The 55619-nt window shown below is 32.5% G+C and carries 21 protein-coding genes (1 of these 21 only partly in view); 14 read left to right on the top strand and 7 right to left on the bottom strand.

Annotation, left to right across the window (positions count from 1 at the left end):
- The first annotated feature begins 9 nt into the window (after positions 1 to 9).
- Together ACKI5C_RS00305 and ACKI5C_RS00300 are read left to right on the top strand one after the other, a co-directional pair.
- A complete protein-coding gene (locus tag ACKI5C_RS00305; RefSeq protein WP_407430878.1) occupies positions 10 to 17685 on the top strand; it encodes an amino acid adenylation domain-containing protein in 17676 nt (5891 codons plus the stop codon).
- An 11-nt stretch (positions 17686 to 17696) separates the two neighbouring features.
- Complete coding sequence (locus ACKI5C_RS00300; protein WP_407430876.1) at positions 17697 to 19376, top strand: MATE family efflux transporter; 1680 nt, start codon at positions 17697 to 17699, stop codon at positions 19374 to 19376.
- A gap of 32 nt (positions 19377 to 19408) precedes the next feature.
- On the opposite strand, the gene ACKI5C_RS00295 is transcribed toward ACKI5C_RS00300, so the two are convergent.
- Positions 19409 to 20251, bottom strand: coding sequence for an aldo/keto reductase (locus tag ACKI5C_RS00295; RefSeq protein ID WP_407430874.1), 843 nt, complete (start codon positions 20249 to 20251; stop codon positions 19409 to 19411).
- A gap of 284 nt (positions 20252 to 20535) precedes the next feature.
- Between ACKI5C_RS00295 and ACKI5C_RS00290 the strand changes: the two genes are divergently transcribed.
- The 3 genes from ACKI5C_RS00290 (at position 20536) to ACKI5C_RS00280 (ending at position 24649) form a co-directional block, all read left to right on the top strand.
- Positions 20536 to 21378, top strand: a complete 843-nt coding sequence (locus ACKI5C_RS00290; RefSeq protein ID WP_407430871.1) for a CPBP family intramembrane glutamic endopeptidase — start codon at positions 20536 to 20538, stop codon at positions 21376 to 21378.
- Between the two features lie 113 nt (positions 21379 to 21491).
- Complete coding sequence (locus ACKI5C_RS00285) at positions 21492 to 22370, top strand: alpha/beta hydrolase (protein WP_407430870.1); 879 nt, start codon at positions 21492 to 21494, stop codon at positions 22368 to 22370.
- Between the two features lie 272 nt (positions 22371 to 22642).
- Positions 22643 to 24649, top strand: a complete 2007-nt coding sequence (locus tag ACKI5C_RS00280; protein WP_407430867.1) for an ATP-binding protein — start codon at positions 22643 to 22645, stop codon at positions 24647 to 24649.
- A gap of 465 nt (positions 24650 to 25114) precedes the next feature.
- Here ACKI5C_RS00280 and ACKI5C_RS00275 read toward each other — a convergent pair whose 3' ends face one another.
- Positions 25115 to 25261, bottom strand: coding sequence for a hypothetical protein (locus ACKI5C_RS00275; protein WP_407430865.1), 147 nt, complete (start codon positions 25259 to 25261; stop codon positions 25115 to 25117).
- Positions 25262 to 25573: 312 nt separating this feature from the next.
- Here ACKI5C_RS00275 and ACKI5C_RS00270 point away from each other — a divergent pair, with 312 nt between their 5' ends.
- The 4 genes from ACKI5C_RS00270 to ACKI5C_RS00255 are packed head-to-tail and all read left to right on the top strand — an operon-like array spanning position 25574 to position 28230.
- Entirely contained in the window at positions 25574 to 25981 is a 408-nt protein-coding gene (locus ACKI5C_RS00270; RefSeq protein WP_296795893.1) for a translation initiation factor IF-2 subunit beta, read from the top strand.
- 34 nt (positions 25982 to 26015) lie between these two features.
- The gene (locus tag ACKI5C_RS00265; protein WP_407430863.1) at positions 26016 to 27059 is read left to right on the top strand and encodes a 60S ribosomal export protein NMD3; all 1044 of its coding nucleotides are present in this window, start codon (positions 26016 to 26018) and stop codon (positions 27057 to 27059) included.
- Positions 27060 to 27063: 4 nt separating this feature from the next.
- Positions 27064 to 28026 carry a tyrosine--tRNA ligase gene (locus tag ACKI5C_RS00260; protein WP_407430861.1) on the top strand — a complete coding sequence of 321 codons (963 nt, stop codon included), beginning with the start codon at positions 27064 to 27066 and terminating at the stop codon, positions 28024 to 28026.
- Positions 28027 to 28230, top strand: coding sequence for a hypothetical protein (locus ACKI5C_RS00255; protein WP_296795883.1), 204 nt, complete (start codon positions 28027 to 28029; stop codon positions 28228 to 28230). It abuts the gene before it with no gap.
- Between the two features lie 30 nt (positions 28231 to 28260).
- On the opposite strand, the gene tmk is transcribed toward ACKI5C_RS00255, so the two are convergent.
- Positions 28261 to 28839, bottom strand: coding sequence for a dTMP kinase (tmk, locus tag ACKI5C_RS00250; protein ID WP_407430858.1), 579 nt, complete (start codon positions 28837 to 28839; stop codon positions 28261 to 28263).
- A gap of 111 nt (positions 28840 to 28950) precedes the next feature.
- Here tmk and ACKI5C_RS00245 point away from each other — a divergent pair, with 111 nt between their 5' ends.
- The 4 genes from ACKI5C_RS00245 to ACKI5C_RS00230 are packed head-to-tail and all read left to right on the top strand — an operon-like array spanning position 28951 to position 37459.
- The gene (locus ACKI5C_RS00245) at positions 28951 to 31443 is read left to right on the top strand and encodes a DUF3656 domain-containing protein (protein ID WP_407430856.1); all 2493 of its coding nucleotides are present in this window, start codon (positions 28951 to 28953) and stop codon (positions 31441 to 31443) included.
- Positions 31430 to 33805, top strand: a complete 2376-nt coding sequence (locus tag ACKI5C_RS00240) for a DUF3656 domain-containing protein (RefSeq protein ID WP_407430854.1) — start codon at positions 31430 to 31432, stop codon at positions 33803 to 33805. Before ACKI5C_RS00245 ends, ACKI5C_RS00240 begins: the two co-directional genes overlap by 14 nt.
- A gap of 45 nt (positions 33806 to 33850) precedes the next feature.
- The gene (locus ACKI5C_RS00235; protein WP_407430852.1) at positions 33851 to 35776 is read left to right on the top strand and encodes a MutS-related protein; all 1926 of its coding nucleotides are present in this window, start codon (positions 33851 to 33853) and stop codon (positions 35774 to 35776) included.
- A 27-nt stretch (positions 35777 to 35803) separates the two neighbouring features.
- On the top strand, positions 35804 to 37459 hold the full coding sequence (locus tag ACKI5C_RS00230; protein ID WP_407430850.1) for an ABC1 kinase family protein: 1656 nt from the start codon (positions 35804 to 35806) through the stop codon (positions 37457 to 37459).
- Between the two features lie 56 nt (positions 37460 to 37515).
- Here the strand turns inward: ACKI5C_RS00230 and ACKI5C_RS00225 are convergent, their stop codons facing one another.
- From ACKI5C_RS00225 to ACKI5C_RS00215, 3 genes are all read right to left on the bottom strand, one after another.
- On the bottom strand, positions 37516 to 39384 hold the full coding sequence (locus tag ACKI5C_RS00225; protein ID WP_407430848.1) for a histidine kinase dimerization/phosphoacceptor domain -containing protein: 1869 nt from the start codon (positions 39382 to 39384) through the stop codon (positions 37516 to 37518).
- A 96-nt stretch (positions 39385 to 39480) separates the two neighbouring features.
- Positions 39481 to 39795: an AzlD domain-containing protein gene (locus tag ACKI5C_RS00220; RefSeq protein WP_407430846.1), complete on the bottom strand. Its 315-nt coding sequence runs from the start codon at positions 39793 to 39795 to the stop codon at positions 39481 to 39483.
- Entirely contained in the window at positions 39795 to 40433 is a 639-nt protein-coding gene (locus tag ACKI5C_RS00215; protein ID WP_407430844.1) for an AzlC family ABC transporter permease, read from the bottom strand. Before ACKI5C_RS00215 ends, ACKI5C_RS00220 begins: the two co-directional genes overlap by 1 nt.
- Before the next feature lie 436 nt (positions 40434 to 40869).
- Here ACKI5C_RS00215 and ACKI5C_RS00210 point away from each other — a divergent pair, with 436 nt between their 5' ends.
- Positions 40870 to 41484, top strand: a complete 615-nt coding sequence (locus ACKI5C_RS00210; RefSeq protein WP_407430842.1) for a hypothetical protein — start codon at positions 40870 to 40872, stop codon at positions 41482 to 41484.
- 67 nt (positions 41485 to 41551) lie between these two features.
- On the opposite strand, the gene ACKI5C_RS00205 is transcribed toward ACKI5C_RS00210, so the two are convergent.
- Positions 41552 to 55619, bottom strand: the 3' end of a protein-coding gene (locus ACKI5C_RS00205; RefSeq protein ID WP_407430840.1) for a non-ribosomal peptide synthase/polyketide synthase. It continues 43445 nt past the right edge of the window; only the last 14068 of its 57513 coding nucleotides appear in the window; its start codon lies beyond the right edge, outside the window — the gene reads right to left on this strand; its stop codon occupies positions 41552 to 41554.

The following is a 55619-nucleotide window of genomic DNA, read 5'->3' as shown; positions in this document are numbered from 1 at the left end:
CAGGAAAGAATCAACTACATTTATGAAAACAGTCAGGCTGATTATATCATTTCTGATGAGGATAATGACAATTCACTCAACGTTAAGGAACTGTTAAAAGAAACAGATGCTTCAACTCCTGATGTTGAAATCACTCCTGATAATTTGGCCTATATGATTTATACCTCAGGTTCTACAGGAAATCCTAAAGGAGTAATGATTTCTCATGAAAACATTTGTAATGAGGTATGTGGTCCTAAATCAGAATATGAAAGCTTGTTATGTATTACTACAATTTCTTTTGACGTAGCTATGGATGATATATTTACTGCACTTGCAAATGGAATAAAATTAATATTTGCTAATGACAGTCAAATCAAAAACATTTCTGAACTTGTTGATTTAATTGAGGAAAACAAACCTGAAGTTGCAGACTTCACTCCATCCAGATTAGCTTCACACCTCGAAGTTAAAGAGTTTTGTGAAGCAATAAAATGTCTGAAATGTTTATACCTTGGTGGTGAGCAGTTCTCAACCAAAGTATATGAAAACTTCAGAAAATACTCTGATGCAATCGTATACAACAGTTACGGACCAACTGAAACCACAATTACTTCAAACAACAAGGAAGTTACTGATGTCAATGATATAACTGTCGGTTATCCATTATACAATTATGTTACTGATGTACGTGATATTGATGGAAAACTATTGCCTTATGGAGTAATGGGAGAATTGTACATTGGTGGTGTCGGTGTAGGTAAAGGATACTACAACATGCCTGACAAGACCGAAGAGGTATTCCTTGAAATCCATGACATCCCATACTACAGAAGTGGAGATTATGCTATTTCAAGACCTGACGGTGAAATAGAAATTTTAGGAAGGATAGACAATCAAATCAAGCTTAGAGGATTAAGAATAGAAATTGGTGAAATCGAATCAAACATTAACAGATTCCCATCAGTAAAACAGGCTGTTGTTGTAATTAAGGAAATAAACAACAACGACCATTTATGTGCATATTATACTGCAGATGAAGAGATTGAACCAAGAAACTTAAAAGAGTTCCTGAAAGATAAGCTGACAAAATATATGATTCCTACTGCATACATGCAGCTTGATGAGATGCCGCAAACACCGAACGGTAAAACTGACATAAAGGCTTTGCCTGAACCAAAACTTGACCTGGAATATGTGGCAGCAGAAAATGAAACGGAAGAAAAACTCTTTGAAATTGCTGCAGAGCTTGTAAATACTGATCAGTTCGGTGTAACCGATGATTTATACGCAATCGGATTTACATCCTTGATACTGATGAAACTCAACTCATTGATATATGCGGAAATGGGTGTAAACCTTGATATCTCAGTTTTATTCAATGATCCTACAATCAGAAAGCTTGCATCTGAAATAGAAGGTAGTGGCGATAAATCTGATTTAGAAGAATTTATTAAACTTGCAGATGAACTTGAGTACTTCCCATTAACTGATAACCAGTTAGGTGTATACTATGAGTGCATGCAAAGTCCTGGTGAAATAAAATACACAATGCCAACAGTCATAAGATTCGGCAGTGATGTTGATGCAAATAAATTGAAAGAATCTGTAATCAAGACAGTAGATGCACATCCATATCTCAAAACCCGAATCATTGTCACCGATGACGGTTCACTAAAACAATACAAAAACGACAATGCAGAAATGGATGAAATCGAAATAGTTAAAGTTGATTCAATAAGTGATGAAGAAATCCTCAAAAACGATGTTAAAGCATTTGGTTTCGGTGATGAACAGTTAATCAGATTCAAGATATATGAAACATCTGACGAAACAGTACTGTTTACTGATTCCCACCACATCATTACTGATGGTGTATCACAAATCAACTTATTTACTGACATAGCAAATGCATATGAAAACAGGGAACTGTCACAGGAAGTCGTAGACGGTTATGTCTACAGCCTCATTGAAGAAGATGCCAAAAACAGTGAAAAATACGAAAAATCCAAAGAATTCTTCGATGAAAAACTCTCCGATGAAATCGAATCAACAATCCTCACACCTAATCTCAACGGAAATCCTGATGAAGGAAAAATAAAATCCGTATCTGATGTGATTGATTCAGATGAAATCAAGGAATTGTGCAATCAGTATTCATTAAGTCAAAATGCACTGATTCTGTCTGCCCTTACATTAGTATTGAACAAGTACACATTCTCAGACAAGACATTAATTACAACAATATTCAATGGAAGATCCAATCCATATTACTATGATACCCAAGGATTTTTAGTAAAAACACTTCCATTAATATTCAACAATGAAAACAGGCAGGAAACAGTTAAGGAATTTATCAACGGTATTGACAACGTATGGAAAGATACAATAAGTAATACTGAATATCCATATACAAATATTGCTGAAAATTATCAGTTAAAACCGGAATTTTTCTTCAGTTATCAGGAATTCCTTGATTCTGAAGGTATTATAATCAATGGCAAATCCTATGAGGAATATGAGCTTGCAGGTGATGACTTATTGGCAACAGCATACAAAGTCAATTTAGATTTATATGCATTTGGGGATAAACTTGAATTCAAACTTGATTATAATGATCAGTTATACAGTGAAGATTACATTAAAACATTCATAAATTCAATTAAATTAGTTTTAAAACAATTCGCTTCATCAAATATCGAAAAACAAAGAATTTGTGATATTGAATTGGAAAGTCAAAAAGAATTGCCAGTATTTACTCCTGTGGAAACTCCAATTATTCACAAACGCTTTGAAATGCAGGCTGAAGCTAATCCTGAAAACATCGCACTTGTTGCGGAAGATGCGACATTGACTGCTGATGAGCTTAACAGAAAAGCCAACAGGATTGCTAATGCCTTAATCAAAAAAGGAGTAAAACCGAAAAACAATGTATTGATAATGCTTCACAGAAACAGTGACCTTATAGCATCCATTTTAGGAATTTTAAAAGCAGGATGCGCATACATCCCAATAGATCTTGAATATCCGCAGGACAGAATCGATTACATTTATGAAAACAGTCAGGCGGACTATATCATTTCAGAGGAAGATGACTACAATTCATTGAACGTTAAAGAGTTGCTTGAAGAAGCTAATGAATCAAATCCAGATGTTGAAATCACTTCTGATGATTTGGCATACATGATTTACACCTCAGGTTCAACAGGAAATCCTAAAGGAGTAATGATTTCACACGAAAACATTTGTAACCAAGTGCAAAACCCTAAATCAGGATATGAAAGCTTGTTGTGTCTTGCAACAATTTCCTTTGACGTATCTGTTGATGACATATTGACATCTCTTTCAAACGGATTGAAACTGATATTGGCTAGTGATACACAAATCAAAAACATCCCTGAATTAATAGAGTTAATTGGCAGAGAAAAGCCTGAAGTGTCAGAAATCACCCCTTCAAGATTGGCATCATACCTTGAAGTGCCTGAATTCTGTGATGTAATCGAATGCCTGAAATGTGTCTTCCTTGGTGGTGAACAGTTCTCAACCAAAGTATATGAAAACTTCAGAAAATACTCTGATGCAATCGCATACAACACTTACGGACCAACTGAAACCACAATCACATCAAACAACAAGGAAGTGACCAGCAGTGACGACATAACCGTAGGTCTTCCATTGCATAACTATGTGACTGATGTGCGTGATATTGATGGAAAATTACTGCCGCAAGGTGTAATGGGTGAACTCTACATCGGAGGTACAGGTGTAGGTAAAGGATACTACAACATGCCTGACAAGACTGAAGAGGTATTCCTAAGCATTAATGATATTCCTTATTACAGAAGTGGGGATTATGCAATAGAAAAACCGAATGGTGAAATTGACATACAGGGAAGAATTGATAACCAAATCAAGTTAAGAGGATTGAGGATAGAGATTGGTGAGATTGAATCAAGCATTAATAAATATCCTGCAGTAAAACAGACTGTTGTGGTAATCAAGGAAATCAACAACAACGACCACCTGTGTGCATATTATACTGCAGAAGAGGAAATTGATGTAGGTGATTTAAAAGAGTTCCTGAAAGATAAGTTAACAAAATATATGGTTCCTACTGCATATATGCAGCTTGATGAAATGCCTCATACACCAAACGGTAAAACAGACTTAAAAGCTTTGCCTGAACCAAAATTGAATCTGGAAAACATAAAAGCAGAAAACGAAACGGAAGAAAAACTCTTTGAAATCGCTGCAGAACTCATCAATACAGATCAATTTGGTGTTACTGACGATTTATATGCAATAGGATTTACATCTTTGATATTAATGAAGTTCAACTCATTAATATATGCAGAAATGGGTGTAAACCTTGATATTTCAATATTATTCAATGATCCTACAATCAGAAAGCTTGCATCAGAAATTGAATCCAGCGATAAAGACTCTGATTTGGCAGAAATTGTCAAGTTGGCAAACAGCATGGAATACCTGCCGTTAACTGACAACCAAATTGGTGTATACTATGAGTGTATACAAAGTCCTGGTGAAATCAAATATACAATGCCGACTACAATGAGGCTTGGCAGTGATGTAGATGCAGAAAAATTAAGGGAAGCCGTAATTAAAACGGTGGAAGCTCATCCGTATCTCAAAACGAGATTTGTCATGGATGATGAAGGAGAGCTTAAACAGAAAAGATGTGATGATGTAGCATTGGATGAAATTGAAATTGTTGAAGTGGGTTCAATCACTGATGAAGATATGCTTGAAAATGATGTCAAAGCATTTTCCTTTGACGGCGAACAGCTATTCAGAGTTAAAATATATAAAACTCCTGATGAAACAGTCCTGTTCACAGATTTCCACCACTTAATTACAGACGGTGTATCTCAAATCAATTTCTTTGATGACATTGCAAATATCTATGAAAGAAAAGAAATCAACGAAGAAATCGTTGACGGTTATGTTTACAGTCTTCTTGAAGACAATCTTAAAAATAGTGACGCTTATGCACAAGCCAAGGAATTCTTTGATGAAAAACTCTCACAGGAAATCGAATCAACCGTATTGACACCTAATCTCAATGGGAATCCTGATGAAGGTAAATTGAAAACAGCAATTAAAACAATTGATTCACAAACAATTAAAGAATTCTGTAATCGTCACTCATTTAGCCTAAATTCACTGTTCTTATCAGGTCTTGCATTAACATTGAACAAGTACACCTTCAGTGACAAAACATTGATTACGACTATCTTTAATGGAAGGTCCAATCCAATATACTACGATACACAAGGATTTTTAGTAAAAACACTTCCATTGATATTCACCAATGAAAACAGGCAGATAACAATTAAGGAATTTATCAATGAGATTGATGATGTATGGAAAGATACGATGGGTCACAGCATTTATCCATACACAAGCATTGCGCAGGAATATCAATTAAAACCTGAATTCTTCTTCACATATCAGGAATTCATGGATTCAGAACCTCGCGTAATAAATGGAACTGTTTATGAGGAAAATGAATTGGTTGCAGATGACTTGAATGCGACTGAATATAAGATTAACTTTGATATTGATGTTTCAGAGGATACAATAGACTTTGTAATCCAGTACAATGATGAATTATACACTCAGGATTACATTGAAACGTTCATTGATTCAATTAACCTTGTCTTAAATCAATTCATGGAAAATGACGTTAATGAATTGATGATTTGTGATGTGGAACTTGAAACTACAAAAGAAATACCTACTTTCAGCCCTGTTGAAACTCCATTTATCCACAAGCGTTTCGAAAAACAGGCTGAAGAAAACCCAGAAAGTATTGCACTTGTTGCAACAGATGCCACATTAACCAATGAGGAGTTAAATGCCAAGGCAAATCGTATAGCTAATGGTCTTATTGGAAAAGGTGTAAAACCAAAAAGCAATGTATTGGCAATGCTTCCAAGGGACAGCAACCTGATAGCTACTATAATCGGTATCATGAAGGCAGGATGTACTTTCATTCCTATTGATTTGGAATATCCTAAGGAGCGTATTGAATACATCTATGAAAACAGTCAGGCAGACTTCATCATAACTGCAGACGGAAAAGCAGACAATGCATTGGACATCTATGAACTGCTTGAAGAGAAAAATACGCTAAATCCTGATGTTGACATTACTCCGGATGACTTGGCCTACATGATTTATACATCAGGTTCAACAGGAAATCCTAAGGGAGTAATGATTGGACACAAGAATGCATGTAACCAGGCAGAATCAAACCCTAAATGCGAATACAGTAATTTATTGAGTATTGCTACCATTGCATTCGATACATCCCTGGAAGATATCCTGACAGGTATTACCAACGGAATTAAGATAATCTTTGCGAATGATTCTGAGATTAAAAACATCGTTGATTTAATCGCCCTTATTAAGGAACATGAACCTGAAGTAATGGAGTTCACTCCTTCAAGATTGATATCATATCTCGAAGTCGAAGAGTTCTGTGATGCCATTGAATGTGCAAAATGTATTGTAATGGGTGGTGAGCAGTTCTCAGCCAAGGCGTTCAACGGAGTTAAAAAATACTGTGACGCTGCAGTCTACAACAGTTACGGACCTACCGAAGCCACTATCGCTTCAAACTATAAGGAAATAACTGACCCTGAAAACATTACAATCGGTAAGGCACTTAAAAACTATGTAACAGAAGTAAGGGATATTGACGGTAAACTGCTGCCTAAGGGAGTTATGGGAGAGCTCTACATCGGTGGTGTCGGTGTAGGTAAAGGATACTACAACATGCCTGACAAGACCGAAGAGGTCTACCTTACAATCAACAACATCCCATACTACAGAAGTGGGGACTATGCAATAGAGCTTCCTGACGGCGACATTGACATTAAGGGAAGAATCGATAACCAGATCAAGTTAAGAGGATTGAGGATTGAAATCGGTGAGATTGAATCAAGCATTAACAAATTCAATGATATTAAGAATGCAGTTGTTGTAATCAAGGAAATAAACAACAACGATCACCTTTGTGCTTACTTCACAGCTGAAAAAGAAATCGATAAGGATTCATTAAAAGAGTTCCTGAAGGAAAGGTTAACATACTATATGGTTCCAACGGTATTCATGCAATTGGATGAAATTCCTCAATTGCCGAACGGTAAGACAGATATCAAGGAATTGCCTGAACCTAAACTTGAACTTGAAAATGTCAAACCTGAAAATGAGACTGAACAAAAGCTATTCGATATCATTTCAGAGCTGATTGAAACCGATGAATTCGGTACTACCGATGACCTGTATGCTATAGGATACACTTCCCTGACCTTGATGAAATTGAATACACTGATTTACAAGGAAATGGATGTAAACCTTGACATTTCAATCTTATTTAACAGCCCAACAATTAAAAAGCTTGCCGATGAAATTCTAGGTAGTGATGAGCAGTCATCCAAATTGGACGAACTTATTGAAATGGCAGATAACATGGAATACTTCCCATTGACGGAAAATCAATTGGGTATTTACTACGAATGTGTACAAAGTCCAGGTGAAATCAAATACACAATGCCGGCTGTTGCAAGATTCGGCAAAGAAATCGATGCTGAAAAATTAAAAGAAGCAGTCATTAAAGTCATTGAAGCTCATCCGTACCTCAAGGCCAGAATGGTGCTTGCCGATGACGGAACTATAAAGCAGTTTAAAGACAATGATGCTGAAATTGATGAAATCGAAATAGTCAAAGTAGATTCAATCACTGATGAGGATATCATCAAAAACGACATTAAAGCATTTTCACTTGATGATGAGCAGCTATTCAGATTCAAGATATATGATGCCGCTGATGAAACCGTACTGTTCTCTGATTTCCACCATATTATCACTGACGGTGAATCACAGGGTCTCTTATTTGAAGATATAGCTAACGCATATCAAAATAAAGAGATTGAAAAGGAAATCGTTGACGGTTATGTCTTCAGCCTTATTGAAAACGATTTGAGAAACAGCGAAAGGTATGAAGAAGCTAAAAAATACTTTGATGACAAGCTCTCCCAGGAAATTGAATCAACTGTATTGACTCCAAATCTCAATGGAAATCCTGATGTGGGAGTCATCAAATATGTTTCAGCCACCATTGATTCAGCTAAAATCAATGATTTCTGTCTTGAAAATTCAATAGGTCACAATTCATTAGTAATATCCGCACTCATACTGAACCTTAACAAGTTCACATACAGCGATGATACGCTGATAACTACGATATTTAATGGAAGAACCAATCCTAACTATTTCAATACTCAGGGATTCCTTGTAAAAACCCTTCCGTTAATTATGAAAAATGAAAACAGACAGCAGACTATTGAAGAATTCATCAAATCCGTAGACAAAACATGGATTGATTCAATAAACAACAGTATTTATCCATATACTGAGATTGCCGGAAAATATCAGTTAAAACCTGAATTATTCTATTCATATAATGAAGGTGAGGGTGCTGAAAGTCTTGTCATTGACGGCAAGGATTATGAAAACTATGAATTGGCATATGCAACTGCAGATACTGAATATAAAATAGATGTTGCAGTATTAAAACAGGATACTACAGTTGATATTGAAATATCATATAATGATCAGTTGTACTCTGAAGATTATGTCCAGACTTTCCTTGATTCAATTGAAGCTGTTTTAAACCAATTCATAAGCAATGATATCAAGACATTCAGAATCTGTGACATTGAACTGGAAAGCCAAAAAGAGTTGCCTGAATTCACTCCTGTGGAAACTCCATTTATCCACAAACGTTTCGAAAAACAGGCTGAAGAAAATCCAGAAGACATTGCTCTTGTTGCAACAGATGCTACATTAACCAATGAGGAGCTCAATATTAAAGCAAATCGTATAGCTAATGCTCTTATTGGAAAAGGTGTTAAAGCAAAAAGTAATGTCTTGGCAATGCTTCCAAGGGACAGCAACCTGATAGCTACTATAATCGGTATCTTGAAGGCAGGCTGCACATTCGTTCCTATTGATTTGGAATATCCTAAGGAACGTATTGAATACATTTATGAAAACAGTCAGGCAGACTATATCATAACTGCAGATGGAGAAATCGACAATGCATTGGATATCCATGAATTGCTTGAAGAGAAAAATACGGAAAATCCTGATGTTGACATTACTCCTGATGACTTGGCTTATATGATTTACACATCCGGTTCAACTGGAAATCCTAAGGGAGTAATGATTGGACACAAGAATGCATGTAACCAGGCTGAATCAAACCCTAAATGCGAATATGACAACCTGTTAAGTATTGCAACAATTGCATTCGATACCCCTCTTGAAGAGATCCTTACAGGTATTACTAACGGCATTAAGATAATCTTTGCAAACGATTCAGAAATCAAAAACATCGTTGATTTAATAAGATTAATCAAGGAATATGAACCTGAAGTAATGGAGTTCACTCCTTCAAGATTGATATCCTATCTGGAAGTTGATGAGTTCTGTGATGCTATCGCTTGTGCTAAATGTATTGTAATGGGTGGAGAGCAATTCTCAGCCAAAGCATTCAACGGTGTTAAAAAATACTGTGACGCTGCAGTCTATAACAGTTACGGACCTACTGAAGCTACAATCGCTTCAAACTATAAGGAAATAACTGACCCTGAAAACATTACAATCGGTAAGGCACTTAAAAACTATGTAACAGAAGTAAGGGATATTGACGGCAAGCTCCTGCCTAAGGGAGTTATGGGAGAGCTCTACATCGGTGGTGTCGGTGTAGGTAAAGGATACTACAACATGCCTGACAAGACTGAAGAAGTATATTTAACTATAAATGATATTCCATACTACAGAAGTGGGGACTATGCGATTGAACTTCCTGACGGAGACATTGACATTAAGGGAAGAATTGATAACCAAATCAAGCTCAGAGGATTGAGGATTGAAATCGGTGAGATTGAATCAAGCATTAACAAATTTGAAAATATTAAGAATGCTGTTGTTGTAATCAAGGAAATAAACAACAACGACCACCTTTGTGCTTACTTCACGGCTGAAAAAGAAATTGATAAGGCTTCTCTTAAAGAATTCCTGAAGGAAAGGTTAACATACTATATGGTTCCAACTGTATTCATGCAATTGGATGAAATTCCTCAATTGCCGAATGGTAAAACAGATATCAGGGAATTGCCTGAACCTAAACTTGAACTTGAAAACGTTAAACCTGAAAATGAAACAGAACAAAAGCTTTTCGATATCATTTCAGAGCTGATTGAAACTGATGAATTCGGTACTACTGATGACTTATATGCAATAGGATACACTTCCCTTACATTAATGAAATTGAACACATTGATTTACAAGGAAATGGATGTAAACCTTGATATTTCAATTTTATTTAATAGTCCAACGATTAAAAAGCTTGTAAGCGAAATTTTAGGCAGTGATGTACAGTCATCCAAATTGGACGAGTTTATTGAAATGGCAGATAACATGGAGTACTTCCCACTGACTGAAAATCAGTTAGGTATTTACTATGAATGTGCACAAAGTCCGGATGAAATCAAATACACAATGCCGGCTGTTGCAAGATTCGGCAAAGAAATTGATGCTGAAAAATTAAAAGAAGCAGTCATTAAAGTCATTGAAGCTCATCCATACCTTAAGGCCAGAATGGTGCTTGCCGATGACGGAACTATAAAGCAATATAAAAACAATGATGCTGAAATTGACGAAATAGAAATAGTTAAAGTTGATTCAATCACTGACGAGGAAATAATCAAAAACGATGTAAAAACATTCCCAATAAATGATGAACAGCTCTTCAGATTCAAGATATATGATGCGGATGATGAAATCGTACTGTTCTCTGATTTCCACCATATTATTACTGACGGTGAATCACAGGCCATCTTATTTGAAGATATTGCCAATGCATATCAAAATAAAGAGATTGAAAAGGAAATCGTTGACGGTTATGTCTTCAGCCTTATTGAAAACGACCTGCAAAACAGCGAAAGGTATGAGGAAGCTGAAAAATTCTTTAACGACAAGATGTCTCAGGAAATCGATTCAACAGTTCTTACACCTGATCTTAACGGTAATCCTGAAGATGGAACCACCAAATATGTTTCAATAGCTATTGATTCAGATGAAATCAATGAGTTCTGTCTGGAAAATTCAATAGGTCACAATTCATTAGTAATATCTGCACTCATATTGAACCTGAACAAATTCACATACAGTGACGATACACTGATAACTACAATATTTAATGGAAGAACCAATCCTAATTATTTCAATACTCAGGGATTCCTTGTAAAAACCCTTCCATTAATCATGGAAAATGAAAACAGACAACAGACTGTTGAAGAATTCATTAAATCTGTAGACAAAACATGGATTGATTCAATAAACAACAGTATCTATCCATATACCAAGATTGCTGACAAATATCAGTTAAAACCTGAATTATTCTATTCATATAATGAAGCAGGTGCTGCTGAAAATGTGGATATTGGTGATAATGATTATGGAAGCTATGAATTGGCTGATGCGGCTGCAGATACTGAATATAAAATCGATATTGGTGTATCAAAAGATGATAATGTAATTGAGATTGAATTGGCATATAATGACCAGTTATATTCTGAAAATTATGTTAAAACCTTCCTTGATTCAATTGAAACGGTTATTAATCAATTCGTAAACGGTGATATCAGAACCTTGAGAATCTGTGACATTGAACTTGAAACCACTAAGGAATTGCCTACATTCATCCCTCTTGAAAATCCATTTGTCCACAAGCGTTTCGAAGCACAGGTGGAAAGCAAGCCGGACGAAATTGCGCTGGTTTCAAATGATGTGGAATACAGCTACAGGGAATTGAATGAATTAAGTAACAGAATCGCAAATGGATTAATCAAACGTGGAGTCAAACCGAGACATAATATTTTAATCATGCTGCCAAGGACCAAAGATTTAATTGCATCAATAATTGGTGTTTTAAAGGCAGGATGCGGATTTATCCCGATTGATATGGAATATCCTAAAGAACGTATTGAATACATCTATGAAAACAGTCAGGCTGATTATATCATAGCTAATGAAACTCAGGACAATTCATTGGATATTAAAGAATTGATTGAAGAGGACAATATCGAAAATCCTGATGTTGAAATATCACCTGACGATACTGCATACATGATTTACACTTCAGGATCTACTGGAAAACCTAAAGGCGTAATGATAGGTCATGAAAATGCATGTAATGAAACCGAAGGAAATCCTAAATGTGAATATGACAATCTGTTAAGTATTGCAACTATTGCATTCGATACCTCTCTTGAAGATATTTTAACAGGCCTTACTAATGGAATGAAAATCATCTTTGCAAACGATTCAGAAATCAAGAATGTCGTTGATTTAATCGACCTAATTAAAAAGGAAAAACCTCAAGTTATGGAATTCACTCCATCAAGGTTACTGTCCTATCTTGAAGTTGACGAGTTCTGTGAAGTTATTGAATGTGCTGAATGTATCGTAATGGGTGGAGAGCAATTCTCAGCCAAGGCATTCAATGGAGTTAAAGAATACACCGATGCAAAAGTATACAACAGTTACGGTCCGACCGAAGCAACAATTGCTTCAAACTATAAGGAAATTACTGATCCTAATGTCATAACTATCGGTAAGGCTTTACAAAACTATGTGACTGAAGTAAGAGATATTGATGGAAAATTACTTCCTAAGGGAGTAATGGGAGAGCTTTACATTGGTGGTACAGGTGTAGGTAAAGGATACTACAACATGCCTGACAAGACTGAAGAAGTCTATTTAACTATTAATGACATTCCATACTACAGAAGTGGGGACTATGCAATAGAGCTTCCTGACGGTGATATAGACATTAAAGGAAGAATCGATAACCAAATCAAATTAAGAGGATTGAGAATTGAAATCGGTGAAATAGAATCCAACATTACAAGATTCCCTAACATTAAAAATACCGTTGTTGCAATTAAGAAAATAAATAACGGCGATCATTTGTGTGCTTATTTCACTGCCGAGACTGATATTGATATTAATCTCTTGAAACGTTACTTGCAAAGTAAGCTGACCAAATATATGGTTCCAACAGTCTTTATGCAAATTGATGAGATTCCTCAAACTCCTAACGGAAAAACTGATATGAAGGCATTACCTGATCCTTCATTAGCACTTGATTTCGTTGAACCTGAAACAAAAACAGAGAAAAAGATATTCAGAATGGTTTCATCACTTTCAAGCGCTGAGGAATTCGGTATTACTGATGATTTATACTCCTTAGGATTCACTTCACTGACTCTGATGAAATTGAATTCAATGATTTACAATGAAACTGACGTTAACATTGAAATAACGGACCTGTTTAACAATCCGACAATCCAAAGCCTTGCTGACAAGGTAGATAACAACATAGATGCACAAATTGATATTCCTGAAATCATTAAGACTGCAGAAACAATGGATCTGTTCCCATTGACCTCCAATCAGTTAGGTATCTACTATGAATGTGCACAGACTGATGAAATCAAGTACACAATGCCTTCTGCAATACGCTTTGCCAGTTCTGTTGACCCAGTTAAACTTAAACAGGCTATTATTGATGGTATTGAAGCACACCCATATCTTAAAACAAGAATTATTACAACTCCTGAAGGGGAATTGAGACAGAAAAGATGTGATGATGCAGAAATTGATGATATTGAAATTGTAGAAATTGATTCAATCACCAATAAGGAAATGATGGATAAGGACATCAAATACATTCCATTGGATGACAATCAGCTATTCAGATTCAAAATCTATAAGACACCTGAAGAAACAGTACTGTTCTCTGATATCCACCACGTAATTACAGATGGTGTTTCAATGGATCTTCTTTTCGAAGACATACTCAGCATATACAATGGTGGAGAGGTCAGTGAAGAAATAGTTGACGGATACGCTTACAGCTTAATTGAACAGGAACTAAGCGAAAACGAAATTTCCAAAGAATACTATAAAAACAGGTTTAGCCAAGGATTCGAATCTACAGTCCTTACTCCAAACCTCAATGGAAATCCTGATGAAGCAGATATTAAACTTATTGAGGAAACGGTTGATTCCTCTTTCGTAAGGCTGTTCTGTAAAGACCATTCCATAAGTCCAAATGTACTGTTTATGAGTGCTACAGTCCTTGCCCTGAACAAATTCACATTCTCAGATAAAGCATTAATAACAACAATCTTCAACGGAAGGTCAAACTCCAATTACTTCAATACACAAGGTATGCTTGTAAAAACACTCCCTATAATGATTGGAAGCGAAAACAGGAACATGATGGTTGAAGATTTCATTAAAATAGTGGATAAATCATGGAAAGATGCGCTGGTCCACAGTAATTATCCATACACAACACTTTCTGAAGAATATCAATTGAAACCTGAATTCTTCTATGCATACCATGGAGCGTTTGAAACAGATAATCTGGAAATGGATGGAAACACATATGTCATGGAAGAGCTTGACGGTACTGTGGCAACAGATTATAAGATTAACATGGACGTTTACGATGACGGTGATGAAATTTCACTGTTCATTGAATATAATGACCAAATTTATACTAAAGAGTATGTGACTGATTTCCTCAAGGCAATCAAATACACTTTGGTTCAGTTCTTCGTAAATGATATGGACAAATTAAGGCTCAATGAAATTGAGCTTGCTCCAAACTTCCTATTGCCTGAATTTGAAGAATTGGACAATCCATTCCTCCATAAACGTTTCGAAGCACAGGTGGCCGAAAAGCCTGATGAAATTGCACTTGTTGCTAGTGATGAGACATTGACATATTATGAACTTGATGAAAAGGCAAACCGGATTGCCAATGCATTGATTGGAAAAGGTGTCAAACCAAGAAGCAATATTTTGATTATGTTGCCTCGTAACAGTGACCTGATTGCTTCAATTATCGGTGTATTAAAAGCAGGTTGTGCATTCATACCACTCGATTTAAAGTTCCCTAAAGAAAGAATTGACTACATCTATGAAAACAGTCAGGCAGATTACATAATTAATATGGATGGCCTTGCACTTAATTCATTATCTATTGAAGAATTACTTGAAGAAGATAATGTTGCTGCTCCAAATGTTGATATTGTTCCTGATGACTTAGCATATATGATTTACACATCCGGTTCAACAGGAAATCCAAAAGGTGTAATGATCAGCCATGAAAATGTATGTAATCAGGTAGAAGGAAACCCTAAATGTGAATACAATAACTTATTGAGCATTGCAACTGTTGCATTCGATACAGCTCTCGAAGATATACTCACAGGTATCACAAACGGAATCAAAATCATCTTTGCAAATGACGATGAAATAAAAAGCATTGTGGAACTTGTCAGATTGATTAAGCGTGAACAGCCTGAAGTTATGGAATTCACTCCATCAAGATTGCTTTCATATCTTGAGTTTGAAGAGTTCTGTGATGCAATTGGATGTGCAAAATGTATTGTAATGGGTGGAGAACAATTCTCAGCCAAAGCATTCAACGGAGTTAAAAAATACTGTGACGCAGCAGTCTACAACAGTTACGGACCTACTGAAGCTACAATCGCTTCAAACTATAAAGAAATAACAGATCCGGAAAACATTACAATCGGTAAGGCACTTAAAAACTATGTAACCGAAGTCAGAGATATTGATGGACGGTTGGTGCCTAAAGGAGTTATGGGAGAACTCTACATTGGTGGTATTGGTGTAGGTAAAGGATACTACAACATGCCAGACAAAACCAGAGAGGTATATCTGACCATTGATGATATTCCATACTACAAGAGTGGAGATTACGCAATAGAGCTTCCTGATGGCGATATTGATATTAAAGGAAGAATTGACAACCAAATCAAGCTCAGAGGTTTAAGAATAGAAATTGGTGAAATTGAATCAAACATATCCAGTTTCCCTGACATAAAACAGAATGTTGTAGTGATTAAGGAAATCCGAAATAACGAACACTTATGTGCTTACTTCACAGCAGAAAGCAATATTGACAAAGATGAGCTTAAGGCTTACCTTAGTGAAAGACTTACACAATACATGGTTCCTACAGTCTTCATGCAGATTGATGAGATGCCACAGACTCCAAACGGCAAGACTGATGTAAAAGCATTGCCTGAGCCTAAACTTGAATTGACATATGTCGCTCCTAAAAACAAGCTCGAACAGACAATCTGTGCAATATACTCATCTGTCCTTGATATAGAAATCGTTGGTGCAGAGGACAACTTCTTTGAAATAGGTGGAACATCACTTATTGCATCCAAACTTATCATTGAGTTACTCAAACAAGATTATGATGTAAAGTATGATGATATCTTTAAAAACCAGACCCCAAGAAAACTGGCCAGCTTCCTGTCCGGTGATGAAATAGATGAAGACTTGGATGTGGACATCATTGAAAACTATGACTACACAAAAATCCATAATCTTCTTGAGGAAAATACGTTTGAAAACTTTGCCAAAGGCACAAACACTGAATTGGGCAATGTATTATTAACTGGAGTTACCGGATTCCTTGGTGTCCATGTATTATATGAATACCTCAAAAACGAAGAGGGAACCATCTATTGTATGTTGAGAAAAGGTCAATTCGATAGCTGTGAAGAACGTTTCGCTGACCTGATGAATTACTACTATGATGAAGACTTCACAGACCTCATCGGATCACGCATAATCTTAAGTGAAGGAGATATAACAAACTTGGATGACTTCAAAAAGCTAAGTGATTATCCAATTGACACAATAATCAACTGTGCAGCTATTGTAAAACACTACACTCACGATGATTATATCTTCAGGGTTAATGTTGATGGAGTAGTCAACGGACTTGAATTTGCAGAAGCAAACAACATTACCTATGTCCAGATATCAACCACAAGTGTTTTAGATGAATACACAGAAGATAGTGATCTTTCAGTTGAGCATTGTGATGAAAGAACCTTCTACTGGGGACAAGACTTGTCCAACAAATACCTAAACAGTAAGTTCCTTGCAGAAAGAATGGTGCTTGAAAAGGCATTGAACGGCCTTAATGTGAAAATTATCAGAGTTGGAAACCTCATGGCACGTCAATCTGACGGAATGTTCCAGAAAAATTATGATACTAATGCATTCTTAAATGGTATAAAAGCCATTAAAAACTTGAAGGCAACAATCCCTGAAATATCTGAAGAAGTTGTTGAATTGAGCCCAATAGATTATGTGGCAAAGGCAACTCTAGAACTTGCAAAAGCCCCAAAAGAGTGCACAGTATTCCATGCAGTTAGTGACAAGTGGATTCCTACAAGTGATATAATAGATGTTCTTAACTCCTTTGGATTCGGCATTGAAGAGGTTTCTCCTGAAGAGTTTAGAGAAATTTATGAACAAAATATGGATGAAAACATTCAGGGAATCATTACTGCAGATTTGACCATTGATGATTTCGCTGAAGATGATGAAGAAGATGAATATATTGAAAGTGATGACGGCGAACTTGTAGTGATGGACCAAACTATTGAAATCCTCAAGACATTCGGATTCACTTGGCCGGAATGTGATAAAGATTATCTTACAAGATTTATAAAATATTTAATAGAAGTAAAATATTTTGATTAAGGAGAGATTGAATGAATTTTAAAATAGCAGACAGCAAATTTAAAGAACTATTAATACCTAGCCTACTTCTAGTTATGGCTTTGAACTTAAGTTCTGTTGTTGACAGCTTTTTTGTAGGCAGATTTATTGGCCCAAATGCAGTTGCTGCAATTGAACTTTTAGAACCAGTAATATTATTAATGACTGTTTTTGAATGGTTATTTGGACTTGGAGGGCAAATTATATCTATAAATAAAAAATCTGAATTTGATATTGAAGGAAGTAATAGGTATTTCACAGTGTCAATGGTCGTATCACTTATTGCATCCGTAATACTGGCTATTGCATGGTTGATTTGCATGGATCCATTGGCTCCGATTTTAGGTTCTTCACCAGCTACAAAACCACTATTGTTACAATATTCCACATTTTTATCTGCATGTTTTGTCGTATCTACAATCTCCGCAGTGCTTACACAGTATATTCGTGTGGATGACCACCCAAACTTTGCATCAGCAGTCATAATTATAGCTAATGCAATCAATATAGTCTTGGATTATACATTTTTATCCTGGGGATGGGGTATGGCTTCCGCATCACTCGCATCATTTATAGGATATGCAATTAGCCTTGTTGTATGTTTATGGTATATACGTCATCCAAAAAGAACATTTAGATTTATTCGTTCAGCGCTTAAAATTAAAACTTTCCTTAAAACAACCTGGAAAATGACTAAAGTAGGTTTTCCTGGTGCAAGTATTGGAGTCTTTGATGTGATTTTTGTCTTTATAATGAACAAATTCTTGGCTATTACATTAGGAGATACTGGATTGGCTACTTATCTGTTGTGTATGGACATATTAGTAATTGGAAGTATTGTTGACGTTGGAATTTCAGAAACATTGACCTCGATTGTTCCGGTTTATTATTCAAAACATGATTATGTGAATTTGAATCATCTGATTAAGATTTCACTTTTGATGGGATTGGCTTTCGCAGTAATATTGACTGTGTTCATATGGGTCTGGCCTGAAGGATTCCTGGCACTTTACAACTTCGAACATATGGAAATTGCAGGTTTCGCAATAAATGCTGTTAGACTGTATTCACTCTTCTTTGTATTGTCTGTACTTCCAAGCATGCTGATATTCTACTACGAAGCCATTGAAAGGTCCCTTCTTTCAACAGTGCTTTCCGTGCTTTACACACTTGTACTCCCATTGATTTGTGTAGTCTCATTATACTATATGATTGGGTCAAACGGAATATGGCTGGGATTCCCAGTATCTTGTTTAATCGTAACAGTTTTCATTTTCCTCAGCGTAAAGTTTATTCAAAAAAGGGAACCGAAATACAGCACACTATTCTTCATAGAGGAGGATTTGGCTGAACATACTGAAAACTTTGTATTGACTGACAATGATATGAATGCAAGAAAAGAATGCTTAAATCATTTGAAAACTCTAAATGCAAGTGATGAATTCTGCGACAATGTTGACAAGATTTTTGACGTGATTTTTGACACCAATTCTCATGACACATATGTGGAAGTGCTTGTCATAGATTATGATGACAACATACATGTCGATATCAAATATGATGGAGAACATGAAAATCTTGAACATATAAAGCATAACTTCCCAGAAGGCCTTTTCAAATATGCAGAAGTTTTAGGATTCAATACAATTGAATATGAAATGAAGAAAATCTAAAAAAATGATGATGGAAATATAATAAGGATATTTTAAATTATCTCAGAATTAAAGCCTTCCGCAATTTCAGGATCGTCATAATCATTGAAAGGACTTTCACCAAAATCCAATTCTTTGATTTTTTCAATATCCTTTTTATTTAATTCAAAATCAAAAACATCAATATTTTCTTCCATTCTTTTTGTTTTAACAGACCTGCATGAAAATGGAATGTCTCTGTCTATCAGCCATCTAAATATTACCTGTACAGTACTTTTATCATATTTTTCTGCAATTTCTAAAAGAATAGAATTTTTAAATAAATTATCCAAACCCTCAGAAAGAGGTCCCCAACTTTGATGGGCAACACATAATTTATTCATAATTTCATTAGCTTCATACTGTTGGAAATAAGGTGATGTTTCAACCTGATTGACTTGAGGGACAATATCAAAATTCATAGTCAAGTCGACCAAACGAGCTGAATCAAAATTTGAAAGCCCGATAGATAATACTTTTCCATCTTTTTGTAAATCTTGAAATGCTCTGTATGTCCCATAATAATCTCCAAATGGTTGATGAATAAGTAGTAAATCAAGATAATCCGTTTGTAAATCCTCCAAAGTTTTATTAACTGCTTTTATTGTTTTGTCATATCCGGAATTACTAACCCAATTTTTACTAGTTAAATATATTTCTTCTCTTGGGATTTCGGATTCTTTAATTGCCTCACCAACTTCTTTTTCATTATAATATACCTGAGCACCATCGATTGCAACATAACCCCTTTCTAATGCATTAAGAACAGCATTCTTTGTATCCTTAGGGTCAATTTCATAAACTCCATAACTTACAAAAGGCAATTTTTCGTTGTTATTTAATTTTTTAAATTTCATAATTTGCACCAAAAAGTATTATAATTATCTTCTGTTTTTATCTATGTAAAATAATCCCATATCCTTAAATACATATAAGATTTCATGTCTAAAAAATATTTTGAAAATAATTTCATTATGCTGGAAATAATGGAACTATCACCTATATTTTTAATATTAATTAAAAATTTATTTAAAATTTTCTAATTTTAAGACATATTTATATATTTTTAATTAAAAAGGTTATATTGACTTATATAAAAGATATGAAAAATATTGATTTTAAAAATAAAGGAGTTAAATATATGGACATGTCAAAATTATTTAAAAAGACTGAAGAGAAGGATTTTATAACATTTCCCTCAACATTAGAGACATATGCATGGTATAAACCAATATTAATATTGATTATAGCAGCAATACTTTCTTTTGTAATATCCTTTGCCATATTATCAATTATGAGAGTAGACGCCAAGGGAACCGGCATAATATCATTTATTTATACTGCAATCACAGTTATACTATTAATTCCTTCAATTTTTATTGGGAATAAATTGATATATAAAATTCCATTTTCCACCCAGATTGCTCCTATTAGGAAATGGAATTGGGGAATTTACATCAAGTCATTAATTATTACATTGATTGTTTATAGTGTAATTGGGCTATATCCGATGTTAACATCAGGTATGGAAATTTCAAATAATCTTTCAATAACTGTATTATTATTGTGCATAATACTTCCCTTATTTCAGGGTTTTGCAGAAGAATACCTGTGCCGCGGACTATTAATGCAAAGTTTTGGGTCATGGTTTAAAATACCTATTGTAGCAATTATTCTTCAAGCAGCAATATTTGCTATAATGCATCCTTATCAAATATACGCTTTGATGGGAGTGCTTTTCATTGGAATATTTTACGGTTTGATAACATGGTATGGTCAAGGTTTAGAAGCTTCTTCAGCTATGCATGCAGTTAATAATATTTTTTCATTCCTTGCAATCGCATTAAACCTTCAACAAGGACCGGGAGAAAGTAACCCAACCACATTTATAATGAATTTGGCTTTAGTTGTAATCCCTACCATAATCATTCTTGTATTGGATAAATTTAATTTAATTGGGTTTGAAAAACCGGAAACGGATTAATTGCTACCCAATTTTTATTTTTAACTAATGTAATCAATATTCATATGAAAAAATCAATAGCAATATTTAAAGACAATCTTTAAATTAAATATTAAAAATATATGGTGTTAAAAATGTCAAAAAGGTCAAAAATCATAGAAACTGTTTTAGAAAAAAAACATCGTGAATATATTGACGATGCTGATAAAGCCAAAGAACACATGGCAGAGCGTTCCCTTGAAGAAGATGAACCTTATAAACTACCAAAAAGGATATATCACACAAAAGTTGAAAGCAAAGACATGTTCGAATGTCAAATGGTAATATTTAATAATAATGATAATGTGGAGCGTTTGGTCATATATCTTCATGGAGGAATATATGTAAACGAAATAAGACTTCCACACATTTCCTTTTGTGACAATCTCGCAAAAAAGATTAATGCATGCGTATTTACTCCAATCTACCCTCTTGCTCCAAATCATACTTATAAGGAAACCTATGAAATTGTTGAAAAACTATACAATCATTTACTAACAATGAATAAACATATAATAATAATGGGAGATTCTGCAGGAGGAGGATTTACTGCATCATTTTGCGAATATCTGGCAGATAATAATATACCACAGCCTAAAAACATAATTTTAATATCCCCATGGGTCGATGTATCAATGTCTGGAGATTATGATGATGTTGAATATGATCCCATGCTTGGAGTAGACGGTGCACGCGAAATGGGAAAAGCTTGGGCAGGGGATTTAGACCCGAAAGACTACAAAATAAGTCCATTATTCGGAGAAGTAAGCAAACTTCCAAAAACAACACTATTCGTAGGAACTCATGAAATAATTTATTCAGATGTCGTTAAATTTTATGACAAATTAAAGGCTAACGGTGTTGATGCTGAATTAAACGTTGGTGAGAAAATGTCTCATGTATACCCACTTTATCCATTTGTTCCTGAATCAAAGGAAGCATTTAACCATATTGTCGAAATACTTCTTGAGTAATTTTGGAATTTTAAATTAATACTGCATTTAACTGAAAGCAACTAAAGACTACTATCAATAGTTAAAAAAACCTTTAATATAAATAATTATTCACGATTATACAAAAATTCATTAATCCGACAATTTTACTCACCATTCAATCCAATTAGTTACTATTTTAACATTGTTGATACATTAGTTGCAACTCTATTTGCATTACCCCAGATAATCAATTACTTTTCAAATGCTCTATCCAATTATTTTTTAAGTATGAAAAATTAATGTAATATATAATGAAATCTACTACTAAATCACAAACATCAATTGCGAAATTTGAGGAATTTTTTGCAACATCATATAAGGACGATGTGTTTGAAATCCTTGAAACGTACCCAGATAATAGATCGCTAACTGTAGATTATAATACATTAGAAATATTTGATCCAGACCTAGCTGATTTGTTAATAGATAAACCTGAGGAAGTTATTGAAGCGGCACAAATAGCTGTTAAAAATATTGACCCTTTAGCTAAAGATGCTGATTTAAATATCCGTTTTAAGAATGTGACAAATATCATTCCTTTAAAAATATTGTTAAGTAAATATATTGGAACATTTGTTGCTGCAGAGGGTATTGTAAGAAAAACAGATGAAATAAGACCCCGTATTGAAACCGCTGTTTTTGAGTGCAGAGGTTGTATGCGTCTACATGAAGTCGAGCAGACTTCAGACAGGACAATTTTAGAACCTTCTTTATGTGGAGAATGTGGTGGAAGGTCTTTTAGATTACTTCAGGAAGAATCACACTATATTGATACACAAACAGCAAGAATGCAGGAACCTTTAGAAAATTTATCTGGAGGAACTGAACCTAAACAGATGTTGATGATTTTAGAAGATGATTTAGTAGATGAATTGAATCCTGGAGACAAAGTAAGAATTACAGGAACATTAAAAACGTTTAGGGAAGAAAGAAGCGGCAAATTCAAAAATTATATTTATGTAAATCATATTGAGCCTTTAGAGCAAGAATTTGAAGAATTGCATTTATCAGAAGAAGATGAAGAACAAATTATAGAATTATCAAAAGACCCTAACATTTATGAAAAGATTATTAAATCAACTGCCCCCTCAATTAGGGGTTATCGTGATGTTAAGGAATCCATTGCATTACAATTATTTGGAGGTTCTGCAAAACAGCTTGAAGATGAAACCCGTTTGAGAGGAGATATTCATATTCTTATTGTAGGGGACCCAGGTATCGGTAAGTCCCAAATTCTTAAATATGTTTCCAAACTAGCTCCAAGAAGTATTTATACAAGTGGTAAAGGTACTACTGGTGCTGGTTTAACTGCAGCTGCTGTCAGAGATGAATTAGGTGGATGGTCACTGGAAGCAGGTGCATTAGTTTTAGGGGACCAGGGTAATGTATGTGTTGACGAATTGGACAAAATGAGGTCAGAAGACCGATCAGCACTTCACGAAGCTTTAGAACAACAAACTGTAAGTATCGCAAAAGCAGGAATTATGGCAACTTTAAATTCAAGATGTTCCGTTCTTGCAGCAGCAAACCCTAAATTTGGAAGGTTTGACAGGTTTAAAGTTTTAGCGGATCAAATTGAGTTACCACCACCAATTTTATCTCGTTTTGATTTAATATGGATTGTTGAAGATAAACCAAGTAGAAAAGGAGATTCAGAACTTGCACAGCACATTCTTAATATTCACCAGTCAAATGCGGTAGATTATGAAATTGAACCAGATTTGCTTAGAAAGTACATTGCTTATGCACGTAAAAATGTTAATCCTGTTTTAAGCGATGAAGCAAATGAAGTGTTAAAGAATTTCTATGTGGATACGAGAAACAGCAGCGGCAATACTGAAGAAAACACTGTTGTTCCAATTACAGCAAGGCAACTTGAAGCAATCATTCGTTTATCAGAAGCATGTGCTAAGGTAAAATTAAAAGAAGTTGTGGAAAAAGAAGATGCTAAAAAAGCTGTAAGATTACAAATGGCATCACTTAAAGATGCTGGAGTTGACCCTGAAACCGGTGAAATTGAAGCGGACATTGTTGGTGGAGGAAGACCGAAATCCGAAAGAGATAAAATGAGTACTCTTGTTGATGAAATAAAATTAATCGAAGAAGAATACAATGGACAAGCACCAATAACTGTTTTAAAAGCCAATATGGAAGAAAAACATGGTGTAAGCGAAGATAAAGTTGAAACCCTCATAAGGAACTTGACCCAAAGAGGAATATTATACGAGCCAAATCCAGGAAATGTTAAAAGAGTATAATAATATTCTTGATTGAATAATAGGTTATCGGATGTAAAAAAAAACTCCAAATACTTTTTCCGATAACTTAATCATATTTTTATATTTATTGACGGCATTAGTGTTTTTTAACCTAATATTTTTTCTATTTGCCTAATATCCATTTTTGTTTTTATTGCAATTTCTTTTATTGACATTCCAGATTCATTTGAACTACCACGACTTGTAGAAGTCGTGAATTCTTACTTCGCGAGCCAGTACTCTCCCACGAGAGTAGAATTATCGAGCTATTCCCCCAATCCCTGAGGTTCATCATATCATTCCGGAAGATTCTTAAACCTTCTTTATGAATGTTTTTAGCCGCATTTACGTCCCTGTCATGTATTGTTTTACATGATGGGCAGATTCATTCTTTTTAGTTGTCATTTAAATTTTTATAATAGTATCCGCATTTGCTGCAAATTTTGCTTGATGGGAACCATCTGATCACCCAACAAATATAATAACATATTTTTTAATTCTTTTTACAAATTTATCTACCAATAGCCATTCAATTCCAAAACATAATCTTTTCGTTGATGAATGTATATCATTAATTTTATTAAAAATCATGTCCTCTTGAAATTCAGCCATATACAATTCACCACCACTTGATATGAAAACTTTATTTTAAAAGGTTAAATAAATTAATAATCAAATTAAACAGCATTAATTTATATAAAAAGAATTTATAACATCAATATTTATTTTTTAATACAATACTACAATTTAAAAGCAATTTTACATACCCAAAAAGAATTTTTCAATCTATTGAAAATAACAATATGAATTATGGAAATGATTAAAATCACCAATGGTTTAAGTTTCTTAGCATGGATAACTTAATAAATGATTAAAATCATATTTAATATATTATACTTATACTAATTTTTATGAGGTGATAATATGGATAATTATGAAGATTTATTAGAAAGAGCAATAGACCAATTACCTCCTGAAGTATTTGAACACAAAAGATTTAAAATTCCTAAAGCTTATTCAGATATCCAAGGTAATAGAACATTCATTAAAAACTTTAAAGAAGTAAGTGAAGGTTTAAACAGAGACCCACAACATTTATTAAAGTTCTTAATGAGAGAGTTAGGTACTGCAGGTAACGTAGACGGTTCTAGAGCTATATTACAAGGTAAATTTACCCATTACTTAATTAATGAAAGAATTGAAGATTATGTAGACAAATATGTTATTTGTCATGAATGTAACAGACCAGATACTAAAATTATAAGAGAAGGCAGAATATTCTTATTAAAATGTTCCGCTTGTGGTGCAACAGCTCCACTCAAACAATTATAATTTTTTATCTTTTTCTTATTTTTAAAGGATTTTTATGTTTTGTATAGAGTGCGGAAGCGAAGATAAGCAGATGGTAGGAGAAATCTGCATTGACTGTTTTTTAAAGGATTTTCAGATGATTGAAATTCCTAAAAGCATAAATGTAGAAATATGTAGCCATTGCAACAGCAGATTGGAAGAAGGAAAATGGAGTGAATCTTATCTTCCCGAAGATGAAATAATCTATCGTGCATTGGAAAGAAATATAAAAATCAATGACCTTGTTGAAAATGAAGAAATCAACCTCGAAATTGACCAAATTAAAGGTACAATAGCTAATTGTTTTGTCGAAGTAGTCGGTGAAGTTTATGGAGTTTCAATTGATGAAACCCACGATACAGAAGTTAGAATTAAAAAAACTGTTTGTCCACCATGCAGTAAAATGCAGTCAGGATATTATGAAACAGTAATTCAGTTTAGAGCAGATAATCGTGAAATAAAAGCTGAAGAGTATGAAAAAGCCGATGAAATAGTAGCAAGAACTCTGGATAAACAGGCAAAAGTTGACAAATTAGCATATTGTCCACAAATTGCAAAACTTAAAGAAGGTTATGATTATTATATTGGATCTTTTAAAACTGGACGCAAAGTGGCAGAAGCACTGAAAGATGAATTTGGCGGAGTCATTAAGGAATCACCTAGACTTATAAGTGAAGATAAATCCACCGGAAAAGGCCTTTATAGAATTTGGATTTCAGTCAGAATCCCTGAATTTGAAAAAGACGACATAATAAAATTTGAAGATAAGATAATTCAAGTTTCAGATATTGATAAAAATAGAGTTGTTGGATTAGATATTAAAACAAGCAAAAAACAAAACATTCCATTGAAGAATATGGATGATATTAAACTCGTTAAAAAAGCAGATGAGATAGAAACCACAACCATAATATCAATGTCTCCAAGAATAATTCAAATATTAGATCCAAGTGACTATTCTGCTGTCGATTTGGAAATGCAGGATGAATTTAATGATTATAATATTGGTGATGAAATCAAAATTATCAAAATTGAAAATTACATTTACTTAATCAAGTGATAAAATGAATATTGAAGAAAAAATTCAGTTAATCGAAGAAGGAACTCTAGAAGTTATAGACACAGAAGAATTAAAAGAAGTTCTTAAAAAAGACCATCCTATAGCTTATACTGGTTATGAACCTTCAGGAAGAATCCATTTAGGACATGCAGTAACTGTACAAAAGCTTAAGACCTTACAAAAGTTAGGGTTTAAAATTAAAATATTGCTTGCAGATTATCACGCATTTTTAAATGGAAAAGGAACAGTTGAAGAGATTACAGAAACTGCAGAGTACAATAAAAAATGTTTCCAGGCATTAGGGCTTGACGAAACAACCGAATATATTTTAGGCTCATCATTCCAATTGGAAAGTGATTATGCAAATAAAATTTATCAATTAGCTACATTAACTACATTAAAAAGAGCAAGAAGAAGTATGGATCAGGTAAGTCGTGCAGATGATAATCCTAAAGTAGCTAGTGTAATTTACCCACTTATGCAAACTGTCGATATGGCTGCTCTTGAAGTGGATGTTGCATTAGGCGGTATGGAACAGAGAAAAATCCAAATGTTGGCACGTGAAAACCTCGAAAAAATAGGTGAAAATGTTCCTGTCTGTATCCACACACCATTATTACACGGACTTGACGGTGATGCTAAAATGTCTTCAAGCAAAGGCAATTATATTGCAGTAGACGATTCTGTTAAAGAAATCACCAAAAAAATCAATAAAAGTTACTGCCCACAAGGAGAAATTGAAGGAAATCCAATGATTGAAATTGCAGAAACTTTTGTTTATCCAAATCAAGATACATTACTTATTAAAAGACCTGAAAAATTCGGTGGAGATATCGAATTAACTAAAGAAGAATTACTTAAAGACTTTAGTGAAGGCAACCTACATCCAATGGATTTAAAAAATGGAATTAAAGATTTCTTAATTGAATTCTTTGCACCAGTAAGAGAATACATGGAGGAAAATTAAATGGAAGAACAAGAAGAATACCAAATGGGCTTACCAAATGGTGTTGGGGAAGCTATGCTTGCACACACAATAGAAAAATTTGATGTGAAACTCGAACATGGAGAATATGGACCAAAACTTATTGGTTCATATGAAGAACTTGAAAAAGCAAAACAATTCTTGGCAGATGCTATTGCTGAGAGATTAAAAGAATTAGAAGGATAATTTCCTTCAATTTTACTATTTTTAAAAAATCTATAAAATACAGTCTTTGCACAGTCCAACATGGGGTGCTACAGCTTTTTTAATATCAGATGAAACCTTATTAATGCCATTATTTGCATCAATGATTTCGTGATTAAATTCTTTAATGATTTCCAAATAATTGGCCTTAACTCCAGTTAAAAAATCCTCATTTTCAAATTCATCTTCACCAGATGTCCTTGCAACAGATGTTTTAACATCCAAATCCAGAAGCAAAACTAAATCCGGCTTTTTTGCATATTTATTGAGTTCATGAATCCATTCGGCAGGTTCCTGATATGCCAAACTTGAAATAAATGACCTATCAGATATGATAACCTTTTTATCATCAGATAACTTATCCATTATTAACATTCTGTCTGCTGCAAAAAGTAATCCCAATGTTTTTTGAACCTTATCAGTTTCAGCATCAGGTCTTTGCAGAATTTTTCTTATTAATTTACCCACTTCAGAATCGGTTGGCTCAACCAATGTTTCAACAATCAATCCATTATCTTCCAGCCATTCTTTCAACAATTGGATTTGAGTGGATTTTCCAGCACCGTCAATTCCTTCAAAAACTATATACATAGAATTAACTTTAGTTAAAATATTATTTAAAATATAACAATTAACTTCATTTTTAAATAATACAAAAGACAAATCTTTAAGTGCTAAAAATTATTAAGGTGTAAATAAAAAATGGTTTTATCAGAATTATTAGCTCCAGCAGGTTCTTATGAAGTGCTGGTAATTGCAGTTAATGCAGGTGCTGATGCAGTTTATTTTGCAGGTCAGAATTATGGTGCTAGAGCTTTTGCAAAAAATTTTACAATGGAAGAAATTGAAAAAGCAGTCAATTATGCTCATTTAAATAATGTTAAAGTTCATGTTACCGTAAATACATTAATCAACAATTTTGAAATCTTAAATGTAATCGATTATCTATTCAAATTATATCAGATTGGTGTTGATGCTGTTATCGTGCAGGATTTCGGGTTAATACAGTTATTAAAGAAATTGATTCCCGATTTAGAAGTTCATGCATCTACCCAAATGGCTTTAAGCAATTATAGCGCAATGAAATGGGCCTGGGAAAATAACATTAAAAGAATTGTTCTTCCAAGGGAAAAAAACATTCAGGAAATTAAAGCAATCCATGATCAATTAAAGAAAGAGAATATTGATTTGGAACTTGAAGCCTTTGGTCATGGCGCACTGTGTTACTGTGTATCAGGTAATTGCTATATGTCTTCATACAACAGCGGAAGAAGTGGAAACCGTGGAGCCTGTGCACAACCATGCCGAAGAGAATATCGTCTAAAATACAGAGGATATAATGTTGGAAACGGATTTTTGCTCTCAACTCATGACCTTGCGACTTACAATAACATTCAGGCAATATCAGATGCTGGAGTAACTTCCCTTAAATTGGAAGGAAGAATGAAATCCGGAGACTATATCGGAACCATAGTTAATAGCTACAGAAACATTATTGATGGAAATCCTGGAGATTGGGAAAAAGACCTGCACCTTGTTTTCAACAGGCAGTTTACCAATGGATATATAATGAATGACAAACCCGGCCAAGTAATGGGAAGAGGCAGTTCAGGGCATGAAGGATTATATATAGGCGATATAACAAACATCGACGGGACAAAAGTTACCATTGAAATTAAAAACAAGGACATTCCAGTAATTTTAGAAAAAGGCGACGGCATAGCATTTAAATATAATGGAAAAATCAAGGGCATATATCTTGAAAAGATTATAAAGCAGGATGAAAATGAAATCATTATTGATACTACACGTCTTGTAAAAGTCGGAACAGAAGTTTTCATTAGCTATTCTGCAAAGACACATGAAAGCCTGAAGCAATTTAAAAATGAAACAATCAAAAGTAAAATCCCAATTAATGTTACTTTTAACTTCCAGAAGGATTTAACTGCAAATATTAAAGTCGAATATTATATGGACAATGAATTAATTAATTTCAGACATAAAGGAATTGCAAGATTTGAAGAGGCTAAAAACAGGCCAATTACAAAAGAATCAATAATTGTTCAACTTGAAAAAACTGGTGGAACACCATTTTATATGGAAAAGATTACTTTCAATGATATGCCGGACAATTTATTTATCCCAATTAGCGGATTGAATAAAATTAGAAGAGAAATTTTAGATAAAGCACAGGAATTACTTTTAAACCATTTTACCCCAACAAAAAAATCCGTAAAAGCAACAAGAAAATTGATTGAAGAATTTAAAAGCAATTATGAAAAATATGAAAATAAAACAAATACAAAAGCCAAATTATCCCTTTTTGCTAACGATTTAGACCAAGTTAGAGCAGCAAATGGCTTTGACTTAAAAAGAATTTATTTGGATGTTAACTGCTCATATAACAACAAAAAAGATTATTATTTAAACATAAAAGATATTTTAAAAGAAGCTATTCAAATTGCACCCGAAATTGAAATTGTTTGGGTTTTATCATCATTCATTAACGAATATGAATTAATTAAAGCTAATGAAATAATTAAAGAATTGGAAAATGAAGGATACATGATATCCGTTATGATTGATTCCCCAGGAATGGAGAAAATATTTGATTGTCCAATTTATGGAAACCATAACTTAAATATATGGAATTCTTATGCTGTTGAAAGCTTATCAAAATATAAGGGATTAATTTTATCTTCAGAGCTTTCAGGACGTGAAATTAAAGAAATTACCAGAAAGAATTACATTAAAAATACCGATTTGGAAATGATAATACATGGTAATCTGGAAGTCATTGTAAGTCGTGACGATTTTACAAACTTAAATGATGGACGGGACTTTATTATTTCAAATAATGCGGAATATGCAACATTAGAAGATAAAAAAAGAAAAAAATTCAAATATAAAGTATTTTTTGATTACAATAAACAAAGCCATATTTTAAACAAGGATTGTTTATGCTTAATTGAAGAGATGAACGATATTAAAAGCCTTAATTTAGATAATTTGATTGTTGACTGCAGATATTCAAACGAAAAATACACCAAACAAATCTTATCAATTTATAATGATAGTTTAAGTGATATTAGCGATGAAAAATTATCCGAATTCAAATATGAAATAATGGATTTCTCACAATCATATATAAATAAAGGAAATTACATTGAAGGAAGGTTACATGAAGATTCCTGAATTACTTGCACCTGTCGGATCAATGGAACATTTAAGAATTGCAATTAATGCCGGTGCCAGTTCCGTTTATTTGTCTGGAAAAAATTATGGTGCAAGAAAGTTTGCCCAAAACTTTACTCTATATGAAATACACAAAGCAGTAAAGATTGCACACCTGCATAATGTACGTGTTTATGTTACTGTCAATACATTAATTAAAGAACAGGAACTTGAAAGTGTCTTGAATTATCTAAATGAGTTATATGCAATTGGTGTTGATGCAGTTTTAATTCAGGATTTAGGATTAATAGAACTGATTAACAAACACATTCCAAAACTTAAAATTCATGCTTCAACCCAACTAACCTGTGAAAATCAGAGAAAAATAGATTATCTTGAAAGTAAAAATGTTAAAAGAGTAGTTCTTCCACGTGAAATGAGAAAAGAAGAAATTGAAGCATTAAAAACAAGTATGGAACTTGAAATCTTTGCTCATGGTGCGCTATGCTATTCATATTCCGGACAATGCCTAATGAGCAGCTTTAAAGGTGGAAGAAGTGGAAACAGAGGAACTTGTGCACAGCCATGCAGACAAAAATACAAATTAAACAGAAAGAAAGATTACTACTTATCACCAAAAGATTTATGTTTATATGATGAATTGAAAGAAATAGCTGAATTAAATATAAAATGCATTAAAATTGAAGGAAGAATGCGTTCAAAAGAATATTTGGGCATTGTTATAAGCGAATATAGGAAAGCTTTAAACAAACTAAAAAGCAACAAGACTTCAAAAACGGAAATGCTTAATCTGGTTTTCAACAGAGGATTTACAAAAGGACAATTCGCCAACACTTATCAAAGAAGCATAAGACCAGGTCATTTAGGTTTAAAAATAGGTAAAGTGATTGATGTTAAAAATTCACAAATTGCAATTAAAGTTGATGATAATATCAAAACAATACCTGAAAAAGGCGATGGATTATTGTTTATTAAGAAAAGTGATGATTACGGAATGGAAATATCACAAAATCCAATCATAACCACATTAAATCATTTTAAGAAAAATAAATTTAAACAAATAAAAGACATGACAAGACCAGATAAAGTTTTAATCATTAAAAAAGTTCGTCAGAACAAGAAAAATAACTTTAAACTGGAAAGCAGTGATGTTTATCTTACAAAAAGAAATTCACTTACAAAATTAGTTAAGGAAATAGAAAATAAAGGATCCAGTTTTGTTAAGTCCAAATTAATTTTAACATTTTCACTTAAAAATAAATATCCTCAACTGAAAGGACGTTTGACTTTAGCAAATCATAAGGAAGTGACCTATAAAGTAACAGGAACTGTAAAATTTGAAACTCCATTAAAAAGAAATGTTACTCAGAAAACAATTGAAAAACAACTGTCTAAACTAGACAATTATCCATTTCAAATTACACAAATTAATATGAATTATGATGGCAGCCTATTTATTCCAATTAAAGAGATTAATAAATTACGAAGAGAACTGCTTGAAGGTTTAGAAGCTGAAATCCATAAATTATATGAAAATAAAAAAGAAAAAATCACATTTAAACAAAATCCGCAGAATAGAAGTGAAAAAATTTCACTATCATATTATACAAATAATTTAGATGATTTGGAATTGATTAACGGTGTTGAAAGAGTTTATTTAGAAATACCGCCAAATGACAGCATTAACTTTATGGTTAATTTCCTAAAAAAAGCAGTTGAAACAACATATGCTAAAGATTATGAGCTTATATGGAAATGGCCAGATATTGCGCATGATGACCTAATCAAATCACTGAATAAGGTTAGAGGCATTCTGAATAAAATGGGCTATCAGTTAAAAATAATGTCAAATGATTTCAAAGGAGATTATGGACCTTATTCAATGAACATTACAAATAGCGAATCCATAAACTCTCTAAAAAATTATGAATTACTTACAATATCTCCAGAACTTAGAAAAAGGGATTATGAAGGAATTATAAAAAACTGCAAAGACAATAGCAAAATAGAACTTTTAGTTCAAGGATCTGTTGAGTTAATGAAAACAAGATATGGATTTAAGGAAAATATTGGTAATGAAAGTTCAATTGAGAATGGAAATGACAAATATCCTATAAAATACAGTTTATCCGGAGAAGAATTGATTATCTTTAATAGCGAAGACCTGTCACTGATTGATGAAATAGAGCATTTAGCATCAATAGGTTATATTAACTTTTCAATTGATGGGCGTTATAAAAATAAAGATTATATTAAAATTATTGATTTATATAAAGATATTTTAAACGGTAAAAAGGTAAATAAAAAAATTTTTAGAAATTCAACAAAAGGCAATTACTCTTCAAATGCTCTAGGCAAATAACTAATTATATATACATATTAAATAATCATTAAGGGTTTGGTTTAAATGGAAGGAGACTTACATACATTGCAAGAAATAAAAGGCATAGGAGATAAAATCTCCGAAAAAATAATAAGAAGTGTTGGAGGAGAAGAAGAACTCCAAAAGATAATTGATGAAGTTGATGTAGAAAGAATCATAAATATTGATGGAATTAGCCAGAGAAAAGCAATTCAAATAATGAATCAATTATTGGATAACGACAATTATGAATTTATGAAAAGTGACAGAGCTTTAGAAATATACGAAGACATCATTAATAAGATTTTAGCCTATTCAAATACATCATATTCCAAAAACAGAATACTTTTATTATCTCCTTCAAAAGACATGGATAAAATCAAAAATCAAGTTCGAATCGTAATGGATGCCAAAAAAGAAGTATCTCAAATGCCAATAATTAAATTGAGAGGCTTAATGAAAAATTTAAAAGAACTTGAAGAACCTAAAGCCGAATATGATGCAAGCAAAGTCATTTTAGTTGAAAGTGAAGAAGATAATTCTTATCTAACCGATTTAGGCCTTAACCAATATTACCCAATCATTACTGCAAGCGACTCACCTTTGCTCCAAGAGGAATTGATGAATTATGATTTAATATTTTACGTTTATTCACAGGGAATACTTGATTTTGAAGGAATGCCAAACTTAATCATGATTAACATAGACGAAAATGATTATGAAATTGTTCCAGAAAAAATTATAAACTTTTTTACACAAAATCAAGAGATTTTCCAAAGAGTTCATGAAATCCAAAAAATCAGAAACAAAGAAAGTGTTCTTGGAGACATAATTCCAATTATTGATGAATTGAATATTGTTGACAAGCAGGAAGTGGATATTGACGAACTTGTTAATTCACTTAAATATGAGATGGATGAAGAGCTTGAAAAGTCAATTAAAAATGTTGATCTTGAAGGAGATGAAATACTCAACTTATTAAATAATAATTTCCCGCCAAAGATTAGTAAAATATTTGACGACATTATAAGTAAACGTAAGGCAATTATCAAGGACAAAACAGGAATGGATTTTGATCCATACCTTCGAAAATATCCTATTGAAATTGACGAACAAGAAATACAAAGAGTGAAACTGGAACGTTCATCCAAAAAAGAAAATGATATTTTCGACATTAAAAAAAGTGCTGCAATACAACTAAATTCAATAAAACAAAAAGCAATAGAAGAAGTTAAAGACGTGATTATGTTTGATTATGAATTTTCACTTGGAAGTTTTGCATTCGAATATGATCTGGTGGAGCCGGAATTCGGCGAAGATATTAAATTAAAAGGAGCACTTCACTTAGACTTATCACTTAAAAAAGAGGATGCAAATATTCAAAAAATTGATTATGAACTAACACGAAAAGAAAACGTTGCGCTTCTAACCGGAGCAAATAGTGGTGGTAAAACAACACTTCTAGAAACTCTAACCCAAATATCCATAATGGCTCAAATGGGGCTACCTGTAAGTGCTGATGCATGTGAAATAAAATTATTTGATGAAATTTATCACTTTTCCAAAAAAAGATCACTTGATGCAGGAGCATTTGAATCCTTTTTAAATGTATTTATTCCAATAGTAACAACAGACAGTGAAAAATTAGTTTTACTGGATGAACTTGAAGGAATAACAGAACTTGAAGCAGCTGTTAAAATCATTTCAACATTCATAGATATGATTAAAGAATCAAATTCCTATGGAATAATTGTAACCCATATGGCAAGGGAATTAATGAACTATACAGACATTCGAGTAGACGGTATTGAAGCAAAAGGATTAGATGAAAACTATAATCTAATAGTGGATAGAACCCCAAAAATGAATTTCCTTGCAAAAAGTACACCCGAATTAATTTTAAAAAGAATATATGAAAAATCAGATGATGAACTAAAAGCAGTATATGCAAGAATATTGGAAAAATTCTAAATACTATATGGTACATAGATTTTAGTAATGAAAGTTCAGAACAAATCAAAAAATTCAGATATTCAAAGAATTAATCAAATATATAAAGTTCTTAAAAAAAATGATTTTGGATATTTAATAGAAGAAAACACTTTTTTTAAAACATTTCCTTTTCTTAGAAATCGAAAAATAAATAAAGACGCTGAACTACCTGATACAACAATCCCAATAAGAATAAGAAAAGTATTGGAGGAACTAGGTCCGGCATATATTAAATTAGGACAAATGTTATCAACAAGGCCGGATTTAGTTGGACTGGAAATATCTGAAGAATTGCAAAAATTAAGGGATAGAACACCTATTACTGATTTTAGTGAAATTAAAGAAGTGATAGAATCTGAATTAGGACTTCCCTTAGATAAAATTTACACAGACATTGATGAAATACCGATTGGTTCAGCTTCAATAGGACAAGTTCATACTGCCATATTAAAAGAAAACGGTCAAAGAGTAGCCATTAAAGTTCAAAAGCCAAACACTGAAGAAACAATAAAAAGTGATTTAAGAATAATGAAATTTTTAGCAGTACGAAGTGACAGATACCTGAATAAAACAAAAGTTTACAATTTACCTGCAATCATTTTGGAGTTCGAAAAATCAATTTTAAAAGAAATAAATTTCTTGGAAGAAGTAAGAAATATGGAAGTTCTTGCAACCAACTTTAAAACAATACCTTACATACATATTCCCGAACCCTATATTCAGTATTGTTCAGGAAAAGTAATAACAATGGAATTTATTGATGGAAAACAATTATCTGAAGTTATTGAAGATAATACCGACAAATACAATAAAAAATTAATAGCTAAAAGAGGAATGGATTCCTACTTTAAACAAGTAATGGTCGATGGGTTTTTCCATGCTGATCCCCACCCAGGAAACATAATCGTTTTAGATAAAAATAAAATCTGTTATGTTGATATGGGAATGATGGGAATTCTAGATGATACATTTAAAGAAAATCTAGCAGAACTTATCTTATTATTAATTAACGGTAATACAGACAATATTATCAACCAATTAATTTATATGGACATAATCACCCCATCACAAAATACGCCCGAATTAAAGGCAGATATTAATGACTTAATGAAAAAATATTATGGAACAAAATTAAAAAATGTAAATGGAAGCATTGAAGATTTACTGGATGCAATGGTAAAAAATAATGTAGTATTGCCAAGAGAATTCGTAATGATTGCAAGAGGATTGGCATTAATTGAAGAAAGTGGTAAAAAATTAAATCCTGAGTTTGATACGGCAGAAGAACTTAAAGGATTAGCTAAAAAAATAATTTTACACAAAGCATCTCCAAAAAGATTATTTAAACTAGGATCAAATTATATTCTTGAAATAGGACACTTAGCAAAAAACCTCCCAAACACTGTTAATAACACCTTATCAAAATTGGAAGACGGTGAAATAACAATAAAACTAAAACACGAAGGAATAATGGAAATATCAAAACAAATAACGACTGCAATAGTTATGGCAGCATTAATTGTGGGATCTTCTCTTGCATTATTTGCAGATAAAGGCCCGACAATATTAAATATTCCTATTTTAGGATTAATAGGTTATGTAATAAGTTTTGCATTAGGAATATACCTGGTAGTTCAATATATAATGTTTGACATGGATTAATTATCAAATAGATATGTTTGAACTGAAATTATCATTTTAATCAAAAAAATTTTCAATCAATCAATAGTGTGTTCCATTTGAGTTGGGAAAATCAACCTATATGCAGTACCATTATCCTGTTTAATTAGACTTACATTTCCTCCCAACTGTTTGGTTAAACTTTTAATTATTTCACAGCCTAAATTTTTACTTATATTGTCTGTATCTTTAATGCCTACACCATTATCTTTTATTATTAGCTCACCAGCATTATTGCCAATATTTCTTATTTCTTTAGTTATTTTATGGTTTGAGGACGTTTTATCAGGAAATGCGTGTTTAATAGCATTCATAGTTATTTCATCAATAATCAGAAGCAGAGGAGTAATAACTTCAATAGACAATTCCAAATCCTCATCAACATATGTTTCAAACTCAATTTGTTCAGGAATATCAACCACATTTATTGTCTGCACATCATGGTCAATCAAATAATCTTTCAAATTAATATTTTTAAAATCATGAGAGTTATAAGTCTTTTCATGAAGTAATGCAAGTGAATTTAAACGTGTTTGCATATGATTAATAATTAACTCAGGATTATTTCTGTATGCTCTTCTTTCAAGGTTTAAAAAACTGTTTAAAATTTGCAGGTTGTTTTTAACTCGGTGATGAATTTCTTTAATTAAAATCAATCTGTTTTCATTTGATGCTATCAACTGTTCCTGTTTAAGTCTTTCTTCAGTAATATCCGTTAAAAAACCAAGGCTGTGGATTGTATTTCCATATTCAAAACGTTCAATATACAAATCAACGATTTTTCTATTGTTTGGATTTCCACCAACATAATAACAAAAAGTTTCATCAATATTATTAATTTCACCATCAATCAATTTTTCCAAACGTTGAACTACACTTTTATCAGTTATATTTTTAAGAATATCCCTTGAATGATTATATTCTTCATAATCTTTCTCAATAATATAATAAAAACCTTTTGAGAACTTAAATTGTTTAATATTTAAAGGTTCAATCAACAAAGCCAATTTAGTGCTGTTTTTAAAGCCATCTAATAAGAAATCAACCGGTTTAGTGAGATCATTACTGGAATACTGGGTTATGTCATTTATCATACCCTGGCGAATGACCATTCCGGTTTCATCAAAATAAGAATAAACATTAACTTCTAAAACTTTTAAAGTACCGTCTTTAGTTGTAATACGAATAACCTCATCACATTGTGCAGTATCCTTATTTGTGATATCAAAAATTTTATTTACAATGTGCTTATCTTCAGGTATTACCAAATCAAAAACAATATTGAAATAATCATCAGATTCTTCTTTTGCACGGTTTATAATGTTATATATACCCTGTGACCATGTGTATTTTCCATTGATATTATAATAACTGCCCGTTTGAGAGAAATTTTCGATTATATCATTTTTATCTTCATCAAAATCCCTATACTCCAAATCAACACGGTTGCTTGTCTTTGTATCAATATTATTAGTAGTTACAAAAATTTTTCCCATATCAAAAAGTATTTTGGCAGTGCTTAATTTGGATAATTTATTTTTATGATAATACACGAACCTTATATCTTTTGTAACATGATTTTTATAGACATCAACAAATTCATCATGTAAAATTTCATAAAATAATGGTGATAATTTACTTAATAATCTTCCTTTTACATCATCAGGAGTGCAATTATATTTATCAAGAGTAAAATTCCCTATACTTTGGATAATAAAATCTTTACCCTCTTCATAAGGAATAAAACAATGAATTTCAACAGAAATACTGTTTATAAGTTCTTGAAATGCTAAATCTTCAATATCAAACTCTTTAGGCGAAGGAGTATAAAAATCTTTTTGGCTAGCATTAAAAATACGAATTTCATCAATACCTTCCAAATGCCTATGTTCTTTTTCTATCTTCATATCACACCAATAATATAAATAAAATATTATATTTAATAATATATTGTTAATTATATTTAAATTAAATCCCGATAATCATGATTATAAAACCATCAATTAAAAGAAAGGAACAATTGAATAGACAGTAATCAACACCACTACAGTCAATAATACTATAGCTCCAAGAGGAACTTTTTTCCAGGCAAGTCCCGCTGCTACAACCGCACCAATCAAACCAATATACCATAACTGATTGTCAACGGTCAATACTCCAGGACATATTAATGCCGCAAGAGCAGTATATGGGATTAAATTCAAAAATTTTTCAGCCTTTGGAGGAAAATCAAGCTTATCAATAAACAAAACAGGAATTAATCTTGGAATGAATGTTACAACGGCACAGCCCAAAATCACCAATGTAATATAATCCATTATACATCACCTGAAAGAAAATATTCATCATCTATAATATACATTCCAATTCCAGCCCCAACTAATGTTGAAACTATTAAAGCCCAATTTCCTAAAAATTGAGATAATACTATGTTTAAAACTGCAGTTATTAATACTAAAGCCGCAATTTGCTTTGAATCCTTAACAGCAGGAACCAAAATAGCTACAAACAATGCATATAATGAAATATTGAAACTGTTTGTAACAATTACTGGAAGAATATCAAGTAAAACAACACCAATACCCGCACCCAAACACCAGCTTAACCATGCAGTGATAGCAATTCCAAGATATATCCAAATTGAAGAATCTTCTGAAAGCGAAAACATTGCAAATGATTCATCAACAGTAACATGTGCTGCTAAAACATTCAATCCAAAATTAGATTCTTCAACCTGATTTAAAACACATGTTGACATTACAAAATATCTTAAATTTACAACAAAGTTTGTTAATATTATTGCTATTGCTGTTGCACCTGAAAGTGCCATTGATGCTGCAATAATTTGTCCCGCACCGGCATAAACAAGAAATGACATGGATACTGTTTGCAATGGAGTAAATCCTGCCTTCATTGCAATTGCAGCATACCCAATACCCATCGGAACATAACCCAATGTAATCGGAATGCTTTTTTTAGCACCATCAATAAATTTAGATTTCCTAGAAATAATAAACGACTCCCAATAAAAATTTAATTAATTATTTAACCAAAAATCATCATTTCAACAATAAATATAATTCAAATATCTTAAATAATTATCTATACTTAATATCTATTAAATTTAATATTTATCCATATCTACTAAAGATATTTGTCAGACACATTCAAAAATAATTAGGAAATTTAATATTATAGCTACTTTACCGTCAAAACGTTTATCAGGATTATTGAAAATTGAATAGAACCTGTCGATTATTGATTAAAAGTCCATATTAATATTAAACTAAGTTATACTGGAATTAATAATTGCAATATACATAGAAAGGCAATTTTAATATAATAAAAATATTAAATTATTATATACTTTACTTAAATAATAGATGATTTTTATGGTTGGATTTTCTGTTGAATTAGCAATTGTTGATTTTCTGGTTCCCATCATATTTTCATGTTCTTTCATGATTTTGAAAAATAATCTGAAATCCAAAATGGAAAAAAAGTTTTATTCCTTTTTTGTTATAGGAATGTCAATGTCTTTAGTCATGGGATTTATAATACCGACATATAAACTAATAGTAGGATTAGGTTTTTTAAATTTTACTCCTCCAGGTTATTTAGTAGTCATTACAGGCATTGGTCTTTTAATTGCAGGAATTTCTCTGTTTATTAATGTATTTAAAGAAGAAGATTTGAGTAAATGGTGTGGTGCAGGATTAATACTCCCAATTGCTTATTTAAACATGATATGGATAATATTAGGAGTAGTTGGTGAAGCACTTATTTATATTTCTTTAATTAAAATATCAAAAGAAAATAATTTAAAAAAACCAATAATCTTTCTAATTATTTCATTCTGTTTTATAATACTAATGGGAATGTGTGGATCTCTTCAAAACATAAATTCTGCGTTAACTCATTGGATATTGGAAATAGAAAATGTTTGCACACAAATTTTCTTGCTTTTAGCAATACGAAATATTTTCCCTAAAAAAAGGAGTCTGTAAAATTTTACAGACTCAAAAAAATAAATGCCATTAATATTCCTTATTCCAAAGTCAAAATGCAATGAATTTACTTGAAGTATTTTACAATTTTATCAATATCCTTATTAATAATGGCCCTATGATCAGAGCTAATATAGATTAACTCATAATTATCTGAAATATTATCTAAATCCTCATTGAACTGGTCTTTTGTACTCAAATAAATTATATGTGAAGTGATTTTAGGAGCAGGGAAATTCCAAGTTGAATTAACCTCAATAATTTTGTTATATTTATCCACAAATTCTCCAGAATAAATTTCTTCCAAGTCATCTCTTTCATCATTTTCCTTCAAATCAACATCTAATTTTTCTTCAAATACAAAGATTAACTCACCATCTATTAATATGCATTCACCCACAAAATTATCTTTTTCCAATTTTTCCATGAGCAATGTTGCATAAATACATCCAAGAGAGTAACCGACAATTATGTCTCCATCCTGGAAAATATCTTTAATGGCATCATAATAATTATTCAATAAATCATTATGGTCATATTTATCAATTTCATTTAATTCCAAATCATATTTAAAGTCATCAATAAGATAAACATTACCTTCAAACTCAATATTGTTTACTAAATCCAAGTAAGCAAGTGACAATCCTTCAACAGGAGGCAATAAGAACATATTTTGATTTTTATTACCTTTTTTAACCAAATTAAATCCGTATTCTTTAGTTGAATTAATATTATGAGCCATATCATGAGGTGTTTTATCATCAAAGATGCTTGCGACCTTAATTTCAATACCATAATTTGACAATATTGAAACTATTTTAATTGCAGATAAAGAATCCCCACCAAGGGAAACAAAATCAGAATGTATACTGATTTTTTCTTGATTAAATACTTTCTTAAATGCATCAACTATGTGTTTTTCCACCATATTTGTTGGGTTAACAAAGTCAACATCCAAACTGCTTCTGTCAACTTCAGGCAATGCGTTTTTATCCACTTTAGCATTAACAGTTAATGGAATTTCATCTATTTCAATTACAAATGAAGGTACCATATATTCAGGTTTATACTCTTTTACATAATTGCAAATAGATTCTTTAAGATTTTCAATTTCCCCAGATACAACAACATAAGCAACTAATTCATTATTGCCATCATGTTTATTTGTTTGAACTGTTACATCTTCCACATAATCGATTTTACGAATGACTGATTCGATTTCTGAGAGTTCTACACGGTTTCCTCTGATTTTAACTTGTCCATCACGACGGCCAACAATACCTATTGTTCCATCAGGCAATACCCTTACCATATCACCTGTACTGTATAAATTGTTATAATATTCATTATTATCGAATGGATTGTCAATGAATGATTCTGCAGTTTCGCCATCACGGTTCAAATATCCGTCAGCTATTTGATATCCTGCCAGGTACAGTTCACCAACAGCACCTATCGGAACACGTCTGAGATTATCATCCAATACATAGAATTTCATGTTCGGATTGATGCATCCGACTGATGAGGTATCGATTTTTTGTGAGTTATCTATTGAAGTGACAAATGCAAATGCCTCTGTAGGTCCGAATTCATCCATTAACCTGTAATTGTCAGGGTTTTCAAACTCACCCAATTTTTCACCACCAACAGACAGTACCCTTAATGAATCATTGTCAACATGTTCCATGAATAATTTACCCACTTGCGCAGTAATGGATGTATGGGTAACATTATGGGCCATTAAATATTCGTTTAACTTAATCATGTCCAATTTGGTATCTTCAGGAATAACCGCTAAAGAAGCACCTGAGTATAAAACAACAGCCATTGAAAGTGATCCAATATCAAAACCAACTGATGCAAACATACCATAAGCATCACCAACACCCAATCCATACTTCTCTGAATAGACAACTGATGCATTTAAAATAGCCTTTCTAGTAATTTTAACACCTTTAGGAACACCAGTAGTACCGCTAGTGTATAAAATACAAGCCAAATCACCATAAACAACCGGCAAACTAGATAAAGTACCGATATCTCCAGCAAGAATATCTGATATGTTTAAAATTGCTGAATCTTCTGTTAAGGATTTAACGCATTTGTAAGTCTCATCACTGACAATGACAACTTCAGATTCTGTGTCATTTAGTATGAATTCGATACGTTCATCAGGCAAGGTGCTGTCCAGAGGAACATAAATCGCTCCGGCAGACATAATACCTAAAACGCTTAACAGATATAATTCAGACCTTTCAACTAAAAATGCAACATTATCCTGCTTATTGACGCCCATATCATTTAAACTCTTAGCTATTTCATTAGCAATAAATGCACCCTCGCCATAGCTGTAAATTACATCATTATATGATACAAGACTGTTATTCGGATATTTAGCCAGATTATCATTAAATGCCTCTAAAATATCCTCATAGATTAAAGGTTTTTCAGTATTATTATAACTGTCTAAAAGTTCCATGTCAGATTTTGAAAGGCAATTAATCTCATCCAAATTATTAACTTTGATGAATTCATGTAAAATTAATTTATATGATTCCATGAAGTGTTGGATCATGTCTTTTGAGTATTTATCGGAATATACAATATTTAACCTATAATTTTCTCCTTTTTGAATAAGATTAACACTCAAATCAGTGATGAAATCATTCATGCTTTCAATTATGCCATTATCTGATGAATCCCCTCCACCAAATTCTTTTTCATTGTTATCAATCCATTCCGGCATGTACTGGAATAGAATACTTGAATCGATATCATATTCATTTGCCAATACTCTGAATGGATAATAATTATATTTCATTACGCCATATACTCTATTTGACATATATTCCATAAATGAAGCGATTTCCTGATTTCTACAGTCAACCAGTAACGGCAGAGTATTTACAAACATACCGATAGCATTGAAATTGCCAAACCTGTCACGACCATTCTCAATAATGTTAAATAAGACTTTATCACTGCCAACAAATCTGGATAATGTGTAAGCAAATACACTGGTGAATAATACGTTTTCACTAACATCAGCCTTATCTAAAAATGAATTCAATAAGTTAATATCCAAATCCAAATTCATGTTTCCAACATCAGGACCGTCAGATGCAACACAATCCAATAAAACGCCAACATTGTCACTATCAACTAGCATTGACTCATAAAATTCATTAGCCTCGCCATATTCATCTGTTCTTCTTATCTGATTGTTGAAGGCAGATACCCTTAAGAAGGAATCATCAACATCCAATATTTTTCCTTCAAGAATGGAGAATAAATCTTGTTTAAATACCATATCCGACAAGGCATCAAATATTATATGGTGGAAAACAGCAAATAAAGAACAGCCATTTTCATTTTCAACAATTAAGAATCTGCATAAGCTTTCATGTAAATCAAATTGTTTTGTTAGGAAATTCATAGCAAATTCCTCACCAACATCCGATTTGACAATGATTTGTGGTTTTAAGCCTTTAATCAAATAAGGCACTTCAAATTCATCACTAACGCACATTCCCAATATCGGATGAACATTAAACATCTCATCCAATGCATCCAATAACTCATCAGAGCCATATTCTTTGGAAATATCTATCCGATATGGAATAAGATATGAATCTATCTTATTATTGGCCATAATATCCAGATATACATTCAATTGGCTTTCATTTAATGGACATCCAGTTTCTAATGTGAAAATATCTAAATCCAATGAAATATCTTTAATATTTTCTGCAATTGCTTGAGGACTGCGTAAATTTAAAATATCTGCTACAGAGATATTATGACCTTTAACATAAGACAATAATTTAATAGCAGTTAATGAATCACCACCCAATCTGATGAAATCATCATGAACACTGATTTTTTCCAAATCAAATACTTTTTCAAATGCTTCAACAATTGCCTTTTCCTTTTCTGTTGTTGGGGCGACATATTCTGCAAATAGAGCCTCAATATTAACTTCAGGCAAAGCACGTTTATCCACCTTACCATTTACATTTAAAGGAATAGCATCCAAACGTACTACAAATGAAGGAACCATATAATTTGGTTTATTTTCACCTACATAATCACAGACCATACTTATAAGTGAATCATCATCAATATCCTCAGATACAACAACATAGGCTACAACTTCACTGTTAGAACCATGTTTAATAGTTTGAACTGTAACGTCGTCAACATAATCCAATTCACGTATGACTGCTTCAATTTCTGACAGTTCTACACGGTTTCCCCTTATTTTAACTTGACTGTCACGACGACCTACAACACCATAATTTCCATCAGGCAATATTCTTACCACATCACCAGTACAATATAATCTGCTGTAGTCTTTATCATCTTCAAATGGATTGCTCATAAATGCCCTTTCAGTTTCTTCTTTTCTATTCAAGTAACCTTCAGCTAGTTGACAACCTGATAAATACAGCTCACCTACCGCACCGATAGGCACTCTTCTAAATTCATCATCTAGGACATATGCTTTTGTATTGCTTTGTATGTAACCTACACTACTAAAATCGATTTTATCAACTGTATCTGCACTGATTACATATACACATGCTTCTGTTGGACCATATGCATCTACAATTCTGTAATTTCTAACCTCATCGATTTCGCCTAACTTTTCACCACCTGCAACAAGCACTTTAAGTGAGGTTTCCTCAATTTCACTTATAAACAATTTTGCAATCTGTGTAGTGATATATGTATGAGTAACGCCATACTTAATGAAATGACTATTCAATTTCTTAATATTAAACCTTATATCATCAGGAATGATATTTAAGCATGAACCCGAATAAATTACAGAAAACATTGCAGCCATTGCAACATCAAAACCAATGGAAGCGAATAAACCATAAACATCCCCAGATAAAATCTCCAGATTATAAACATGGAAATCTATGAAATTAACAATTGATTTTCTGGTGATTTTTACACCTTTAGGAATGCCAGTACTACCACTGGTATATAAAATACATGCCAAATCACCACAGGCACTATCCAACATATCTAAAGATCCGATTTCACAATCAACAATATCTGATACATTTAAAATAATGCAATCTTCAGCCAAATCAACGGCCCGTTCATATGTCTCATCACTGACAATGAGCACTTTAGATTCAGTGTCTTTTATCATGAACTTTATACGCTCATCAGGCAGATTATCATCCAAAGGAACATATACTGCACCAATAGCCAAAGCACCTAAAGCATTAAATAAATACCATTCAGAACGTTCAACAAGGAAAGCAACACAATCTTGATGCCCAACACCTAAATCAATTAACTTTTTAGCAACTTTATCCGCAATAAAAGCACCTTCAGCATAGCTATAACCCCTATCATCACAGGTGACAAGAGTATTTTTCGGACATTCGGCAAGATTATCATTAAATGCATCCAAAATATCATCACAGTTCAAATCATATTCAGTATGATTATAATCGTCTAAAAGATTCAAATCATTTAATGAAGTGTAGTTAATATCGCTTAATTTATCTACATTAATTATATCATGTAAAATTAATTTAAATGATTCAACAAAACGATTGACAAAATCTTTAGAATATTTCCTTGAATATACAATACCTAAATTATATTCGTCGCCTTTTTGAGTAACATTTACATTGAAATCAGCAATTAAATCATTCACATCATTATATAAAACATCTTCAGAATTCTGATAAACATTGCCTGCATCATCATTAACCCATTCAGGAATATATTGGAAAAGAATATTTGAATCAATTTCATATTCGCCAGCAAGTAATCTAAACGGATAATAATTATATTTCATTACATTATATACTCTTTCAGACATATGTTCCATAAATGAAGATATTTCCTGATTTCTACAGTCAACCAATAACGGCAATGTGTTGACATACATACCGATGGAATTGAAATTGTTAAATCTGTCACGGCCATTTTCAATAATGTTAAATGAAACTTTATCTCCACCGATGAATCTGGACAGTGTATAAGCAAATACTCCAGTAAATACAACATTTTCACTAAATCCAAATTTATCCATGAATGCTTTAAATCCATTAATATCCAAATCCAAATTAATTGAACTGATACCCGGACCATCGGACATTACATTATCCAACAATATATTTACTTCATCACTTTCATCCAGCATTGATTCATAAAAGTTAATCGCATCAGCATATTCTTCAGTTTCCCGTATTTGTTTTGCAAAAGCAGATACTTTTAAGAAAGAATCATCAACATCCAAAACATTTCCATCAAGAGCTGACAATAAATCCTGTTTAAAGACATGGTCAGATAAAGCATCAAATATGATGTGATGGAAAACAGCCAATAACTTATAATCATCATCAGTTTCAACTATTAAAAATCTGGATAAACTATCATGTAAATCAAATGCTTTTGTTAAATATTTATTGATAAACTCTTCATTAACGTTTGATTCAACAACAATTTGTGGTTTAGATCCTTTAACAAGGTAAGGAACTTCAAATTCATCATCAACACACATGCCCAATATAGGATTTGCATCAAGCACAGCATTTAAAGCATTAACTATAACATCAGAATCATATTTATTAGAAATGTCCATGAAAAGAGGAATAAGATAAGCATCCACCTTATCATTAGCCATAATATCGAGATAAACATTTAATTGAGATTCATTTAAAGGACAACCAGAATCTAAAGAATAGATATCTAAATCCAATGAGATATTCTTAATACTTTCTGCAATTGCATAAGGAGTACATAAACTCAAAATATCCGCTGCAACAATGTTGTAATCCTCAAGATAGGACAATACCTTAATTGCAGTTAATGAATCTCCACCTAATCTGATGAAATCATCATAAATACCAATGTTTTCTTGGCCAAATACTTTCTCAAATGCATTGACAATGTCTTTTTCAACTTCATTTGTTGGAGCAACATATTCTGCATGTAAATTATCCAAATCAACTTCAGGAAGAGCATTTCTATCCACTTTACCATTGACAGTTAACGGAATTCTATCCAATTCAACAACAAATGAAGGAACCATATATTCAGGTTTAAATCTGGCAACATAATCACAAATGGACTCTTTAAGTTTTTCCATTTGCTTAGATACAACAACATATGCAACCAGTTCATTGTTTGATCCATTTTTAATTGTTTGAACTGTTAAATCTTCAACATAATCAATTTCACGTATTACTGATTCTATTTCAGAGAGCTCAACACGGTTTCCTCTGATTTTTACTTGTCCATCACGACGGCCAACAATACCCAAAGAACCATCAGGCAACAATCTCAGCATATCACCTGTACGGTATAATACATTATAGTTCCCATTATCATCAAATGGATTGTTAATGAATGATTCTGCAGTTTCTTCATCACGATTCAAGTATCCGTCAGCTATTTGGATACCTGCCAGGTACAATTCACCAACAGCACCAATAGGAACACGTCTAAACTCATTATCCAAAATGTAGAATTTCATGTTTGGATTGATATGGCCAACAGATGATATATCGATTTTTTGTGAGTTATCTATTGAAGAGACAAATGCAAATGCCTCTGTAGGTCCGAATTCATCCATTAACCTGTAATTTTCAGGGTTTTCAAACTCACCTAATTTCTCACCACCAACTGATAAAACCCTTAATGAATCATTGTCAACATGTTCCATGAATAATTTACCCACTTGAGCAGTAATGGATGTATGAGTAATATTATAGAGCATTAAATATTCATTTAACTTAGACATGTCCAATTTAGCCTCTTCCGGAATAACCGCCAAAGAAGCACCTGAATACAATACAATTGCCATTGAAAGTGATCCAATATCAAAACCAACTGATGCAAACATACCGTAAGCATCACCAACACCCAATCCATATTTGCTTGAGTAAGTGCTTGATGCATTTAAAATAGCTTTTCTGGTAATTTTAACACCTTTAGGAACACCAGTAGTACCACTGGTGTATAAAATACAAGCTAAATCACCATTAACAACAGGTAAAGTGGATAAAGTATCAACATTTCCATTAACAATATCTGAAATATTTAAAAGAACAGTGCCATCATCCAATAAATTATTCGCACGTGCATAAGTCTCATCACTAACGATGACAGCTTTAGATTGTGTGTCATTTAGTATGAATTCGATACGTTCATCAGGTAAAATGCTGTCAAGAGGAACATAAACCGCTCCGGCAGACAAAATACCTAAAACGCTTAACAGGTATAATTCAGACCTTTCAACTAAAAATGCAACATTATCCTGCTTTTTGACTCCCCTATCATTTAAATTCTTGGATATATTATCAGCGATAAATGCGCCCTCTCTATAGCTGTAGGTTACATCATTATATGATACAAGACAGTTATTCGGATATTTAGCCAGATTATCATTAAATGCATCCAAAATATCTTCATACATTAGAGCTTGTTCGGTATTATTATAACTGTCTAAAAGTTCTAAATCAGATTTTGAAAGGTAATTAATCTCATTTAAATAATTAGCATTGATAAATTCATGTAAAATCAATTTATATGAATCCATAAAGTGTTGAATCATGTCTTTTGAATATTTTTCAGAATATACTATGTTCAATATGTAATTTTCTCCTTTTTGAATAAGATTAACACTCAAATCGTTGATGAAATCATTCATATTTTCAAGCATTCCATTATCTGATGAAGTCTCATCATTTACTTCTTTTTCTTTGCTGTCAATCCATTCAGGCATGAACTGGAATAGAATACTTGAATCGATATCATATTCATTGGCCAATACTCTGAATGGATAATAATTATATTTCATTACACTATATATCCTATCAGACATATATTCCATAAATGAAGCGATTTCCTGATTTCTACAGTCAACCAGTATCGGCAGGGTATTTACAAACATACCGATAGCATTGAAATTGTTGAACCTGTCACGGCCATTCTCAATAACATTAAACAATACATTTTCATTACCTACAAACCTGGATAATGTATAAGCAAATACACTAGTGAATAAAACATTTTCACTAACACCATACTGGTCTAAAAATGATTTAAATACATTATAATCTAAATCCAAGTCAAGGTCTCTAATACCCGGACCATCAGGTAAAATACTGTCTAATAAGACACCACAGTTATCACTGTCAACCAACATCTCTTCAAAAAAGTCACTAGCTTTTGCATATTCATCACTTTCAGAAATTTGCTGAGTGAAAGCAGAAACTTTAAGGAATGAATCATCAACATCAACAGCCCTGCCCTCAAGAAGTGATTCTAAATCTTGTTTAAATACCATATCAGATAAAGCATCAAATATGATGTGGTGGAAAATAGCAACGAAATTATAATTATCCTCATTTTCAACAATTAAAAATCTAGATAATGAATCATGTAAATCAAACGGTTTTGTTAAAAATTTGGAAATATAATCCTCATCAACATCAGATTCAATAAATATTTGTGGTTTAGAACCATTTACCAGATACGGTACCTCAAACTCATCACTGACACACATGCCTAAAATCGGATGGACATCCAATAATCCATCTAAAGCATTCTTAATATCATCAACAGCATATTTCTTAGATATTTCCATAGGTAAAGAAATAAGATAAGCATCTTTCTTATCATTGGCAATAATATCCAAGTACACATTCAATTGAGATTCATTTAAAGGACAACCGCTTTCTAAAGTATAGATATCCAAATCTAAGGAAATTTCCTTAATATTTTCAGCGATTGAATAAGGTGTGCGGAGGCTTAAAATGTCTGCTGCAGTAATATTATAATCTTTAAGGAAAGATAACACTTTTATTGCAGTTAATGAATCACCGCCCAGACGTATAAAGTCATCATGAACACTAATTTTTTCCTGGTTAAACACTTCTTCAAATGCTTCAGCAATCACTTTTTCAGCTTCAGTACTTGGAGCAACATATTCTGCACGTAAATTATCTAAATCCACTTCAGGCAAAGCACGTTTATCAACTTTACCATTAACAGTCAATGGAATATCATCCAATTCAATAACATATGAAGGACACATATAATCAGGTTTGAATTCAGATATGTATTCACAGACCAAATCTTTAAGTTTGTCATCTTCAAATTCTTCATTTGAAACAACATAAGCCACCAATTCATTATTTCCATTATTTTCGATAACCTGAACGGTGACATCCTCAATAAGGTCCATGTCCCTAACTGTTGATTCAACTTCAGATATTTCTACACGATTTCCCCTAATCTTGACTTGGTCATCGCGACGGCCAACAATAGCTATTGATCCATCATTTAGGATTCTAACCATGTCGCCAGTACGATACAGTTCTTTATAATCCTCATCATCATCAAACGGATTATCAATGAATGATTTTTCTGTTTCTTCTTCACGATTCAAATATCCGTCAGCTATCTGATGACCGGATAAATATAATTCTCCTATAACACCTTTAGGAACTCTTCTTTTTTCACTATCCAAAACGTATGCTTTAGAATTATAATTTAAAAATCCTACAGACGAACTGTCAATTTTTTCACTATTATCTATTGAAGCAATAAATGCAAATGCTTCTGTTGGACCGAATTCATCAATCACACGATATGGAGGATTTGTGATTTCACCCAGTTTTTCTCCACCGACAGAGAGAACCTTCAAGGAAGTCTCATCAATATTTTGAATAAATAATTTAGCTACTTGTGTAGTAATGAAAGTATGTGTTACATTCTGATTAATGAAATATTCATTTAATTTATTTATATTGAATCGAATATTTTCAGGTATTATTGATAAACAAGCTCCAGCATAGATTGCTTGATATACCGCTTGAGGACCAGCATCAAATGCCATATTAGAAACTAAAGCATAAACATCATCATGACCCAACTCATATTTATCAACGAAACATGCAGCCAGGTTAATGGTGGATTTTCTTGTAACTTTAACACCTTTAGGAACACCAGTAGTACCACTGGTATATAAAATACAATCCAAATCGCCATATACTACCGGTAAATTGGATAAAGTTCCAATTTCATCATTAATAATATCTGAAATATTTAAAAGAATTACATCATCATTTGTTAAATTATTTGCACGATTATATGTTTCATCACTAACTATTATTGCCTTAGATTCAGTATCATTCAGTATAAATTCAATACGTTCATCTGGATGGGAATAATCTAAAGGAACATAAGTTGCACCAATTGATAAAATAGATAAAATATTAAATAAATAATATTCAGAACGTTCACAGACAAAAGCAACACAATCTTTTGGCTTAACACCTACATCAACCAATCGTTTAGCTATTTTATCAGCAATAAATGCACTTTCACCATAACTATAAACATTATTTTGGGTTGATACCGCATTATTATCAGGATATTTGGCCAGATTATCATTAAATGCATCCAAAATATCTTCATACATTAAAGAATGTTGATTTTGATTAATGGAATTTAAACTCTCCAAATCAGATTCCAAAATATAGTTAATATCTTTCAATTCATTTACCTGCATAATCTCATGTAAAATCAGCTTATATGATTTCATGAAACTTTGCACCATATCATTTGAATACTTATCTGAATATACCACATTTATACTATATTTATTTCCTTTTTGAGCAATATTAACCTCGAAATCAGCTATAATAGTGCCAACATCTTTTTCATATGATGATTCATCAACAGACACATCCACATTATCATCTATCCAGTCAGGCATGAACTGGAACAAAATACTTGAATCAACGTTGTATTCTTTAGACAATATTCTAAACGGATAATAATTGTATTTCATTACATCATATACTAAAGTGGACATATAATCAATGAAAGAGGAAATATCTCTGTTTTTACAGTCAACCAACAATGGCAAAGTATTTACAAACATGCCAATTGCATTAAGATTATTGAATCTGTCACGACCATTTTCAATAATGTTAAATAAGACTTTATCTCCACCAGTGAACCTGGATAATGTGTAAGCAAATACACTTGTAAATAGCACATTTTCACTAATGCCCAATTTAGTTATGAATGATTTGAATATGTCAATATCCAAATCCAAATTCATGGCGCTGCCACCAGGACCATCAGATTCTACACTATCCGATAAAATACCAACTTCATCATAATCAACAAGCATTGACTCATAGAAGTTGCTTGCTTCACCATATTCATCAGTTTCACGAATTTGTTTTGTAAAAGCAGATACTTTTAAGAAGGAATTGTCAACATCCAAATCATTTCCATCAAGAACAGATTTAAAATCTTGTTTGAATACATTATCTGATAATGCATCAAATATTATATGATGGAAAACAGCAAATAATTTATAATCATCATCATTTTCAACAATTAAAAATCTCGCTAAGCTGTCATGCAAATCAAATGATTTATTGAAAAATTCTCCAATAAATTCATTATCTACATTGGATTCAATAGTGACCGGCGGTTTAGATCCTTTAACTAAATATGGAACGTCAAATTCATCACTGACACACATTCCCAAAATAGGATGTGCGTTCAACACAGTTTCCAATGCATCAGTTATAACATCAATATCATATTTTGGAATGTCCATGAAAAGAGGAATGTGATATGCATTAACTTTATTGTTTGCTATAATGTCCAGATATACATTTAACTGGCTTTCATTTAATGGACAACCTGAATCCAGAGAATAAACGTCTAAATCCAATGAAATATCTTTAATGTTATTTGCGATTGCACTAGGAGTGCGTAGGTTCAAAATATCTGCTGCAACAATATTATACTCCTCAAGATGTGACAAGACTTTAATTGCAGTTAATGAATCACCACCTAACCTGAAGAAATCATCATGAACACCAATTTTTTCCTGATTAAAGACTTTTTCAAATGCTTCAGCAATATCCCTTTCAACATCATTTCTTGGAGCAACATATTCCTCACGTAAACTATTCAAATCAACTTCAGGCAAAGCATTCTTATCCACTTTACCATTGACAGTCAAAGGAATATTATCTAAGTTTACAACAAATGCAGGAATCATATATTCAGGTTTAAAGTTAGCTACATAATTACAGACATCTTCCTTAAGATTATCTATTTTTTCAGATACTACAACATATGCAGCCAATTCATTATTGCTATCATGCCTGATTGTCTGGACTGTTACGTCTTCAACATAATCAATTTCACGTATTACTGATTCTATTTCAGAGAGTTCTACACGGTTTCCTCTGATTTTTACTTGTCCATCACGACGGCCGACAATACCTAAAGACCCATCAGGCAATAATCTTAGCATATCGCCGGTTCGATACATTATTCCTTCACCAAATGGATTTTGCAGGAATGCACTATCTGTTTCTTCTTTACGGTTCAAGTATCCGTCAGCTATTTGGATACCTGCCAGGTACAGTTCACCAACTGCTCCGATTGGAACACGCCTAAATTCATTATCCAAAATGTAGAATTTCATGTTTGGATTGATATGACCAACTGAGGAGGTATCGATTTTTTGTGAGTTATCAATTGAAGAGACAAATGCAAACGCTTCTGTAGGTCCGAATTCATCCATTAATTTATAGTATTTAGGACTTTCAAACTCACCTAATTTCTCACCACCGACAGATAAGACCCTCAATGAATCATTATCAACATGCTCCATGAATAATTTACCCACTTGAGCAGTAATGGAAGTATGAGTAACATTATGGGCAATCAGATACTTATTCAACTCAGACATATCCAATTTGAGATTTTCCGGAATAACTGTTAAAGATGCACCTGAATACAATACAATAGCCATTGAAAGTGATCCAATATCAAAACCAACAGATGCAAACATAGCATAAACATCACCATTAGCCAATCCATATTTACTTGAGTAAGTGCTTGATGCATTTAAAATAGCTTTTCTGGTAATTTTAACACCTTTAGGAACACCAGTAGTACCACTGGTGTATAATATACAAGCCACATCACCATAAACAACAGGCAAGTTAGATAAAGTACCCATATCATCAGCAATTATATCAGATATATTCAATATTATTTCATTTGTTAATGTTTTAGCGCGTTGATAAGTTTTATCGCTGACTATAACAGCT

This window comes from Methanobrevibacter sp., assembly GCF_045646045.1.
Taxonomy (GTDB): Archaea; Methanobacteriota; Methanobacteria; order Methanobacteriales; family Methanobacteriaceae; genus Methanocatella.
The sequence above is the reverse complement of the archived record's forward strand: the minus strand, read 5'-3'. Positions and strand labels throughout refer to the sequence as shown.

Excerpts from the sequence above, each read along its gene's own strand:
- ACKI5C_RS00300 (WP_407430876.1), top strand. The coding sequence starts at position 17,697 with ATGAATTTTAAAATAGCAGACAGCAAATTTAAAGAACTATTAATACCT.
- ACKI5C_RS00295 (WP_407430874.1), bottom strand. The coding sequence starts at position 20,251 with ATGAAATTTAAAAAATTAAATAACAACGAAAAATTGCCTTTTGTAAGT.
- ACKI5C_RS00290 (WP_407430871.1), top strand. The coding sequence starts at position 20,536 with ATGGACATGTCAAAATTATTTAAAAAGACTGAAGAGAAGGATTTTATA.
- ACKI5C_RS00285 (WP_407430870.1), top strand. The coding sequence starts at position 21,492 with ATGTCAAAAAGGTCAAAAATCATAGAAACTGTTTTAGAAAAAAAACAT.
- ACKI5C_RS00280 (WP_407430867.1), top strand. The coding sequence starts at position 22,643 with ATGAAATCTACTACTAAATCACAAACATCAATTGCGAAATTTGAGGAA.
- ACKI5C_RS00275 (WP_407430865.1), bottom strand. The coding sequence starts at position 25,261 with ATGGCTGAATTTCAAGAGGACATGATTTTTAATAAAATTAATGATATA.
- ACKI5C_RS00270 (WP_296795893.1), top strand. The coding sequence starts at position 25,574 with ATGGATAATTATGAAGATTTATTAGAAAGAGCAATAGACCAATTACCT.
- ACKI5C_RS00265 (WP_407430863.1), top strand. The coding sequence starts at position 26,016 with ATGTTTTGTATAGAGTGCGGAAGCGAAGATAAGCAGATGGTAGGAGAA.
- ACKI5C_RS00260 (WP_407430861.1), top strand. The coding sequence starts at position 27,064 with ATGAATATTGAAGAAAAAATTCAGTTAATCGAAGAAGGAACTCTAGAA.
- ACKI5C_RS00255 (WP_296795883.1), top strand. The coding sequence starts at position 28,027 with ATGGAAGAACAAGAAGAATACCAAATGGGCTTACCAAATGGTGTTGGG.
- tmk (WP_407430858.1), bottom strand. The coding sequence starts at position 28,839 with ATGTATATAGTTTTTGAAGGAATTGACGGTGCTGGAAAATCCACTCAA.
- ACKI5C_RS00245 (WP_407430856.1), top strand. The coding sequence starts at position 28,951 with ATGGTTTTATCAGAATTATTAGCTCCAGCAGGTTCTTATGAAGTGCTG.
- ACKI5C_RS00240 (WP_407430854.1), top strand. The coding sequence starts at position 31,430 with ATGAAGATTCCTGAATTACTTGCACCTGTCGGATCAATGGAACATTTA.
- ACKI5C_RS00235 (WP_407430852.1), top strand. The coding sequence starts at position 33,851 with ATGGAAGGAGACTTACATACATTGCAAGAAATAAAAGGCATAGGAGAT.
- ACKI5C_RS00230 (WP_407430850.1), top strand. The coding sequence starts at position 35,804 with ATGAAAGTTCAGAACAAATCAAAAAATTCAGATATTCAAAGAATTAAT.
- ACKI5C_RS00225 (WP_407430848.1), bottom strand. The coding sequence starts at position 39,384 with ATGAAGATAGAAAAAGAACATAGGCATTTGGAAGGTATTGATGAAATT.
- ACKI5C_RS00220 (WP_407430846.1), bottom strand. The coding sequence starts at position 39,795 with ATGGATTATATTACATTGGTGATTTTGGGCTGTGCCGTTGTAACATTC.
- ACKI5C_RS00210 (WP_407430842.1), top strand. The coding sequence starts at position 40,870 with ATGGTTGGATTTTCTGTTGAATTAGCAATTGTTGATTTTCTGGTTCCC.